Genomic DNA, 56,820 nt, shown 5'->3' with positions numbered 1-56,820 from the left:
ACCGTTCGCCGATATTGCCGCGGCCGATGTGCTGGATCTGTCCGTGTATGCCGTGGCCGTGGTCATCGAAGGCAAGAAAGGCCTGTTGATGCATCAGGCCTGCAAGATCGGCATCCGGTCTGGTGCCGACCAGCTCGACCTTGAAGGCAAACGGCTCACTGATGGTTTCGCTGCCGCTGAAGGACAGCACTTGAAAATCGTGTTTAAAGTCGTCGATCGTAAGGCGAAAGCGTGCATTGGCATTGAACATCCGTTGTTCCTCGTCCTGTGACGGATTCGGAACAACGCTAACAAGGTGAGCCGGGAAATGATGTCGGACGTTTCCCAATAAAATCGGTTGAAGATCCCGCCCTACAAGGCCTTGGCTTTGGTCCTACATCTTTTCCCTACAAGGTTTCGCGAAGATTCTGCTGTGGGTATCAGTTGAAGGAAATGCAGAAATAGCCCAACTGCGGATCCCGCCCCATCGCCGGCACCCGTGACACGAAAATATCCTCCACCCGGCCGAACTCCGGCAGCTCCAGTGCGCACAGACCGTCGACAAACTCGGTCGGCTCCAGGCTGTTGAATTCGAGGCAGAACGGCATGCGTTCGCTGTGGCGCATTTTTGCCGACGGGATTTCTTCAAGGTGAGCGAGTTGAATCGGCAGCGCCGTGCCATCCGGCAGGTGCAGCGTGCGTTGTTGCCCCAGCAACGGCTGGAGGTGTTCGATCTGAACCGATTGCAGCATGGTCTGACTCCAGAGAAAAAACGAAACGTCCGGGGGCGCGGGGCCCCCGGACGATTGCTCAGTTGCGCGACGGAAAGAGACCGTTCAGGGCAACGCTGAAGTTGAGGACCAGGAAGGGGTTCATGATGCCCAGCGGCTGGCTGCCGCCGGTGGAGGAAATGTCGCCGGTGACGGTGGTGGTCACTCCTTTGAGTGGCACCGGCGTGGCGCCCTGGGCGTCGGAATAGATATTCGCCGAACCGGGGCCGCCGCTGGAGGCACCGATGTAGGAATTGGTGGCAGTCGGTACAGTCGCCGGATTGCTGGCGGGTACCGCCAGCGACAAGGCCGTGTTGGCGGTGAGACCGGTCATTGCGTGGGTGTGGTTGGGCATGTTGGCAATGGTGGCGGTGACGCTTTCCGTGCCGGCCACCTGACCGATGACGCGCGGCGTCAGGCCCAGACCGTTGCCCTGGGCCATTGGCACGCGGCCCTGCAGGTTGGGCAACTGAAAGTTGGTCGTGCCGTTGCCGCCGTAGTAAGTGCCCAGTAACGCAAACAGCGCGTTGTATTGCGCAATGGAAAGGATCTGTCCATTACACAGGGCCCAGCCACTGGGAGCGAAGTTGAAGGCGAACGGTTGAATCGTACCCATAAAGACTTCCATGGTTCCTCATCCTTCTGTTATGTGGTTGGCGCGCCGCGCGTTAGCCTGTGTTGCCGGGCAGGTCGAAACGTTTTACTGACGCCTTCCATTTGCGCGGGCAGGTCACGCCAAGCCGTAGCGTAGACCCGGATCGGCGGACTTGCCGGACGTCGTCGCGGCCGCGCGTCGGCTTCGGCTCTGGCCTACAGTGTGCGCAATGAATGGCGCTGTTTTTTACTCGGAATACCGTAAGGGAAGGTTGATGGAAGCGCGTCGCGAGACTCCGCTGGGGGATACCCAGGACCCGTTTGCCGCACCGAATGCCGGTGTCCGGCGTCTGCTGCGCTGGGTTCGCCAGCAGTGGCTGATACCGATTTTGCTGTTGGCGACCGTCGTGCGGTTTTATGACCTGACCGCCGCCGCGATCTGGGGTGACGAAGGCTCCAGCCTGCTGCTGGCGCGCTATACGCTGGGCGGTATCTGGGAGCACGCCGCGTTCGATGTGCATCCGCCGTTGTACTTCATGCTGCTGCATGGCTGGATAGGACTGTTTGGCGAAGGGATCCTGTCGATCCGCAGCCTCAGTGCCCTGGCCGGCATCGCTACGGTCGGCCTGGGTATGTGCCTGGTCGATCGTCTGGCGACCCGCCGCGCCGCGATCATCGCCGGGGTACTGCTGGCGCTGTTGCCGACGGCGGTGCGCTACAGCCAGGAAGTGCGCATGTACTCGCTGCTCGGCCTGTTGCTGGTCGGCACCACTCTGGCGTTGATCTGCTGGGTCAGACGCCCGCAGCGCCGACGGTATCTGGTGATTTATGCGCTGCTGATGAGCGCCGCGTTGTACACCCACTACTTCGCGGTGCTGGCGGCGCTGAGCCACTGGCTGTACCTGGGGCTGATCCGCCTGCTGCCGGGCTATCGCCTGCGGCATATCCAGCGCAAGGACTGGTGGCTGGCCAATCTGGCGATTGTCGCACTCTACCTGCCGTGGCTGCCGAACCTGCTCGATCTGACGCAACACATGGAAGAGCTCAAGGTCGGTGGCGATGTGGGCTGGGAAGATCCGGTGACCCTGTCCTCGCTGCCGTCGATGATCTGGCTGTGGCTGATCCAGAACGAGGGAGATCATCTTCCGCTATTGCTGTTCTGCGGCATGCCGCTGGCGATGCTGGCGCTGGCGGGCGTGGCCGTCGCCCGCGACCGCAGCGTGAACCATGGCAGCGTGTTGCTGGCGCTCTATACCGGTGTGCCGTTGTTTCTGGTGTTCGCGGTGTCGTTCATCAGCCCGGTGTTCATCGAGCGCTATCTGACGGCCTATGCGTTGGGCCTGCCGATGCTGGCGGCGCTGGCCATCGACCGTTTGTACAGCCGAGTTCGCGTATTGGCGCTGGCGGTGCTGGTGGCGTTTGTCGGAATCGAAATGGTCGGGGTGAACACCAACGCCACGGTCGATCCGAATGACCAGTTCAATGTCATGGTCGATCACGTCAACCACCACTTCGTCAGCGGCGACCGGATCGTCACCAGCGACATGCTCTGGTACCTGAGCTACGTCTACTACAACCGCACGGATGCGCAAATCCGCTTGTATACGCCGCCTGCCGCCGACGGGCGATCGACGCGTCCGAACCACTACGGCTTCGGCACACTGGTGTCCGATGAGGTTTATCTGGATCGTCTCGCCGATCTGCCGAAGGACAGTTCCCGGGTCTGGCTGATCGGTGACCTGGACCCGGAAGTCGCGGACCCGTTCCTGCCTCTGCCCAAGACCTGGCAGATGCGTGAGCAGTCCAATGCTGGCGGGGCGAAAGCGCGACTTTTCGTTCTGGAAAAGGACGATCGTACCAACGGGGATTGACTTAAACGCTTCACCTTACTGTTCGCGATAAGAAATGGTCTAACAAGTCCGTTTTGCTCTATGTTGATGTCAAAACACTACTAGTCGAAAGGGTATTGTTGGACTACGCTCGTCGGACAAAAGGACTTACAAAGTAAGGTGAAGGGATTGCAGCAGTTCCACTTTATCTCCGGCTTGCCGCGCTCGGGCTCGACCCTCCTTTCTGCGATCCTTTTGCAGAATCCGCGCTTCCATGCCGGCATGACCAGCCCGGTCGGCGCACTGTTTTCCGGTGTCCTTGAACAGTGCAGCGCCGGCAGCGAATTCGGCGCGGTGATCGACACCGACATGCGCCGTCGCCTGCTGCGCGGCCTGTTCGATTCCTACTACGCCGACAAGGCCGACAAACCTGTGGTGTTCGACACCAACCGGCAGTGGAGCTCGCGCCTGCCGGCCATCAGCGATCTGTTCCCCAAAGCCAAGGTCATCGCCTGCGTGCGCAACGTCGCCTGGGTGATGGACAGCCTGGAGCGGCTCTACCGCGCCAACCCCTACGAAAACACCAAGCTGTTCGGCGATGCCGTCGAGCGCAACACCGTCTACAGCCGCTGCGAAACCCTGGCCCAGCGCAACCGCCTGGTGGGATTCGCCTGGGCAGCGCTGAAGGAAGCCTATTACGGCGAGCACGCCGATTCGCTGTTGATCGTCGATTACGACTTGCTGACCCAGGCCCCGGAGCGCGTGCTGCGGCTGGTCTACGACTTCATCGGCGAGCCGTGGTTCGAGCACGATTTCGAGCACCTGGCCTATGACGCGCCGGAGTTCGACCAGGCCCTGGGTGTGGCCGGCCTGCACAAGGTCAAACCCAAGGTCGCCCTGCAGTCCCGGCGCACGATTCTGCCGCCGGACCTGTTCAAGCAATACGCCGATCTGTCCTTTTGGCTCGATGGCTCAGCCAGCGCTGCCAATGTGATTCGTATGAAGTCCGACGCCGCGATCAGTTGATCGCGGCGTTTTTCATTGATGCGTTTACAACTGTTCGAGTCCGGGTGAGCAACATGTGGTGGAGCAAGCAAAAGTCGCGGGTAACCGAGGGCCAACGGACGCTGGCTGCGCCGCTGATCATGTCGCTGGAACCGCGCATGCTGTTCGACGGTGCTGTCGCGGCCACCGTGGCCGATACCGCTGCGGCCCAGCCCGACAGCCACCCCACTGCCGATGCGGCCAAGGCGCCGACCGCCGATCATCCGGTGGCGAGCAAGGACACTCACGGCCAGGCCGATGCCACGCCGGCTGCCAGCCCTGTGGCGGTGCCGGGCCAGGCTGTGGTGTTCGTCGATGCCCGGGTCAAGGATGCCGACAGCCTGCTCAAAGGCGTCGCCCCCGGTACGCAAGTGGTCAAGCTCGATGCGAGCAAGGACGGCTTGCAGCAGATCGCCGATTACCTGGATCAGCATCAGGGCATCAGTACCGTGGAAATCATCGCCCACGGCAACGCCGGTGACCTGTGGCTCGGCAACAGCTATTTGTCGGCGGACAACGTCGCACAACGCAGCGCCGTGCTGGCGGAAATCGGCAAGGACATGAACGTTGGTGGCGACATCCTCATTTACGGCTGCTACACCGCCGAGGGTGATCGTGGCCTGAGCTTCGTCGATTCGCTGGCGCAACTGACCGGCCGCGACGTGGCGGCGTCGAACAACCGCACTGGCGTGGGCGGCGACTGGGATCTGGAGATCGCCACCGGCAAGATCGAGAGCGCCAACGTGTTGTCGGCCCTGTCGATGAGCGAATACCAGTGGGGCCTCGCCACCTGGACCGCCACCAACAATGCGAACACCGGGGTCGGCTCGCTGCGCGCAGCGCTGGCGTCGGCGCAAAACGGCGACATCGTGACCTTCAGCACCGGCATGACGGTGCAGCTCACCTCGGAACTGTTGATCAACAAGAACATCACGGTTGATGGCGACCTGAACAACGACGGCGTCGCCGACGTTACCCTCGACGGCCAGTACAAGACCCGGGTGGTGGAAATCACTTCCGGCAGCACCGTGACCCTCGACGGTCTGGTGATTACCCGGGGCCTGGTCTCGGGCAACGGCGGCAATGGTGGCTACGGCGCGACCGGGGCCATGGGCGGCGGGATATTCAACGCCGGCATCCTCACACTGAACAACGTCTCGGTCACCGGCAACGCGGCAGCGGGCGGTGGCGGCGGCGGGGGTGTCACGGGCGCCAACTACGGCGGCGGTGGTGGCGGTGGCGGTGGCCTCGGCGGTCAGGGTGGCGGTCATGGCGGCACGGCCGGGCCGGGCACCGGCACGCTGGGTGGCCAGGCCGGCAGCGGCGGTGTCGGCGGCTACGGCGGTGGCTACGATGCGACCCACATGGGCGGTCGTGGCGGCTCCACCATCGGCGGCGCCGGTGGTGTCGGCGTGTCCTATTACAGTAACGGCGGCAATGGCGGCACCGCGAACAATGGCACGATTTCCATTGGCGGCGGCGGTGGCGGCTCCGGCTGGGACAAGGTCGGCGGCGTCGGCGGCAACGCGGCCGGCGGCATTTACAACGCCTCCACCGGCACCCTGAAAATCGTCGGCACCTCGGTCATCAGCAACAACATCGGCGCGGGCGGCGGTGGTGGCGGCGGCAGTGGCCAGGGCAGCAACAACCTCAATGGCGGCGACGGCGGGCGGGGTGTCGGCGCGATCTGGAACCAGGGCGGCACGGTCCTGATCACGGCCTCCAACTTCAGCGCCATCAGCGGTAACGCGGCGGGCAGCGGCTCCGGCGGCTCAGAGCTGGGTGGTGGCGTGACGGGCTCTGTACCTTTGGCCTTCGCGGCGATCTACAACAACGGCGGCACCCTCAACACCGCTTATGTTGAACCGCCGACCGCCACCATCGTGATGTCGGACACGGCGCTGAAAATCGGCGAAACCTCGCTGGTGACCATCACCTTCAGCCGCGCAGTCACCGGTTTCACCAACGCCGACCTGACCATCGCCAACGGCACGCTGACATCGGTCAGCAGCAGCGACGGCGGCCTGACCTGGACCGCGACTTTCACCCCGACCAACAACATCACCGACGCCACCAACCTGATCACCCTCGACAACACCGGGGTGACCGCGATCAGCGACGGCGTGGCGGGCGTCGGCACGACCAGTTCCGTCAACTACGCCATCGACACCGCGCGGCCAACCGTGACCATCGTGATGTCCGACACGGCGTTGAAGATCGGCGATACCTCGCTGGTGACCTTCACGTTCAGCGAAGCGGTGACCGGTTTCACCAACGCCGACCTGACCATCGCCAACGGCACGCTGAGCGCAGTGAGCAGTAGCGACGGCGGCATCACCTGGACCGGGACCTTCACCCCGACAGCGAGCATCACCGACACCACCAACCTGATCTCCCTGGACAACACCGGTATCGCCGACCTGGCCGGCAACGCCGGCAGCGGCACCACGGATTCGCCCAACTACGTAATCGATACCGTGCGGCCGACCGCGACCATTGTCGTGGCCGACAGCAATTTGGCGGTGGGCGAAACCTCGCTGGTGACCATCACCTTCAGCGAAGCGGTCAGCGGTTTCACCACCGCCGACCTGACGGTGGCCAACGGCACCCTGACCGGCCTGAGCAGCAGCGACGGCGGCATCACCTGGACCGCCACGCTCACGCCGACCAACAACATCACCGACACCACCAACCTGGTCACCCTGGACAACACCGGGGTCGTCGATCTGGCCGGCAACGCTGGCAGCGGCACTACCAACTCCAACAACTACGCCATCGATACCGCGCGGCCGACCGCGACCATCGTGGTGGCCGACAACAACCTGAAGATCGGCGAAACCTCGCTGGTGACCATCACCTTCAGCGAAGCGGTGACCGGTTTCACCAACGCCGACCTGACCATCGCCAATGGTACGCTGACAGCGGTCAGCAGCAGCGACGGTGGCATCACCTGGACGGCCACGTTCACGCCGACTGCCAGCATCACTGACGCGACCAACCTGATCACGCTGAACAATACCGGCATCGCTGACCTGAACGGCAACGCCGGTGTCGGCACCACCGATTCGAACAATTACGCCATCGACACCCAGCGTCCGACCGCGACCATTGTCTTGTCCGATAACGCGCTGAAAATCGGCGAAACCTCCGTAGTGACCATCACCTTCAGTGAAGCAGTGACCGGTTTCACCAACGCCGACCTGACGATTGCCAACGGCACGCTCAGCGCGGTGAGCAGCAGCGACGGCGGTATCACCTGGACGGCGACGTTCACACCGACCAGCAACATCACCGATGCGACCAACGTCATCACCCTGGACCAGACCGGCGTCTCGGATCTGTCCGGCAACGCCGGCAGCGGCACTGTGGACTCCGGCAACTACGCCATCGATACCCAGCGTCCGACCGCGACCATCGTGGTTGCCGACAGCACCCTCACGGCCGGCGAAACGACGCTGGTGACCTTCACCTTCAGTGAAGCGGTGACCGGTTTCAGCAACGCCGACATCGCGGTTGCCAACGGCACCCTGACGGCGGTGAGCAGCAGCGACGGCGGCATCACCTGGACCGCAACCTTCACGCCGAACGTGGGCGTCAACGACGCGACCAACCTGATCACGCTGGCCAACACCGGCATCACCGACCTGGCCGGCAACGCCGGCAGCGGCACCACCAACTCCAACAACTACACCATCGACACCGTGGTGCCGACCGCGACCATCATCGTGTCCGACCCCAGTCTGAAAGTCGGCGAGTCCTCATTGGTGACCATCACCTTCAGCGAGGCGGTGACCGGTTTTACCAACGCCGACCTGACCATCGCCAACGGCACGCTGAGCGCGGTCAGCAGCAGCGACGGCGGTATCACCTGGACGGCAACGTTCACGCCGACCACCAACATTACCGACGCCACCAACCTGATCACGCTGGACAACTCCGGGGTTCAAAACCTGTCGGGCAACGCCGGCATCGGCACCACCGATTCGAACAATTACTCGATCGACACTCAGCGTCCGACCGCCACCATCGTGGTCGCCGACACGGCACTGGGCGTCGGCCAGACCTCACTGGTGACCATCACTTTCAGCGAAGCGGTGACCGGTTTCACCAACGCCGACCTGATCATCGCCAACGGTACGCTGAGCGCGGTGAGCAGCAGCGATGGCGGCATCACCTGGACCGCCACGTTTACGCCGGCGGCGGGGATCACCGATACCACCAACGTCATCACCCTGGACAACACCGGCATTGCCGATCTGGCGGGTAACCTCGGCAGCGGCACCACCGATTCCAACAACTACGCCGTCGACAGCCAGCGGCCGACGGCGACCATCGTCATGACCGACAGTGACCTGCGTCCCGGGGAAACTTCGCTGGTGACCATCACCTTCAGCGAAGCCGTGACCGGATTCGACAATTCCGACCTGAGCGTCGCCAACGGCACTCTGAGCAATGTCTCGTCGAGCGACGGCGGCATCACCTGGACGGCCACGTTTACGCCGAACATTGGCATCACCGACCTCACCAACCTGATTGTCCTGAACAACACCGGCATCACCGACCTGGCCGGCAACACGGGCACCGGCACCACCAGTTCGGCCAACTATCAGATTCATACCCAGGTGCCGACCGCCACCATCGTGGTTGCCGACACGTCGCTCAGGGCCGGGGAAACCTCGCTGGTGACCATCACCTTCAGCGAAGCGGTGAGCGGTTTCGACAACAGTGACCTGACCATCGCCAACGGCACGCTGACCAACGTCAGCAGCAGCGACGGCGGTATCACCTGGACCGCGACGTTCATCCCGACCGCCAATGTCACCGACGCCACCAACCTGATCACCCTGAACAACGCCGGGGTGGCCAACCTGTCGGGCAACAGTGGCGTCGGCACCACCGATTCCAACAACTTCGCCATCGACACCGCGCTGCCGACCGCCACCATCGTGGTCGCCGACAATCGCCTGGGCATCGGTGAAACCACCACCGTGACCATTACCTTCAGCGAAGCGGTGAGCGGGTTCGATCTGTCGGACATCAGCGTCGCCAACGGTGCGCTGTCGAACCTGACCAGCAGCGACGGCGGCGTGACCTGGACCGCGACCCTGACACCGACTGCCGGCATCAACGACGCGACCAACCTGATCGTCCTCGACACCGCCGGCGTTCAGGATCTGGCCGGCAACGCCGGGGCGAGCATTGCCATTTCCAACAACTACATCCTTGATGCGACGCGGCCGACGGTGAACATCGTGGTCGCCAACCCGCACCTGGGCATCGGCCAGACCACCACGGTGACTTTCACCTTCAGCGAGGCAGTGAGCAATTTCGACCTGTCGGACCTGAGCGTGACCAACGGGGACCTGAGCAACCTGAGCAGCAGCGATGGTGGCAAGACCTGGACCGCAACCTTCACGCCGACCGCGAATGTCACCGACCCCAGCAACTTCATTGCCCTGGACACCAGCAACGTAACCGACCTGGCGGGCAACGCCGGCAGCACGGTGGCGGTGTCGAACAACTACGCCCTCGACAGTGAGCGGCCGACTGCCACGGTGGTGGTCGCCAATCCGAACCTGGGTGTCGGCCAGACCTCGCAAGTGATCATCACCTTCAATGAAGCGGTGACCGGTTTCGACCTGTCGGACCTCAGCGTGGCCAACGGCACCCTGTCCAACCTGAGCAGCAGCGACGGCGGCAAGACCTGGACCGCGACCCTGACGCCGAACGCCAACGTCAACAGCGCCAGCAACGCGATCAGCGTCAACAGTGCCGGGGTCAGCGATCTGTCGGGCAACAGCGGCAGCGGGATCAGCCAGTCCGGCAACTACGTGATCAACACGGTGCCGGTGGTTGTACCTCCGGTGACACCGACATCACCGCTGGTGGTGGTATCGCCGGATCCGGAGTTCCGCATCGACGTTCCGGTCGTTGCGCCGCCGCTGCCCGATGTGCCGCTGCAACCGGTCATCTTTGCGCCACCCACCGGCGATCTCGGTTCACCGCTGAGCTTCCCGCCGCTGTTCGAGCAGCGGGTGATCGGCAATGGCATCCGTCCGCTGGGCGACATCTTCATCAACCACGGTGCGTTGAGCCCGAGCTTCATTGCCCAGGTGTTCACCAGCAGCGACAGCGGCGGTGATGGTTCCGGCCATGGCTTCCTCGGTTTCGGTGGGGGTGATGGCGGGGTGTTCGGCATCAGCACGCTGTCGAGCCTGTTCAACCAGGACAGCGCCGCCGAGCGGGATTCGCTGAATGCCTTCGACCGTCATTCGATCAAGGGCGGCGATATTTCCCAAGGCCTGCGCGGTGTGTTCGGCGCGCCGACCCTGGGCCAGCAACTGCAAGAGATCAAGGACAGCGAGCAGCACCGGGTGGACAACTTGGCGGCGGCTCTGCAACAGGTCGGCATCAGCGAAATTCCGGCCTGACAACACACAACAACTCAATATGTGCGGGACCTAGGGGCGATCCAGGGATGAAGAAAAGTCAGAAGTTGTTCGGCGCCAGCCTGCTGGCGCTGGCGATCAGCGGATGTGCAGTCACCAGTGAACCGATCGAACGCAGTGTCAGCGAACAACGGGCCAAATCTGACCTGCAAACCATGTACAAGGGCCAGGAACCGTTGCGCGGTCCGCTGACCCTGCACCAGGCCATGGCCCGCGCGGTGAAATACAACCTCGAAGGACGCCTGAAGATCATGGAGGAAGCGCTGGCCAAGCGGCAGCTCGACCTCGCCAGTTTCGACATGCTGCCGCGCATGGCGCTGGACGCCGGTTACGTCGGGCGCAACAACGTCAGCGCCTCCAGCAGCCAGAGCGTACGCACCGGCACCCAGTCCCTGGAACCGTCGACCTCCCAGGACCGCGACCGCAACGTCGCCGACCTGACCATGGTCTGGAACGTTCTCGATTTCGGCGTCAGCTACATCAACGCCAAGCAGCAGGGCGACCAGCGTCTGATCGTCCAGGAACGCCGGCGCAAGGTGATCAACACCATCGTTCAGGACGTGCGCTCGGCCTATTGGCGGGCGATGGCGGCCGAGCGTCTGCTCAAGCAGATCGACAGCCTGATGGCGCGGGTCGATGCGGCCCGGCGCAACAGCGAAAGCATGAGCGAACAGCGCATCGGCGATCCGGTACAGTCCCTCGGCTATCAGCGTTCGCTGATCGAAGCCACCCGGCAACTGGAAGAGCAGCGTCGCGCGCTGTCACTGGCGAAGACCGAGCTGGCGACCCTGATCAACCTGCCGATGGGCACCAACCTGACCCTGGCCACCGACGACGGTTATCAGATCCCGGAACTCAAGGTCGATATCGCCAAACTGGAACAGGAAGCCCTGACCAGTCGCCCGGAACTGCGCGAGCAGGATTACCAGACCCGGATCAGCGCCGCCGAAACCCGCAAGGCGATGCTGCGCATGCTGCCGGGCCTGGAGTTTTCCGCCGGCGGACACTACGACAGCAACTCGTTCCTGGTGAACGACCGCTGGGCCGACTATGGCGTGAAAGTGACCTGGAACCTGTTCAACGTGATCTCCGCCCCGGCGGCCATCGACGTGGCCAAGGCCGGCGAAGAAGTCGCCACCGCACGCCGTCAGGCCATGTCGATTGCGGTGCTGGCGCAGTTGTACGTGGCCAACGCCAACTATCAGGAGGCGCTGCGTCAGTTCAAGACCAACCAGCAACTGTCGGACATCGACGGGCAAATCGTCGGTCAGTTGCGCAACCGTCATCAGGCGGCGGGCATCGGCGAACTGGATCTGATCCAGGGTGAACTGAACAACCTCCAGGCCGACTTGCGCCGTGACCTGTCCTACGCTGATCTGCGCAATGCCTATGGCCAGATCTTCGCCAGTGCCGGCCTCGATCCGCTGCCGGATCAGGTGCAGTCGACCGAGGTGCAGTCGATCGCCACGGCGCTGGCCAACCGCGAAGCGGCGTGGGCCTCGGGGGATATTTCGGTGCCGGTGGCCCATGCCGCAGCCAAGTGAGTGATGAGTCGGCCGGCGTGCTCGCGGCTGCCGGTCTCTGTGGATTTGCCGTTGCTGTTGCAGGCGTTGGCGGCGATCGAGGACGGAGACTGGCGCGGCCATTTCAACACCGCGTATTTCACCGGTGACTGGAGCGGTGTGGCGCTGATTTCCGCTGCCGATGCCTTGACCGAGCTGTCTCCCGGTACCGCCGAACCGGTGCCGCGCCGCCCCTGGTTGAATGACCGCCGCTGGCAACAGGCGTTGCAGGATCTGCCACTGGAGATCGTCAGTGCGCGACTGCTGCGACTCGGCCCCGGCGGGCAGATTCATGAGCATCGTGATTACGATCTCGACGAACCGGACGCTGATCTGCGGTTGCACATTCCATTGCTCAGTCCGCCCGCCGTGGATTTCTGGCTCGACGGATTACGCATGCCGATGGCGGCGGGTGAGTGCTGGTTTCTCGATCTTGCGAGACCGCATCGAGTCGACAATCGCGACAGCACGGCACGGGTTCATCTGGTTCTCGACTGTCGCCCCGGCGCCTGGCTGGAACAGATGATTGCCGAGGGTTTGCCGAGTACGCCACAGCCTGATGCCGAAGATTCGGCATTACAGCGTTTTCAGCGTCTGCTGGTCGCGGATCCCGCGTTGTCGGCGACCCTGCAGGCGTTGCGCGATCCCGAAGCGTTCATCAGCCAGACACTGGCGCTGGCCGCCGAGCGTGGCTTGTCATTCTCCCGGGAAGAACTGCACGCGGCGATGCGCAACGGGCGTCGGTCGTGGAACGAACAATGGCGAGCCTGAATTTCGACGGCTGGTTGCCGATCCGCATCTGGAAAATTGCCGGGCAATGGCAGGTGGACTGGTGCTGGTTTGGCGACACGCCGTTGCACCAGCCGTTTTTTCGTGAGGCGGTGGAGCAGGCGCTGCAGTTGCCGTTCAACCAGGCGTTTCGCCGGCAAACCCCGTTGTCGGCGCTCACGCAGTGGCAGACGCTCAGTCCCGGCCTGGCGCCGAGCGCCTTCATCCTGCATGCCTCGCGTTGTGGATCGACGCTGATCAGCCAGATGCTCGCCCGCCTCGACGATCACATCGTGATCTCGGAACCTCCACCCCTCGATGCCTTGTTGCGCAGCGATCTGCCCGCCGCAGAACGCCGTGCGGCCATCGCCGGGTTGCTCTCGGCCTACGGCCAGCGCCGGCGCGGGATGGAGCAGCGGCTGGTGATCAAGCTCGACGCCTGGAACATCGGCGAATGGCCGTTGCTCCACGAATGCTTCCCCGACACGCCGTGGTTGTTTGTCTATCGCGATCCGCTGGAAATCGCCGTTTCACACCTGCGTCGCCCGGGTATGCACATGGTGCCCGGCCTGCTTGGCGAGTGCGTGCTGGACGACGACCTGCCATTCGAGGGGCGCGAAGATTTCATCGCCCGCAGGCTCGGACGTCTGCTGGAGGCGGCGCGCTTGCACTGCGCTGATTTCGGCGGGCTGACGGTCAATTACAGTGAGTTGCCCGAGGCGATGACAGGACGGCTGGCGAGGTTTTTTCAGCTGAATGCCGAGCAGTGCGAGCAGGTGCTGACAGCTTCGGCACAGCATGCGAAACAGCCGTCACAGGCGTTTGTCGCCGATGGCGAAAGCAAACGCCGCGAAGCCTCCCCGCTGTTGCAGGCGCGAGTAGAACGGTGCGCGCGAGCTCCTTACGAAGCGCTGGAGCGCTTGCGCGCACTCACGACTTGGCCGACAGATCCGCCATCCCCTTGAGCAATTCGATCGGCAACGGGAAGACGATGGTCGAGCTCTTGTCGCCGGCAATCGAACTCAGGGTCTGCATGTAGCGCAATTGCATGGCGCCGGGCTGGCGGCCAAGCATTTCGGCGGCCTGCATGAGTTTTTCCGAAGCCTGCAATTCACCTTCGGCGTGGATCACCTTGGCCCTCCGTTCCCGTTCGGCTTCGGCCTGTCTGGCGATGGCGCGGACCATCGATTCGTTGAGGTCGACGTGCTTGATCTCGACATTGGCGACCTTGATGCCCCAGGCGTCGGTCTGGGCGTCGAGCACTTGCTGGATGTCGATGTTCAACTGTTCGCGCTCGGCCAGCAGTTCGTCCAGTTCATGCTTGCCGAGTACCGCGCGCAGGGTGGTCTGGGCCAGTTGGCTGGTGGCCACCAGGAAGTCTTCGACCTGGATGATCGCTTTCTGCGGATCGAGCACCCGGAAATACAGCACCGCGTTGACCTTGACCGAGACGTTGTCGCGGGTGATCACGTCCTGCGGCGGCACATCGAGGACGATGGTGCGCAGATCGACCCGGACCATTTGCTGCACCACCGGAATCAACAGGATCAGCCCCGGCCCCTTGACCTGCCAGAAGCGCCCGAGCTGGAACACCACGCCGCGTTCGTATTCACGCAGGATGCGGAACGTCGAGCCGGCCAGGGCAATGAGCAACAGCAGCAGCGCGACAAAACCGATTTGCAGACCCATGATCACTCTCCGAGCGGTGCCGCGTCAGCCGCGGCCACTTGCAGCAACAAGCCCTTGCGCCCGACCACCCGCACCGGTTGCCCGGCGTGCAGCGGCGTGGCACTCGACACTTGCCAGCGTTCTCCTTGCAATTGCACCCAGCCGTTGCGGGTGTCGGGCGACTCTACGACGGTCACGGCCGTCACGCTGCCGACCAGGCCGGCGTCGCCGCTGACCGGGTGTCGCGGCCGGGTCCTCAGGGCACGAACCAGCAACGCGATCAGCAGCAGTGCGCTGACCAGCCCGAGGCCGATCATCATCGGCACCGGCAGCTCGGCGTTGCTCAGGATCAGCGCGCCGATCACGAACATGACGATGCCGCCCAGGCCAATCACGCCGTAATTGGGCAGCGCGGCTTCGGCGATCAGAAACGCGATGCCCAGGGTAATCAGCCAGAGGCCGATGGGATCGATGGCGTGCAACGGGATGTCCGCAGCCAGGGACGATCCGCTCAGCAGCATCAACAGGACAAACGCATAGCGACGGATGTTCACTTGACCCTCCGGGAGAGTCATGGGGTTCTCTTATCAGTCTAGTAGAGCCTGCGGTCGGAGGAATTCTGATCAGTTCCAGCGTCGCCAGTGGGCGGATTTACCTTCATTGCGCGGCTTGCCCGACTAGACTTTCCAGAACAGGTACAACGTTCATCACTGTCTGCCGCGCAGCGTCGGCGGGCACCGAGGTGCATCATGCGTATGGCAAGAAAAGTGCAAAGCAGCCTGACCCGGGCGCAATGCCAATACGACGTCGTCTCCCATCCGCACTCGAGCAGCAGCCTGGAAACGGCGCGGGTTTCGGGAATTCCGGCTGAACGGGTGGCCAAGTCGGTGATCCTCGACGACCACCACGGGCATTACCTCATGGCCGTGCTGCCCGCCAGCCGCCATCTGGACCTGAGCAAAGTGCGCACCAGCGGCGAGTGGCAGATCACCCGCGAAAGTACCCTGGCGCACCTGTTCGATGACTGCGAACGCGGCGCGGTGCCGCCGCTGGGCGATTCCTATGGCCTGGACATGGTCATCGACCCATTGGTGACCCGGCAGAAAGATATTTACCTGGAGGCCGGCAACCACAACAACCTGCTGCACATGAGCATGCCCGAGTTCCTGAAAATGGTGCCGCATGCGCAGGTGCGGGAGTTGAGTCAGTAGTTTTTTTCAGCGTCTGTGCCGACGCCAATCGCGAGCAGGCTCGCTCCCACAGGTTCTGCAATGAATCTGTGGGAATGTGGCTTGCTCGCGAAATGTTTTTATCCACTGAGTCTTCGAAGGAGTAGAACAATGGAAAATCCAACACACAGCCTCCCATCCCTGTTCAAACAACTGGGTCTGCCCAACGACCCGGTCAGCATCGACCAGTTCATCGCCGCCCATTCCCCGCTCAAACCCGAGCTGCACCTGTGCGACGCGTTTTTCTGGACCAAGAGCCAGGCGGATTTTTTGCGGGACGAGATTCTCGATGATGCGGATTGGGCGGAGGTGGTGGATCAACTGGATGTGATGTTGAGGAAGGGGCGGGGCGCTTAGTCAGCGTAAAATTTCGTCACAGGATATCCTCAATTGCCCTCTCTATCTGGGGTAGCTTCCGGGGTCAAAGAAAACTGGAAGCTGAAAAATGCGAAGACTTCCCTCAGTAGAAATGATCAGTGTCGAAGCTTTTAAAGAAAATTTTGATGCGGTAATCGAGGACGTCAAATATGAGCCCGTCGCTTTACAAAAGCACAGTCAAGTTTTAGCTGTCCTGCTTTCCGCATCATTGTATGAGGCGATTATTGAACGGCTGGACGATCAGTATTTGGCGTTGATCATTCACTCGCGACGCAATGAAATTGGTAAAACCATCGAGCTGGATCAGCTGTAAAAAACCTTTGAGGAGATTTGTTTCAAAACTTGACTGAATTTCCCCTCCAATGCCATATTGATAGTTAGCAAACTAACAGTGTGTGCATTCCTTCGTGCCGAACAACCTCGAATCCCTCCAGATGAACATCAGCAGTGCCATGGTGGTGGCCGCCAGGCATTGGCGGAAGATCTGCCAGACCACGCTGGTCAACTATGGAATTTCCGAAGCCTGCGCCGTCCCGTTGTTGATGATCGGGCGGCTGGGGGAGCGCGTGCATCAGGTGCAGGTGGCGCAGGCGGCGGGGATCGAGAGTCCTTCGCTGGTGCGGCTGCTCGATCAGTTGTGCCACGCCGGCTACGTTTGCCGCACTGAAGACCCGCAGGATCGCCGGGCCAAATGCCTGAGCCTGACCGACACCGGCCGCGAGCTGGTGCAGGCGGTGGAAGGCGAGCTGGTGCGTCTGCGTAATGAAGTGCTCGAAGGCATCGACCGGAGTGATCTGGAAGCTACGCTTCGAGTATTGAGAGCTTTCGAAGCGGCCAGTCCGCCAGCGGTGACCCATCCGTGAACGGCTTTTTTTCCGGCATTCCTCCGGCCCGGGACTGGTTCTACGGGATCCGTACCTTCGCGGCGTCGATGATCGCGCTGTACATCGCCTTGCTGATGCAGATGCCGCGTCCGTACTGGGCGATGGCCACGGTGTACATCGTTTCCAGCCCGTTCCTCGGGCCGACCAGTTCCAAGGCGCTGTATCGGGCGATCGGTACGTTCCTCGGCGCCGCTGCGGCGGTGCTGTTCGTACCGATGTTCGTCCAGAGTCCGTATGTGCTGGTGGTGGTCATCGCGTTGTGGACCGGGATTCTGCTGTTCCTGTCCCTGCATCTGCGCACCGCCAATAACTACGCGTTGATGCTCGCCGGCTACACCTTGCCGCTGATCGCCCTGCCTGTGGTGGATAACCCGCTGGCGGTGTGGGACGTGGCGGAAGCGCGGACTGAAGAGATTTTCCTCGGCATCGCGGTCGCTGCCGTGGTCGGGGCGATGTTCTGGCCACGGCGCCTAGCGCCGGTGTTCAACGATGCCGTGGGCAAGTGGTTCGCCGATGCGACCACCTACAGCCTGAAATTCCTCAGCCGTGACGTGAACCCCGAAGAAGTCACTGCCCTGCGCATGGCCATGGTCGGCAGTTTCAACAGCCTGGAATTGATGATCGGCCAGTTGCCCCACGAAGGTGCGCGGCCGCAAACGGTGCGCAACACCAAGGAACTGCGCGGGCGGATGATCCATCTACTGCCGGTGATCGATGCGCTGGAAGATTCGCTCTACGCCCTCGAACGGCGCACGCCGGAACTGGTGGAAAAATTCGCGCCGCTGCTCACCGCCACCCGCGAATGGCTCGGCCACAAAGATGCCGATCTCGACCGCTGGCAAGCCCTGCGCGATCAGCTCGAAGCCCTGCAACCCAGCGCCGAAGCCCTGGAAGATCGCAAACAGTTGCTGTTTTCCAACGCGCTGTACCGCCTCGGCGAATTCATCGATCTATGGCAAGACTGCCGCAGTCTGCAGGATGCAATCCTGTGCGAGCGTCAGGACAGCTGGCGCGCGGTTTACCGCCACTGGCGCCTCGGTCGTCTGACGCCGTTCCTCGACCGTGGATTGATGCTGTATTCGGTGGCGTCGACCATTCTGGCGATCATCGTCGCCTCGACGCTGTGGATTCTGCTGGGCTGGACCGACGGCGGCAGCGCGGTGATTCTGGCGGCGGTGTCGTGCAGTTTCTTTGCCTCGATGGACGACCCGGCACCGCAGATTTACCGGTTCTTTTTCTGGACCGGGATGTCGGTGCTGTTCGCCAGTCTGTACCTGTTTCTGGTGCTGCCGAACCTGCACGACTTCCCGATGCTGGTGCTGGCGTTTGCCATCCCGTTCATCTGCGTGGGTACTCTGACGGTGCAGCCACGGTTCTACCTCGGCATGCTGCTGACACTGGTCAACACCTCGTCGTTCATCAGCATCCAGGGTGCCTACGACGCTGACTTCTTTGCATTCGCCAACTCCAACCTGGCGGGGCCGTTGGGGCTGTTGTTCGCGTTTATCTGGACCCTGATCGCCCGGCCGTTCGGCGCCGAACTGGCGGCCAAGCGCCTGACCCGTTTCAGTTGGAAAGACATCGTCAGCATGACCGAGCCGGCAAACCTCGCCGAGCACCGGCAACTGGGCGTGCAGTTGCTCGACCGCTTGATGCAGCACTTGCCACGTCTGGCGCTGACCGGTCAGGACACCGGCATCGCCATGCGCGAAGTGCGCGTAGGGCTGAATTTGCTCGACCTGCTGGCCTACACCCCGCGCGTGACCGGTGCGCCGAACGCGTTGCTGCAGCAAGTGGTGGCCGAGGTCGGCGAATACTTCCGCGCTTGCCTCAAGGCCGGCGAGCGCTTGCCGGCGCCGAGCCAGTTGCTGATGACCATGGACCGTACCCGCCGCGCACTCAACGGCCACGGCGATGAAGAAACCCGACTACACCTGTTGCACGCCTTGAGCGGTTTGCGTCTGGCGCTGTTGCCCGGCGTCGAATTCGTCTCCAGTGCCGAACCCGAAGAACCGCTGCCCGAAGGAGCGCCCCTATGATCGGTGACCTGGACATCAGCGGCATCTTCCTGCCGACCCTGCTGGTGCTGATGGGCATCACCTACGTGCTGTTCGTGCTGGTACACGGCGTGCTCACACGCCTGCATTTCTACCGTCTGGTCTGGCACCGGGCATTGTTCAACGTGGCCCTCTACGCCGTGATGCTGTACGGCGTGGACTCACTCAGTCGATACCTGATGACATGAAAAAACCGTTTTTGACTATCGGTCGCGTGATGCTGACCTTGCTGATCGTGGCTTTCGCCGTCGTCGTGGTCTGGCGCATGGTGATGTATTACATGTTCGCGCCCTGGACCCGCGACGGCCACATCCGTGCCGACATCGTGCAGATTGCCCCGGACGTGTCCGGGCTGATCCAGCAGGTCGAGGTCAAGGACAACCAGTTAGTGAAACGCGGCCAGGTGCTGTTCAGCATCGATCAGGACCGTTTCAAACTGGCGTTGCGTCAGGCCAAGGCAGCCGTTGCCGACCGCGAAGAAACGTTGGCTCAGGCCCAGCGTGAGGCCAAGCGTAATCGTGGCCTGGGCAATCTGGTGCCGGCGGAACAGCTGGAAGAAAGCCAATCGAAAGTCGCCCGCGCACAATCGGCACTGGCCGAAGCGCTGGTGACGGTGGACAGCGCCCAGCTCAACCTCGACCGCTCGGTGATCCGCAGCCCGGTGGACGGCTACGTCAACGACCGTGCACCGCGTGCTCAAGAGTTCGTCACCGCTGGACGTCCGGTGCTGTCGGTGGTGGACAGCAATTCGTTCCACATCGACGGCTATTTCGAAGAGACCAAACTCGACGGCATCCATATCGGTCAGTCGGTGGATATCCGCGTGATCGGCGACCGCGCCCGTTTGCGCGGGCATGTCGAAAGCATCGTCGCCGGTATCGAAGACCGTGACCGCTCGAGCGGCAGCAACCTGTTGCCCAACGTCAACCCGGCCTTCAGCTGGGTACGTCTGGCGCAGCGGATTCCAGTGCGCATTGCCTTCGACGACGTGCCGGATGACTTCCGCATGATCGCCGGGCGTACCGCCACGGTGTCGATCATCGACGATCAGCAGCAGGAGCCCGCGAAATGAGCAGGGCCCTGATGATCGCCGGTCTGGGCGTGATGCTGTCGGCCTGTTCCATGGTCGGGCCGGACTATCACCTGCCGGGTGACGCGGCGATTCAGCGCAAGGATTTTCAGGGCGATCTGGCGGTGGCCGGCAAGCCTGTGGTTTCGACTCCGGTGCCGGCGGACTGGTGGCGGTTGTATCGTGATCCGCGTCTGGACCAACTGGTGCAGCAGGCCATGGCCTCCAATACCGATCTGCGGGTGGCGGCGGCGAACCTGTCCCGGGCCCGTGCCCAGGTCGATGAGGCCGAGGCGGCCGGTGGCTGGAGCGGCGGCGTGAAAATGGGCGCCCAGCGCTTGCAGGAATCCGGTCAGGCGTTCCTGCTGCCGGAGAAAGTCCCGGTGGCCAACGTCGCCGACATCGGCATCAGCGCCTCCTACCAGTTCGACCTGTGGGGCACTTTGCAACGCGGGATCGAAGCAGCGAAAGCCAACGCCGACGCGACCCAGGCCGCCGCCGACACCGCGCGCATCACCCTGGTCGCCGATGTGGTCCGGGCTTACACCCAGGTTTGCGCGGCCAACGAAGAACGGGAAATCGCTCAGCACTCCCTCGACCTGCAATCCCAGAGCACCACGCTGATCCAGCGCCTGCGCGATGCCGGGCGCGGCGACGAAACCCAGGTCACCCGTTCGCAGACCCAATTCAAGTCCCTGCGCGCCGATCTGCCGCGTTATGAGGCGGCGCGTCAGGCCGGGCTGTTCCGCCTGTCGATGCTGCTGGCCAAACCGGTCGATCAATTGCCGGCCGGCACCGCGACCTGCGCCGAACTGCCGAAAATCGCCCAACTGGTGCCGGTCGGCGATGGTGCTGCGCTGCTCAAGCGTCGGCCTGACATCCGCCAGGCCGAGCGTCGCCTGGCCGCCGCGACCGCCGGGATCGGCATCGCCACCGGCGAGCTGTATCCGGACATCAGCATTGGCGCGACCATCGGCACCGTCGGCATTGTCTCTGATCTTGGCGACCCGTCGACCAACCGCTGGGGCTTTGGCCCGTCGCTGAGCTGGAAGGTGCCGACCAACGGCGCCCGGGCACGGATCCGCGAAGCCGAAGCCTCGACCCAGGGCGCTTTGGCGCATTTCGACGGCGTGGTGCTCAACGCCATCCGCGAAACCCAGACCGGCCTGGCCCAATACACCGCGCTGCTGCAACGCCGCGACGCCCTGGCCGATGCCGAGCAGTCGGCGAAGCTGGCGGCTGACCAGACTCACCGCTTCTTCCAGGCGGGCCGCGAGTCGTTCCTCGCTGATCTGCAAGCCACTCGCACCTACACCGATGTCACCGCGCAACTGGCCGCCGCCAACACCCAGGTTGCCATGAGCCAGATCGATTTGTTCCTCGCCCTCGGCGGCGGTTGGGAAAGCGGACGAACGCAAGCGTCGAGCGCCAGCAAACCCTGAGGCCGTTGCTATGCTTTGAAGTGTTGGAGGGGCGCCCTGAGCAAGGCGCCTTTCCAGTGCACATTGCTAGCGCAGGTCTAGGGGAAACCAATAATGAAAAACCCTTACGCTCTCGGCTTCTGGTGCGCCCTGGTCGCACTGGTGCTGCTGTCTGCCACCTATTTCTACGGCATCATGCTGGCCCATCAGATCGACAAGGCGATGGTCTTCCTCGACAGCGCGACCGCGTTGATCGCAGTGATGGCGATCGTCGTGGTGGCCTGGTCGTTGGTGCAAGTGCAAAAACTCAAGAAAAGACAGCTTGAACAAAGCAAGACCCTGCTGCTGATCTGGGACACCAAAGTCGCGCTGCGCAAGGTCGAAACCGTGTTCGACCGCTACTTCTGGGGCAGCTACTGGCAACCGGGGCGCACCTTCGCCGAAGTCATGGGCGAACTCACCGGCACCCCGCTGGAAAAAAGCCTCGAGGCCCTGAAAAAACAATGCCTGGAACTCGACAGGCAGGTTGCCGATGACGGCTGGCACTGGCTGAACAACGCCCGTGAACTGTCCGACGTCGCGACTGCGATGGCCCGCGAGCGCTATCAGCTGGATTTCTGTGATCCGCGCGGCGACGGGCCGGGCGGGGCGGTGATCGACCGGGATTTCGAGGTGCTTGTGTACACCTGGACCGCACGCCTGAAAAGCTTCGATCATCAGCTCGACGAGATCGAGGTCCAATATTCCTGATCCCTAAAAGATCGCCGAACCCGGCGATCTTTTTGTTTGTCCATGTCCCGTGGACACTCTTTAACCTTTAAACATTGGGCCGCCCTGCGCGGCCAGTGCTAATCTCCACCGCTAAATTCAGCGGAGTCGAACCACGGCCCGGTCACGGGTTCACGGAAGACGACCACACCTTCAGCCACGGAAATCGATCAGGTCATTCATGAATAAATCAGCAGGCGTGCTTCTCGGAATCGTTGTTGCCATTGGCGCCATCAGCGTCGGCGGGGCCTGGTACACGGGCACCAAGATTGAAGGCGTGCTCAACAACGCCGTCGTCGACGCCAACAAAGAGCTGCAGACCGCCATGGCCGGTTCCAACGGCAGCGCGTCGCTGGAGCTGGTGTCGCTGGAGCGTCACACCTTCAGCAGCACCGCGCACTATCGCCTCAAGGGCGAAGGCGAGATGTTCGGTGAAGCGCCGGTCGAGCTGCTGTTCGTCGACCACATCGAACACGGCCCGCTGCCGTTCTCGCGTCTGGTCTCGCTGAAATGGCTGCCGGTCATGGCCACCAGTCACTACGAGCTGGAGAAGACGCCGGTCACCGAAAAATGGTTCGCCGCCACCAAGGGTGCTGCGCCACTCAAGGGTGTGGTCAACATCGGCTACGACCAGTCCACCACCGGCAATATTGAGCTGCTGCCGCTGGAAACCGCGCTGGACGACAAGTCGAGCCTGAAGTTTTCCGGTCTGAACATGGACATTTCCGCCAGCGCCCAGGCGCAGAAGGTCAAGGCCAACGGCTACATGGACAGCCTGCACCTGACCACCGTGGCTGAAGACCAGGCGCCGGTGCAGATCGAACTCAACGGCCTGACCCTGGCCAGCAACCTGAACAAGAGCAGCTACGGCTACTACACCGGCGAGAACACCCTTGAGCTGACCGGCAGCAAGACCACTTTCGGCGCCAAACAGTTGGTGCTGGGCGTGAAGAACTTCGAGATGAAGAACCTCACCGAAGAGAACGGCAGCAACGCCTCCGGTCGTGCCGACTACAAAATCGGCGAAGTGACCCTCAACGACAAGAAAATCGGCTCGGCCAACCTGGCCATGAGCCTGAAGAACCTCGACATCCCGTCGGCCCTGTCGCTGATGCAGATCTACCAGACCAAGCTGCAGCCGTACGAAAAAGCCGCCGCCGAAGCCACCGCCGCCGGCCTGCCGGCACCCGAGCTGAACCTGACCGAAGCCGAGTCCGCCCAGGTCAAGGCTGACATGCAGAAACTGCTGGCCGCTGGCCCGCAACTGGCACTGGAAGACCTGTCGCTGAAAACCGCCAACGGTGAAAGCCGCGCCAACCTGGTGCTCGACCTGACCAAACCGGCCTCGATGGACCTGCCGCCGGATCAACTGGGCAAACAACTGATCGCCCTGCTTGACCTCAATGTGCAGGTATCCAAGCCAATGCTGGTGGATCTGCTCAGCGTACAGGCCCAGATCGACGGTCAGACCGACGCCAAAGCCATTGTTGATCAGGCCAGCGCCGCCGCCGACATGTTCTCCGGCATGGCCGTGGGTTCGCAGTTGGCAACGCTGGATGGCACCAATGTGACGACCAAGTTGCACTACGCCGCCAATCAGGTGGAGTTCAACGGCCAGAAGATGACGGTCGAGCAGTTCGTCGGTTTCCTGATGAGCAAATTTGCCGGCGTCAGCGTCAGCCAGGAACAGTAAAACCCCGCGCAACACCGCAGCGCCCGGCCTTTGCCTTCTGCAAACGCCGGGCGTTTTGCTGTCTGGAATCTGCGTTTGCGGCGAGCCCCCGCGTTTTCGGTCACGAATCTGAACAAATATTGTGTTCTGAATATTGGTCTACGCTTGCGTGCAAGACTGCTTGGATTAGCTTGGCCGAGTGATACCGACTTGGCCTCCGTCACGAATCGGGCAAGGGGGGGCGTAGCTACCCGGCTGGCCATGTAAGGATGCTGACGAATGCCGCGTATTGATGTTCCTGTATTACATCGTGGTCTACGCCCTTTGTTTCGAGTCGCGCTGTGCAGCCAGTTGCTCTGGCCCGCATTGGCGCTGGCCGATACGCCCTATGATCAGATGGTGCGTGATGCGCGTGCCGGGCAAACCACGCCTGCACTGAACGTGCTGCGTCAGGTTCCACCGGGTCAATCGACCACGGGGCAGGTCAGCGATCACCTGCAAATTGCCAGTTGGGCCGGGCTCGATGCCGAAGTGGTCAAGGTTTATGAAACCGAGGGCCGCAACCGTGTCCTGCCTGTTCAGGCCCTGACTGCCACTGCCCGGGCCTATCGCAATCTCAAACGCTGGGATCAGGCCACCGAGGTCTACAACAAGGCCCTGGCGCTGGAACCGAACAATGCCGACCTGCAACTGGGTCTGGCGTTGACCCAGGCTGATTCCGGCAAACCCGATGAGGCCGTGACCCGCGCCAAGGCATTGGTTGCCGTCAAGCCTGACGATCCTTCCCGCCGCCTCGCACTGGGCTATGCCCTGACCCGCGCCGGCAAACAATACGACGCACTGTTCGAATACGATCAGGCCTTCACTCGCGCCGGCAGCAAACCGGAAGTCGCCCGTGAATACGTGGTGGCCCTGCAAAAGGCCCGTCTGCCCGAACCTGCACTGCGCCTGGCCAACCAGCGTCCGGGATTGATCGATCCGGTAACGCTACGCCGCCTCGAAGGCGATCTGGCCGCCGAACGCGTGCGCCTTGCCGAATTCGCCACCCGCAGCGAAAAAGAACGCTACGTGATCGCCGACCGCGCACTGGCCGACTACGACAAACTCCTCGCCACCTGGACCCCGGACGCCAGTGCCCACGACGACGTGACCCGCTGGCGCATCGATCGCATGGGCGCCCTCAAGGCCCGGGCGCGCACCGCCGACGTCATCACCGAATACCAGAAGCTGCAAGCCGAAGGCGTGAAGATTCCGACCTACGCCCTGCGCTGGGTGGCCGCGTCCTATCTGGATCAGCGGCAACCGGAAGTTTCCACCGACTTGTATCGCCAGGTGCTCTCGGCACCGGACGCCGATGCCGGTGATCGCCTTGAAGACACCACCGCGTTGTATTACTCGCTGCTGGAAAGCGACCGTGCCGAAGAAGCACGCAAGGTCGCCGAAGACTTGGCCAAAAACGAGAAACCGCGCGTCGAACTCAAGGGCCTGCCGATCGGCAACCCCAGCGACGACTGGATGGACGCCCAATTGCTGTCGGCCCAGGCCGCCGGCACCTACGGCGCGGACCTGCCCCATGGCGAGGATCGCTTGCAGACGCTGGTCGATCAGGCGCCAGGCAACGTCGGCCTGCGTCTGTCCCAGGCCGATCTTTACCTGGCCCGCCAATGGCCCCGTCGCGCCGAAAGCCAGCTCAAGGAAGTCGAGAGCATGGTGCCCCGGGACATGGGCCTGGAAGTCGCTCAGGCCCGTACCGCCATGACCCTTCAGGAATGGCGGCAGATGGATGCCCTGACTGACGACGTCGTCGAGCGTTTCCCGGACAACCGTCAGGTGCAGCGCGCTGCACGCGAGCGTGAAGTGCATGACATGTCCGAGCTGCGCGTCGAAGCCTACGGCGGCAAGGCCAATGGCGGCAGCGGTGGTAATGCCGGCGCAGTCAGCGGCAGCCGGGACTTCGGCATCCAGAGCACGCTGTACAGCCCGCCGATCGATGAAGACTGGCGGGTGTTCGCGGGGATCGGTTACGCCACCGGCGACTTCGCCGAAGGCACCGGCAATCACCGCTTCCAGCGTGTCGGTCTGGAGCGACGCACCCGTGACATGACCCTCGAAGCGGAAGTCTCCAACCATTCCTACGGTTATGGCGACAAGCAGGGCGCCCGTCTGGCGATTGCCCGGGACATCAACGACAACTGGCAGTACGGCGGCAGCCTTGAATACCTGTCGGCGGACACCCCGCTGCGCGCGTTGAACAGCAACATCAAGGCCAACGGCGGCAGCGGTTTCATCCGCTGGCGCGCCAATGAAAGCCGCGAATGGAAACTGTCGGTCAGCCCGTCGCATTTCAGCGACGGCAACAACCGCGTCGAAGCCTTGCTGACCGGACGCGAGGGCGTCTACAGCACGACTCATGTGCAGGTCGACGCTGGCCTGGAGGTCAGCACCAGCCACAACTCGAATTCCGAAGACGTGCCTTACTACAACCCGAAGGCGGACTTCAGCGTGATGCCGACGGTCAACGTCAACCACGTGCTTTACCACCGCTACGAAACCTCCTGGAGCCAGCAGTTCCAGGCCGGTGCGGGTACGTACAGCCAGCGTGACCACGGCACCGGCGGCATGGCGATGCTCGGCTACGGCCAGCGTTATGCCTGGAACGACGTATTCGAGGTGGGCGGTTTGTTCAGTGTGATCAACCGGCCCTACGACGGTGATCGGGAAACCGATCTGCGTCTGCTCGTCGACCTCACTTTCCGCTTCTAGAAGAGTTTGAAGATGCCTTTTATTTCGCGTTTCATCCTTCTGCTGGGAGTGCTGCTGGTCAGCGCCTGCGCCCAGCAAGCCCCGGCCTTCGCGCCGCCGTCGGAGCGTCCGCTGGCGGCCAATGAAAAACCATGGCCGAAAAACCACGTGCTGGGCATTGCCTATCACGACGTCGAGGATCGTGATCCCGATCAGGCCGTGGTGGCGGTGCGCACCGAGCGCATGATCGAGCAACTGGCGTGGCTGCGGGAAAACAACTACAAGCCGGTGACGGTCGATCAGATCATGGCCGCGCGCAAGGGCGGGCCGGAACTGCCGCCCAAAGCCATCCTGCTCAGCTTCGACGATGGCTATTCGAGTTTCTATACCCGCGTGCTGCCGGTGCTGCGTGCCTATAACTGGCATGCGCTGCTGGCACCGGTCGGCGTCTGGATCGACACACCACTGAATCAGCCGGTGGATTTCGCCGGCACTCCACGCCAGCGCTCCGACTTTCTGACCTGGGACCAGGTGCGGGAAATCTCGCAATCGGGCCTGGTGGAAATCGCCGCCCACACCGACGCCAGCCACAAAGGCATCCTCGCCAACCCGCAAGGCAACATGCAGCCGGCGGCCGCGACCCGGCGTTATGACCCGGTGACCAAACGCTATGAGTCCGAGGCGGACTTTCAGGCGCGCATGCGTGCCGACGTGGCGACCATCTCGGAAAAAATCCGCAAGGTCACCGGTAAAAAGCCAAGGATCTGGGTCTGGCCCTATGGCACGGCGGACGGCACTTCGCTGACTGTGGTCAGCGAGCAGGGCTACGAAATGGCCCTGACCCTCGACGACGGTCTCGATGCCCTCGACAACCTGATGAGCAGCCCACGCTTCCTCGTCGCGTCCGACCCGGATGGCGAGCACTTCGCCAACAGCATCGTGGCGGTGCAGTCCGACTTCGCCATGCGCGTGGTGCATGTGGATCTGGACAACGTCTATGACCCGGATACGGCGCAGCAGGAAGTGAACCTCGGCAAGCTGATCCAGCGCATGGCCGACATGGGCGCCAACACGGTATTTCTGCAAGCCTTCGCCGACCCGAAAGGCGATGGCCTGGTGCATTCGCTGTACTTCCCCAACCGCCACTTGCCGGTGCGTGCCGATATTTTCGACCGTGTCGCCTGGCAACTGCGCACCCGGGCCCACGTGAAAGTATTCGCCTGGATGCCGGTACTGAGTTTTGCGCTGGATTCGAAACTGCCACGGGTCACGCGCTGGGATCCGAAGACCGGCACCACGTCGGTCGACCCGGATCAGTACAAGCGGCTGTCGCCGTTCGATCCCGAGGTGCGGCGGATCATCGGTGAGATCTACGAAGACGTCGCGCGCCTGACCTCGGTCGACGGCATCCTCTACCACGACGACGCCGTGCTGTCGGACTTCGAAGATGCCAGCCCCGAAGCATTGAAGGCCTATGCCGCTCAGGGTCTGCCGGGCTCGATTGCCGCCCTGCGCGACGATCCGGCGGCCATGCAGCGCTGGACCCGGTTCAAGAGCCGCTACCTGATCGACTTCACCAACGAACTGACCGCCAAGGTGCGGGCGATCCGTGGCCCGCAGGTGATGACTGCGCGCAACATCTTTGCCGAGCCGATTCTCAACCCCGAGAGCGAAGCGTGGTTCGCACAGAACCTCGACGACTTCCTCGTGAGCTACGACTGGACGGCGCCGATGGCCATGCCGCTCATGGAAAAACAGACCCATGCGCAATCCGGCCCGTGGCTGGAAGAACTGGTGGCGAAGATCAAACAGCGCCCCGGTGCGCTGGATCGCACGGTGTTCGAATTGCAGGCCCGGGACTGGACGAAAAACGACCAGGCCGACATCGACGGTGCACAACTGGCCGACTGGATGGGCCGCCTCAAGCGTCAGGGCGCGACGAGTTTCGGCTACTACCCGGACAACTTCCTCGAGAACCTGCCGGACCTGAAAACCGTGCGGCCTGCGCTCTCCAACAAATGGAACCCATGACATGCTGGATAGACTGCTGGCCCTGCTTGTTCTGGCGATCGTCCTCGGCGTCCCGCTGGGGCTGATCTTCCTGGTCACCGGGCAATTCCTGATGGACTTCGTGTTCTTCTACCCGCTGTTCATGTCCGGGTTGTGGATTTCCGGCGGCCTGTATTTCTGGCTGCACTGGGAACGGCACTGGCCGTGGAAGGACGACACGCTGCCGCCGCCGCTGGAAGGCGAACCGCTGATTTCGATCCTGATCCCTTGCTACAACGAAGGCGACAACGCCGCCGACACCATTCACGCGGCGCTGGCCCAGCATTACCCGAACATCGAAGTCATCGCGATCAACGACGGTTCCAAGGACAACACCGCGCAAGTGCTGGATGCGCTGGCCAAGGAAGACCCACGGCTGCGGGTGCTGCACCTGGCGGAAAACCAGGGCAAGGCCGTAGCCCTGCGGATGGGCGCCATCGCGGCGCGCAGCGAATATCTGGTGTGCATCGACGGTGACGCGCTGCTGGCGCCGAACACCGCTGCTTATCTCGTGGCACCGATGCTCGACAACGCGCGGCTTGGCGCGGTGACCGGCAACCCGCGGATCCGCACGCGTTCGACGCTGGTCGGGCGGGTTCAGGTCGGCGAGTTCTCGTCGATCATCGGGCTGATCAAACGCACCCAGCGGGTGTTCGGGCGGATCTTTACCGTGTCCGGTGTGATCGTTGCGTTCCGTCGCACGGCGCTGAACCGGGTCGGCTACTGGAGCCCGGACATGATCACCGAAGACATCGACATCAGCTGGAAGCTGCAACTGGACCACTGGAGCATCTTCTACGAGCCCCGCGCCCTGTGCTGGATCCTGATGCCGGAAACCCTGCGCGGCCTGTGGAAGCAGCGCCTGCGCTGGGCCCAGGGCGGTGCCGAAGTGCTGTTCAAGAACATTCGCGGGATCTGGCAGTACCGTCACCGTTATCTGTGGCCGCTGCTGTTCGAATACTGCCTGTCGACCGGCTGGGCCTTCACCTTCCTGTTGTCGGTGATCTTCTGGGCGATGGGCAAGTTCATGGTCATGCCTGAAGCCATTGCCGTGCATCACCTGATGCCTCCAGCCTTTACCGGGCTGCTGCTGGCGTTTGTCTGCCTGGTGCAGTTCGCGGTCAGCATCATCATCGACCGACGCTATGAGCCGGGTCTGGGCAGAACCATGTTCTGGGTGGTCTGGTATCCGTTGGTGTTCTGGTTCATCAGTCTGCTGACCACACTGGTCAGCTTTCCGAAGGTGCTGTTCGGCCAGCATCAGAAGCGCGCGCGCTGGGTCAGCCCTGACCGGGGCATCAAACCGGCAGGCGACGACGAAGAGGAGGTCATCAAATGAAAATCATCCGGACCCGCCAGCGGCCATTCCTGGTGGTGATTGACGTGATCCTCACGGTGCTGGCCTGGGTCGGCCTGCTGTATCTGCTGGTGCGCGGGCTGTGGCCGCTGATTGAAACCCACGCCGGCGGGCCGCGCATCGACAACTCGGCGTTCGAAGCCTTGGGTACCTTGCAGATTTATCTGTGGGTGGCGTTGGTCAACGCCGTGATCCTTATTTCCTGGGCCCGTTATCAACAGCGCAAGAGCCGCAGTTTCGCCCAGCGTCGCCTGGCTGCCCCGGTGGTCGACGATGACGGCCTGAGCAAAAGCTTCAAGCTGTGCGATGACCGCCTGCAGAAGCTGCGCAGCCCGGGCGTCATCACCATCCACAACAATCAGGACGGTGATGTCAGCCACGTGGTGCCGCACCTGTGGCCGGTAGAGCGGGCGGAACTGCCGCCACCCCTGGCGCCGCTGGAGCATCCGCGCGTGATTTTTCTGCACGCCGAGGACGACGATAACCGTGAGCCGACGAACCGACTGTAAGCGCGGTGATACCAATGGGCGTCATTTGCCACTGCCACGGCACGAACGGTACAGCTATAGTCTGCAGGCCGAAGACGGCCCAACTGCACAAGGTGCTCCCGGAATGACCCGATTGACCTCTCTCAACCCTTGGCTGGCGGCCGTTGCCGTCGCCCTTTGCGTGCAGTTTCCGGCGCAGGCCCAGGAGCGTTTCACCCTCAGCATTCCCGGTGTTTCGGACAACCGTCTGTTCACCGCGGCGGCAGCCAGTGACGCCGCCGGTTGCGGCGGCAAGAACCTGTCCCCGGCGCTGAGCTGGAACGCCGGCCCGGCCGCCACCCAGAGCTACGCCATCGTGATGCATGATCCGGACGGCCAGAAAGGCCTGGGCGTCGATCACTGGGTTCACTACGGCATCAAGGCCACGACCCGGCAGATCCCGGCTGGCATCGGTACCAAAGCGACTTTCGAAGGTCTGGGCGGCACCAACAGCAAAGGCACGACCACTTATGTCGGCCCGTGCCCGCCAACCGGCGACAGCGCTCACCACTACATCATCCAGATCTATGCCCTGGACCTGGCCCCCGACGCCTTGCCGGCCGGCCTGACCCGCGCCCAACTGCTGGAAAAAATCAAAGGCCATGTGCTGCGCAACAGCAGTGCCGTGCGGCGCTATCACCGCTGAAAATAATTTCGGCGGCGTTTAACCCGAACTGAAAGGGCTGTCCGTCTCAGAGGTTGAATGGATCAATTCTTCCTCGAGGTCAGCCCCCATGTCTCTTCCATCGACGCTTCTGCGACCCCTGGCTGCCGGTGTGCTGTTGGCCATCGCCGGTTGTGGTGTTTCCTCCAACCCGGAATCCGCCGCCGTGCGGCCACCGGCACAGCCCTCTTCAAAAGCCGTAGCGCAACAAGAGAGGGTCATGGCCGATCACTCTTTGGCCAAGCGCAGTGCATTGGCAGCGCCGACGGCCAGTTTTGCACCGATGCCCGCCGGGGAAAGTTATCCACAGGGCTATCGCGCCGAGCCGCGCGAGCAGTACGAAACCCTGGCGGATAACCCGATCCACAGTGTTGCCGAAACGCCCGTTTCGACCTTCAGTGCCGATGTGGATACCGGCGCCTACGCCAACGTCCGCCGTCTGCTGAATCAGGGACACCTGCCGCCGGAAGGCGCGGTGCGGCTGGAGGAGATGGTCAATTACTTTCCCTATGACTATGCGTTGCCGACTGACGGATCACCGTTCGGCGTGACCACTGAACTGGCCGCTTCGCCCTGGAACCCGCACACCCGGTTGCTGCGCATCGGCATCAAGGCGTCCGACCGTTCAGTAGCGGAACTGGCCCCGGCCAACCTGGTGTTTCTGGTGGATGTGTCCGGCTCGATGGACCGTCGCGAAGGGCTGCCGCTGGTCAAAAGCACCTTGAAGCTGCTGGTCGATCAATTGCGCGAGCAGGACCGTGTATCGCTGGTGGTGTATGCCGGCGAATCCAGAGTGGTGCTGGAGCCGACGTCCGGACGGGAAAAAGCGAAAATTCGCACAGCCATCGAGCAGTTGACTGCGGGAGGCTCGACAGCTGGTGCCTCCGGTATTGAACTGGCCTACCAAATGGCGCAACAAGCCTTCATTTCCAAAGGCATCAACCGCATCCTGCTGGCCACCGACGGTGACTTCAACGTCGGCGTCAGCGACTTCGACAGCCTCAAGCAAATGGCTGTGGATAAACGCAAGACCAGGATTTCCCTGACCACCCTGGGTTTCGGTGTGGATAACTACAATGAACACCTGATGGAACAACTGGCGGATGCCGGCGACGGTAACTACGCCTACATCGACAACCTGCGCGAGGCGCGCAAGGTCTTGGTGGATCAGCTCGGTTCGACCCTCGCCGTGGTGGCGAAAAACGTCAAGTTGCAGGTGGAATTCAACCCGGCGCAGGTCAGCGAATACCGGCTGCTCGGCTACGAGAATCGCGCACTCAAGCGTGAGGATTTCAGCAATGACAAGGTCGATGCCGGTGAAATCGGTGCAGGCCATACGGTGACCGCGCTGTATGAAATTGTCCCGGCCGGCGAGAAGGGCTGGCTGGAGCCGCTGCGTTACGGAAAAACCGATGCAGCGGTTTCCGAGAAGAAAGGAGAATTGGCGATGCTGCGTGTGCGATATCAAAAGCCTGAAGGTGGGAAAAGTTTGTTGATCGAGCGGCCGATTGCCAGTCAGGTTGCGCCTGCCAGTGAAGACCTGCGCTTTGCTGCCGCCGTCGCTGCGTTTTCCCAGCAGCTCAAGGATGGCCGCTATACCGGTGATTTCAGCCTCAAGGACACCGAAGCGTTGGCCCGAGGTGCCCGCGGCGATGACCGCTTCGGCCTGCGCAACGAGTTCGTGCAACTGGTGGAACTGGCGCAGAGCCTGCGGACTTCGACTGCGTCCAACACGATGCCGACCGAGCGACGGATTGAATAGTGAGTCGCCTGAAGGGATTTATCAGTCAGCTGTTTGCCAGCGCCGACAGCCTTGAGGCCAGCAGCGACGAATCGCTGCTGGCCCGTTATCGCGAGGGCGACGGCAAGGCGTTCGAGATCTTGTACGCCCGCCACCGCCAGAGCCTGTACCGGTTTCTGCTCGGGTTGAGCGGCAAGCCGGAGCTGGCCGAAGAGGTGTATCAGGAAACTTGGCTGAGCCTGATCCGCAGCGCCAGTCAGCCACAAGGTCGGGCGACTTTTCGTACCTGGCTTTTCCAGATTGCCCGCAACCGTCTGATCGATCACTGGCGCAAACACGGCGCCCATCAGCCGTTGCATGACAGCTACGACGAACAGACCCATGCGGTCAGTGACGACGCGAGCGATCCTGAACAGTTGCTGAGCCTCAGTCGCGACAGCCAGCGCCTGGACAGCGCCCTGCAAACCTTGCCCGCCGACCAGCGCGAAGTGTTCCTGCTGCGCGCCCACGGCGACCTCGACCTGGCGCAAATCGCCAGCCTCACCGAAACACCGCTGGAAACCGTCAAGAGCCGCTTGCGCTACGCCCAGCACAAACTGCGTCGGCTGCTGGCCGAGGAGGTACTGACATGACGGACACCCGCCAGACACCCGAAGAGCAACTGCTCAAGCATTATCGTGAGCAACAGCACGGCGAACCGCCGGCGAAGCTCGACGCACGGATTATCAGCGCCGCGCATCGCCAGGTCCCGGCACCGAAACCGAGCCCGTGGAAACGCTGGCTCAAGATCTGCCAGACGCCGCGTTATCAGGTGGCTTTCGCCAGTCTGGTCGGCATCGCGCTGATGCTGACGCTGGTGCAACGCGCCCCGGAACCCGTGGCTCATTACGATTTCACCCCTGCCGCCAAACCGGCTGCGCCGCTGGCCCGCAAGGAGGCCATTGAATCCCGGACGTTGTCAGCTCCTGCTCGCGCGATGTCCGCACCTGCGCCTGCACCAATGGCGGAAATGGCTGCGCCGATGCAAAGCGAATCGATCAGCGCCGACACGGCTGAAGAAGCCAAAGCCAGCAAGCGCGCCGCTGCCCCGGCCAATGGGCTCGACGAACAACTGCGCGAGGTCCTGCGTCTGCGCGAATCCGGTCAATCACAGGCTGCCGACACCCTGTACAACAATCTGCACAAGCGTTACCCGAGCGTGAATCTGGACCTGCGCCTCGAACAAATCCGCCAGAACTGACCGGTTGATCGTCCAGCCATTTGGCATTGCCCCGCAAAAACGCGCACTATCGGGGCATTGCCGATGCGCTGGAGGATGCCGTGGCCCAAAAAATCGACCGCATCGCCCAAATGCTCAACTGCCCGGTGAAGGGTGAAGAACTGCGGCGAGCTGTGACGGAGAGCCGTAAGGAATTTCTTCTGGCCAAACAGGCAGAAGAGGATCTGCAGGAAGACGTTCTTGATGATGAGTGGATCGAGGACGACGAAGACGATGATGAATACGACGAGTTTGACTGGACGACGGAGTGAGTAAGGCGTTGCGCAGACGTTCATGAAGCCGCTACAACTCGAAAAGTCGCGGGCTGTGACAGCCCAGGGATGAGTTTCAGCCAGCTGAAATGATCCGAGTACACAATCTCAGTCAAAACGGTCTTCCCGGAGCTTTGCGCAACGCTTGGGAACTCGTGAAGATCCAGCCGAAAAACCAAGGCTTTCAAGCGTTATCCTCTGTTAATCTTTCGCCACCTTCTGAACAGTTAAGGACGACCGTGGCGAACCAACTGCGCGCATTCATCAGCAGTACAATGGAAGATTTGGGTAACGAGCGTCGTGCTGTCGTTTCTCAATTAAAGTCGATGGGTATCGAACCTGTTAACGCAGAAGACATGCCGCCGGATGGGCGTTCGAGCTGGGAAACCATCCACACAGAGATTGAGCAGTGCCACCTCTTCATTCTGATATTGGGGGACCGTTATGGCTGGGAGCCTGATAGCGGCGTAGGTGCAGGTTCCGGTCTATCTGTGACGCACCTTGAATTTTTAGCCGCGCGCAGAAGCAACAAACTCGTTCTGCCATTTATGAAAAAGTTGCGCTTTGGAGCAGCCCAGGATACCAAGCGCGACGAGTTTCGTAAGGAAGTGTCCAGTTGGACGGATGGTTTGTTCCGGCAGGAATTTGAGTGGGCAAATGATCTTGCAATTGCAGTGGGAAAATCAGTTACAAGCCTGTTTGCTGATGCGCTGCACAAAGAATTGTTTCGGCGTAGGAATACGATTCCGGCTCCAGTGGTTACAGTATCTTGTGCAGGGACTTCAATAGCGACCGTCAATAACGGGAAAGTACTCCTTGCTGGAGCGGGTATGTCAGTCGCGGCTGGCTATCCTACAGCTCTGGTGCTGATGGAGATTCTGGCAAGTGATCTTTGGAGCGAGCCCCAGGACGCAACCCAGTTAATGGCTTATAACTTCAGTGTTCTTGCCTCTTATTATGAGAAGGTTTTCGGACGATCGGCCCTGGAACTACGCATTACTCAGGTTCTGGATACTCCACAGACGATCCAGCCTACACCCGCCCATCTCAAAGCGGTCCGAGTGTTCAGAAATATTATTACGACGAACTATGACCGGTTGTTCGAGAAAGCCTGTGAGCTTCAAGGGGTCATCTATCGTGTCGTGCATCCCTCTGATGCTGCGTCAGACGAGCAGTTTGAAGGGCTTACGATTTATAAAATGGTTGGTTCGGCTTTAGTGCCCGGCACTTTAGTCCTTACCAGTGACGATCTGCCCTATGCCGCAAAGCAGCAGGTATTTACCAAGTTACAGAACCTTATCGAGCACAATGAATTGGTGGTCATCGGGCACTCACTAAGAGATGGCAACGTCCAGCAGCTTCTTGGCCAGCGAGATCCACACCGCGAGGGCGTTTATGTTTCTCCCTCGACAGCAGCCATTGATGAATTGGCGTTGTTCCGTTTTGGTCTGAAACGAGTGCAGTCGACAGCAGATGACTTTATGAACAGTTTTCTGGTTTAAGCGGGCACAAAAAAGCCCCGGACCTTGCAGTCCGGGGCTTTTTCGTTTCTGTTCATGGCGCACCAGGCGGGATTCGAACCCACGACCCCTGCCTTCGGAGGGCAGTACTCTATCCAGCTGAGCTACTGGTGCAGCGGGCGACATCATACCTAGGTCGGCTCGGGGCGTCCATGCCGGTTTTTGCCGGCTCATTGTCAGTGTTTGTGTCGGGTGAGGGCGCATTCCAAAAGGCTGTAACGTCCTGCAAAACGCTCTCGTGGCAGTTTGGCGAAGCTGTTCTATTGTTTTCCTGCGGCGGGTTCTTCGATCGCCTTACTCAGGGAGAAAAGCATGAGCGTCGTCAATCCTCAAATCACCGATTCCGTCACCCAGTCGAATGTGCAGGTCGTCGGTTCGGCACCGGCCACGGCCATCGCCACGCTGACCCAGGTCACCAGTCATGCGGTCAGTCTGGCGCTACAGAACGCGGTCAGCCATCAGCAGGCGATGAACATTATCGGCAATGCCACGGTCGCGGCAGCCGTCCAGCAGATTCTGGCGGTGGGAGGGCGCTCCTGATGACCGGGGAAAAGGCTCAGAGCGATAACGTGGAGCAACCGGCCGTTGACCCGGCGGCTGCAGCCGCCGCGTTGCTTGAGTCGCTCAATGAACATCTGCTTCAGCAGTCGGCTGACGGTGTCGGGGCGGAAGCGTTGAATCGACAGATTGTCGAAGCGGTGAACCTGCTCAACACACAGCTTGCTGCTCACGCGCCGGCTCTGGCGCAGCTGGGTTCGGAACTGCTGGTTCGTCAGGCCAGCGGGCTGGTGGCGCAGTCGGCGGCGAGCTACTTCGATGGTGTCACCAAGCTCGCTCTGGCCTCTCAAGGTGTGCTGCTGCGCCAGATGACCGAGAGCATCATCAAGGATGACCTCGACGCGGCTACCGAAAGTGCGCTCGGCGCCTTGAATACCCATCTGCTGGTAGGCGGCGCTGCAGCGGTGGCCGCGGCGAGCGGAGTGCTGGACGCCGACGGGGTGAATCAGGCACTCGAGCGAATCAACCAGAGCATTGCCCAGTTCAGCGCCAGCCATCCCGAGCGGTCCGCGGGCGCCTGAGCAATATTTGCAACACTCACTGTCCCTTGAAAGGAGTCGGAGTATGGCAACAGTAAATGAGCAGATTACCGATGCGGTCACCCAGACCAACGTCAGGGTGGTAGCCGAAGCACCGGCCATGGCGATGGGCAGCGTTTATCAAAGCATGGCGCACTCGACCGGCATCCTGTTCGAGAATGCCGTCAGCGCCCAGCAGCAACAGAACACGCTGGCTCAGGCGGCAACCAACCAGGGGGTGATGCAGATTTACAGCGTCGATACCACGGCTGGCGCCGCTGCCACGGAAAAGCTGGGGCAGACGGGTGTTGCTGACAACCTGACCAGTCTGTTGACGGTGCTCAAATCGTTTCAGAACAAGTAGTCACGCCCCTCTATTCCCTGCCGTTCGGCGGCGGCAGGGAACGGGGGCGTCTGTACGTTGATCCGAAATGTTCAGCAATTGCGGCGTTTTTGTTCTTTTTTTCGAACGACCTATTGTCCTTTACCCCCTTTGATCCTAGGATCCGTTTGAGATTTCAAACGCTCTTTGATCGGGTGCCGAGCCGCACGTGTTTGCAACCGTGCACTATTCAGGTGCTTGAGCCCGGTAAATGATTTCCCTGACGGCAGCCTTGCGAGGCGCCTTTCTACAATCATAATTTTGCTCCGCGCTGGCCGCGGTGCTGTTAAGGAAAGCCGACATGCAGCTTAAAGACACCCAGTTGTTCCGCCAGCAAGCCTTCATCGATGGCGCTTGGGTCGACGCGGACAACGGTCAGACGATCAAGGTCAACAACCCGGCCACCGGCGAAATCCTTGGCACCGTGCCGAAGATGGGCGCTGCCGAAACCCGCCGCGCGATTGAAGCCGCTGACAAAGCGCTGCCGGCCTGGCGTGCACTGACCGCCAAGGAGCGTGCAGGCAAGCTGCGTCGCTGGTTCGAGCTGATCATCGAGAACCAGGAAGACCTGGCTCGCCTGATGACCCTGGAGCAGGGCAAGCCACTGGCCGAAGCCAAGGGCGAAATCGTTTACGCCGCTTCGTTCATCGAGTGGTTCGCCGAAGAAGCCAAGCGCATCTACGGTGACGTGATTCCGGGCCACCAGCCGGACAAGCGCCTGATCGTGATCAAGCAGCCGATCGGCGTGACCGCCGCGATCACCCCGTGGAACTTCCCGGCGGCGATGATCACCCGCAAGGCAGGTCCTGCGCTGGCCGCCGGTTGCACCATGGTGCTCAAGCCTGCTTCGCAAACCCCGTTCTCCGCTTTCGCCCTGGCCGAACTGGCCCAGCGCGCCGGCATTCCTAAAGGTGTGTTCAGCGTGGTGTCCGGCAGCGCCGGCGACATCGGCAGCGAGCTGACCAGCAACCCGATCGTGCGCAAACTGTCCTTCACCGGCTCGACCGAAATCGGTCGTCAGCTGATGTCGGAATGCGCCAAGGACATCAAGAAAGTCTCGCTGGAACTGGGCGGCAACGCGCCGTTCATCGTGTTCGACGACGCGGACCTGGATAAGGCCGTCGAAGGCGCGATCATTTCCAAGTACCGCAACAACGGCCAGACCTGCGTCTGCGCCAACCGTCTGTACATTCAGGACTCGGTTTACGACGCGTTTGCCGAGAAGCTGAAAGCAGCGGTCGCCAAGCTGAAGATCGGTAACGGTCTGGAAGACGGCACCACCACCGGTCCGCTGATCGATGAGAAAGCCGTGGCCAAGGTGCAAGAGCACATCGCTGACGCCGTGGCCAAAGGCGCCACCGTGCTGGCCGGCGGCAAGCAGATGGAAGGCAACTTCTTCGAGCCGACCATCCTGACCAACGTGCCGAAAAATGCTGCAGTGGCCAAGGAAGAAACCTTCGGTCCGCTGGCACCGCTGTTCCGCTTCAAAGACGAAGCCGAAGTGATCGCGATGTCGAACGACACCGAGTTCGGTCTAGCTTCGTACTTCTACGCTCGTGACCTGGGCCGTGTGTTCCGTGTGGCGGAAGCCCTGGAATACGGCATGGTCGGCGTCAACACCGGGCTGATCTCCAACGAAGTCGCGCCGTTCGGCGGCATCAAGGCTTCGGGCCTGGGCCGTGAAGGCTCCAAGTACGGCATCGAAGATTACCTGGAAATCAAATACCTCTGCCTGGGCATCTAAGCCTCGGTAGTAGATCGCTGTAAACGCAAAGGGCACGAGAGCGCTGTTCCTTTGCGTCGTTTCAAACCGGAATTTTCTCTGCGGCCGGGAACGCCGTGGCAGTCGATCATCGCATGCTGCCACCGCCGATTCCTCCCGCTTAATCCTTGAACCACGCCGCCCGATGAGCGGTGAATGAGGACTGTAATGAGCAAGACTAACGCTGACTTGATGGCCCGCCGTACCGCCGCTGTTCCACGTGGTGTTGGCCAGATTCACCCGATCTTCGCCGAGTCCGCGAAGAACGCGACCGTGACCGACGTTGAAGGTCGTGAATTCATCGACTTCGCCGGCGGTATCGCCGTGCTGAACACCGGCCACGTGCACCCGAAAATCATCGCCGCCGTGACCGAACAGCTGAACAAGCTGACCCACACCTGCTTCCAGGTACTGGCCTACGAGCCGTACGTTGAGCTGTGCGAAAAAATCAACGCTCGCGTACCGGGCGACTTCGCCAAGAAAACCCTGCTGGTGACCACCGGTTCCGAAGCGGTTGAAAACGCCGTGAAGATCGCCCGTGCTGCCACTGGCCGTGCTGGCGTGATCGCTTTCACCGGCGCTTACCACGGTCGCACCATGATGACCCTGGGCCTGACCGGTAAAGTCGTGCCTTACTCGGCCGGCATGGGCCTGATGCCAGGCGGCATCTTCCGGGCGCTGTACCCGAACGAACTGCACGGCGTGAGCATCGACGACTCGATCGCTTCCATCGAGCGCATCTTCAAGAACGACGCCGAGCCGAAAGACATCGCCGCGATCATCATCGAGCCTGTACAGGGTGAAGGTGGTTTCTACGTCGCGCCGAAAGAGTTCATGAAGCGTCTGCGTGCCCTGTGCGACCAGCACGGCATCCTGCTGATCGCTGACGAAGTGCAGACCGGCGCTGGCCGTACCGGCACTTTCTTCGCCATGGAACAGATGGGCGTTGCTGCCGACCTGACCACCTTCGCCAAATCCATCGCTGGCGGCTTCCCGCTGGCCGGTGTCTGCGGCAAGGCCGAGTACATGGACGCCATCGCTCCAGGCGGCCTGGGCGGCACCTACGCCGGTAGCCCGATCGCTTGCGCCGCGGCCCTGGCCGTGATGGAAGTGTTCGAAGAAGAAAAACTGCTGGATCGCTGCAAGGCTGTCGGCGAGCGTCTGGTCACCGGTCTGAAGGCTATCCAGGCCAAGTACCCGGTGATCGGCGAAGTCCGTGCCCTGGGCGCGATGATCGCGGTCGAGCTGTTCGAAAACGGCGACAGCCACAAGCCAAACCCGACTGCCGTGGCAGCGGTGGTGGCCAAGGCTCGCGACAAGGGCCTGATCCTGCTGTCCTGCGGCACCTACGGCAACGTTCTGCGCGTCCTGGTACCGCTGACCTCGCCGGATGAGCAACTGGACAAAGGTCTGGCGATCATCGAAGAGTGCTTCTCGGAGCTGTAATGCCGGGCACTGTGTGATCGGATCGACAAAAAACCCGCTTCGGCGGGTTTTTTTACGCTTGCTGAAACACATACCCCGCATTCGAGCTGTATCGAATCGCCAGCATTGGCTAAGGTTCAAGCATTGCTAGGGAGGGCGAGCATGACTGCCGTCGAATTACCCGCTGTACCCCGAGTCCTGATTGCCGAGGCCGACCCCTGGTCTCGTGACCTGCTCAAACAGGTTTTGCTTAACGTGCGCTGCGATGCGCGGCTGGATCTGTGCGCCGATGGCCAGGAGGCGATGTCTCTGCTCGGCGAAGTGCCCTATGACCTGGCGATCGTCGACTGGGAATTGCCTGGCGTCGACGGTTTGAACGTGTTGCGCAGTGTCCGCCAGCGCAAACGCAATCCGCCGCTGCCGTTCATTTTGATGAGCAGCCGCAACGACAGCGCCAGCGTGCGCGAAGCCCTGCCGCTGGCACCCACGGCCTATCTGGCCAAACCCCTGAACATGGAAAGCCTGACCGAGCGTTTGCAAGGGCTGCTGCTCAATGCCGGTCAGGAAGTATTTTGCGAAGTGCCCGCCCTGGCGCCGGGCATGACCCTGTCGGTGTTTCTCGAGCGCCGTCGCGAGCAGGCCGACGGTGCGCCACTGATGACCGACGTACAAGTGGCGGTCAAACGCAGCCTCCACCCCAACGGGCTGGATCTGAAGCTGCTGGAAGAGGAAATCCGCACCGACCCACAGATCACTGCGGTGTTGATCGCAGCAGCCAACAGCGCCGCTCAGCACCACGGCGCGGCGGTGCAGACTCTGGCGCAGGCGCTCCATCGCCTGGGCACCGGGCAAAGCATGAACCTGATTCTTGGCCTGGCGCTCAAGCGCAGTGCACGACTCAGCGACCCGTGTCTGGCCGACTACGCCGAGCGCTATTGGGGCCTGTCGCTGCACACCGCCGAGTACGCCCGCACCCTGGCGCGTCTGCTCGATCTGGATCAGGAGCGCTGCTATTGCGCCGGGATGCTTCATCGTCTCGGCGATCTGGCGCTGCTGCGTTGTCTGCAGGAGTGGAAGCAGGCCGGCGGCGAGCTGGATGAACTGGAAGAAGTCGGCGATGCGCTGGCGGAGTTCGGTGCCGCCTACGGTTCGGCATTGCGCACCCGCTGGCGCCTGCCACTGGAGCTGCGCGAGCTGATTGCCTCGGTCTACCAGCTCGGTGGCGGGGTGTATTCCCGTGAGGCGCTGGTGATGAACATGGCGGCGCAGATGGCGCGTCTGACCGAGCACGAGGGCGTCGAGGAACTGGCGAAGAGCCGCACGGCGCGCCTGCTCAAGATCGGCTTGCCGGAGCTGATGCGAATGCGCAAATAGCGCTTGTCCCGCATCAGCGCGGTGTTCAGGCCGAGATGATCCGGTTCTTGCCCTGACGCTTGGCCTCGTACATCGCGGCATCGGCCCGGGCGAACAGGCTGTCGAGGCTTTCGTCTTCCGGGGTGAGGCTGGTCAGACCCTGGCTGACGGTGATGCCGAACGTCTGTTCACCGTGGCTGAAGCTCAATCGCTGGATTTCCTGTTGCAGCCGCTCGGCCACCTGCATCGCCATATCCGGCGCGCAGCCCGGAAAAACCGCAGCGAACTCTTCACCGCCAATACGTCCGAACAGGTCTCCCCGGCGCAGCGAGGCACGCCCGCATTCGGCGATTCGTTGCAGCACGTTGTCGCCTTCCGGGTGACCGTAGGTGTCGTTGATCACCTTGAAGTCATCGATGTCCAGCAGCAGAAACGCCAGCGGCGCACCCTGCAGGCGGGCCTCTTCAAACTCGCGGTTGGCGCATTCGAAGAAGTGTCGACGGTTGCTGCTCTGGGTCAGCACGTCGGTGGTGGCCAGACGCTGCAGCTCGGTTTCCATCTGTTTCTTTTCGGTGATGTCCTCGGCGATGCCGACGATGATCACTGGTTGCCCCGGCTCTTCCTGGCGGTTGATGAAGCATTTGTCGCTGATCCAGCGCACCTGGCCGTCGGCGTCGATGATCCGGTATTCGCGGTCTTCCACGGCGCCCTTGTGCAGCACTTCGGCGAGGCTGCGTTCGGCGTACTCGAGGTCGTCGGGGTAGATGCTGTCGCGCCACTGGTTGTAGTCGGCCAGCAGCAGGGCGGCCGAGCGGCCGAAAATCCGTTCATAGGCGGGGCTGACGTACAGCACCTGACGGGTTTCCCAGTTGAAGGCCCAAAGCACGGCGTTGACGCTGACCAGCAGCGAGCTGAACAACTGTTCGCGTTCGCTCAGGCGCGCGACTTCACCCTGGGCGTGCATCAATGCCATCAGGGTTTGTGCGGCTTCGGGCCACTGGGGAAGGGATGAGTCTTTTTGATTGTTGTTGACCATCGACACGGATCTCAAAGGGCGTGCCGGGAAGTCGACAACAGCCACGGGACAGCCCGCCGGGGTGGCGAAGTGTCTTTGAGATAGGGGATCGCGGGTGAAGTTCCGAAGGGTGCGCCCGGGAGCCGGGCGCACCGATCAACGGCATCAGACGGCGGCAGGGCGCAGCGAGTAGGTTTTCAACTGGTCGGCGAATTCGCGCAGGGACTGGATGCCACTGGCCTCGGCCTCGTGCACCCATTCCTTGATGGCGGCGAGCATGTCGTGGCCATTTGCGCTGGTCTTGACCCAGATCTGCTGCAGGGCCAGGCGTTTCTCGTAGATTACCTTCAGCGCCTGGCTGTGCTCGAGCATGCTCTGGATGCGCGCGTGATGGCGATCCTCCAGCAGGCTGGTTTCACGGGAAAGCAGACGCTTGGCGCGGTGGAACTGATGGCGCACCGAATGATCGACCTTGGCCAGTTCCTGCTTGACCAGCGGCCCGATCACCAGCTTGCGGTACTGGGCCATGATCTGGAAACGGTTGTTGAGGATCGCCATGGCGGTGTCCATGTCCAGGCTGCCCTTGCCTTCGACACGGTGGGCGATCGGCGCAACGCGCTGCACCTTGGCCAGGCGCAGGAAACTGAAGACCTGAATCCAGGCCCAACCGAGGTCGAACTCCCACTTCTTGACCGAGAGCTTGGCCGAGTTGGGGTAGGTGTGATGGTTGTTGTGCAGCTCTTCGCCGCCGATCAGGATGCCCCATGGCACCAGATTGGTCGCGGCATCACGGCATTCGAAGTTGCGGTAGCCGATGGCATGGCCGAGACCGTTGACCACGCCGGCGGCCCAGACCGGGATCCACATCATCTGGATCGCCCAGATGGTGATGCCGATGGTGCCGAACAGCATCAGGTCGATGACCGCCATGATTGCGATGCCCAGCAGGCGATAGCGGCTGTAGAGGTTGCGCTCGATCCAGTCTTCCGGGCAGTTCTTACCGTAGATGCGCAGGGTCTCGGGGTTCTGCGCTTCTTCGCGGTACAGCTCGGCACCTTTGCGCAGGACGGTGGACAGGCCCTTGACGACCGGGCTGTGCGGGTCATCCTCGGTTTCGCATTTGGCGTGATGTTTGCGGTGGATGGCTGTCCACTCGCGGGTGTTCTGCGCCGTGGTCAGCCACAGCCAGAAACGGAAGAAATGCTTCAGCCCGGCATTCAGCTCCAGGGAGCGATGGGCCGAGTAGCGGTGCAAGTAGACCGTGACGGCAACGATCGTCACGTGGGTCATCAGCAGGGTGACGGCGACCAGTGACCAGGCCGACAAGCCAAGAAAACCTTCGTACCACATAGGCTATAGGGCCCTCGATAGAGAAAAAACAGCCGTTGCATTATCACCAAGCACACAGATAAAACCAGTCGCCCTTTCAGATAAGAGATGGCTGGATGTTTCTTGACCTATAATCCCGACATTTTTGTAGGGACATGGACGGCCGAATGTCTGCCACATACCGCGATGCCTTGCGTGCAGCGCTGCTTTACCTGGTTCTTGCCGTTGTCTGGCTACAAGGCATTGGCTATTTATTGAACAGTTTCTTCGATAGCTCTGACCAGTTGCTGCGTTGGCAACTGATCAACGGCTATGCCTTTGTGGTGTTCAGCGCCGGTTTGATCTTTCTTGCCCGGGCGCGCCTGTTCGAATGCCTGGGCATCGGTGCCCGGTTGCGCGAGCGCCAGGCCGATCGTGAACGCCTGCGTCAGGCCGCTGCGGTGTTTGATTGCACCCGCGAAGGCGTGCTGGTCACGGACCGCCAGGGGCTGATCGTGCACGTCAATCGCGCGTTCATGGAAATCACCGGTTACCAGCGTGAGGAAGTCATTGGCCAGCAGCCCAGCCTGTTCAAGTCCGGGCACCATCCTCCGGGTTTCTATCAGGCGATGTTCGCCACGCTGCAGGCGAAGGATGAATGGAGCGGCGAAATCTGGAACCGGCGCAAGAGCGGTGAAATTTATCCACAGTGGCAAACCATCCGGGTGATTCGCGACGAGGACGGTCGGCTCAGTCATTACGTCGCGGTGTTTTCCGACATCAGCGCGATCAAGGACTCCGAGCACGAGCTCAAGCACCTGGCCCACCACGATCCGCTGACCGACCTGCCCAACCGCCTGCTGTTCAGCGACCGCGCCGAACAGGCGCTGGCATCGGCGCAGACTCACAAGCGCGGCTGCGCGCTACTGATGATCGATCTGGACCACTTCAAACTGATCAACGACAGTCTCGGCCACAACATCGGTGACCGTTTGCTCAAGTCGGTCGCAGTGCGTTTGCAGGCGCTGTTCGGCTCCGGCATCACCCTGGCGCGGCTGGGCGGCGACGAGTTCGCGGTACTGATGGAAAGTTGTCCACAGCCGGCGCAGGCCGCAGCCCTGGCTCAATGGATTCTCGATGCACTCAAGGAGCCGTTCTGCCTCGACGGCCATGAACTCTTCATCAACGCCAGCCTCGGCATCAGCCTGTTTCCCAGTGATGCCCTGAGCGCCGAACAACTGCTGCGCAACGCCGATGCGGCGTTGTTCAAGGCCAAGAGCAGCGGCCGCAACGGCTACGCGCTGTACACCGAAGAACTCACCGCTCATGCCCAGCAACGGGTCGAAATCGCCTTCGAACTGCGCCGCGCACTGGAGCAACAAGAGCTGCGGGTCTACTACCAACCCGTGCACGATCTGAAAACCAGTCGCCTGATCGGCGTCGAGGCGCTGGTGCGCTGGGAGCATCCGCAGCGTGGTCTGGTGTCGCCGGCGGAATTTATCCCGATCGCCGAACGCACCGGGATGATCTCGGAAATCGACGCCTGGGTCATGCAGCAGGCCTGTCGGCAGATGTGCCAATGGCAGCAGGCCGGGGTGGTGCTGTCGTTTGTCGCGGTGAACGTTTCGTCGCGACTGTTCGCCCGCCGCGAGTTGTATCAACAGGTGGCGCAGGTGCTGCACGACACCGGCCTCGATCCGGCGTATCTGGAGCTGGAAGTCACCGAAAGTGCAGTCATGGATGACCCGGAAGTCGCGCTGGAGCAGATGCATCGTCTGCGCGAGCTGGGGATTCGTCTGGCCATCGATGACTTTGGCACCGGTTATTCGTCGCTGCTGCGGCTCAAGCGCCTGCCGGTACAGAAGCTGAAGATCGATCAGGGTTTCGTCGCAGGCCTGCCGTGGGACGAGGACGATGCAGCCATTGTCCGGGTGATCATCGCCCTGGCTCGCAGCATGGGTATGCAGGTACATGCCGAAGGCATCGAGCAGGCCGAGCAGGCGGCGTTCCTGCTGGAGCAGGCGTGCGATCTGGGGCAGGGCTACTGGTTCGGGCGGCCCGTGCCTGAAGCGCAGATCGACTGGGCCAGAGCGCCCGCAATCGGCTGAGGGACGTGCGCAGCGGGTTTGCGAGCGGGCAAATCCGCCGCAAACCCTTGCTGCATCACATAATGTTTTCCAGTTATATAAACATTCTTAAATAGTCTTTTTAAGAATATCTGCGCCTCTCTTATATTGCTCCCACGCCGAACGCAGTGCCGCCCACTGCCAGGCATATCCCATACAAAGGAGCAGCACCATGAGCGCATCCCTGCGTAGCGTTGACGGTCAGGACGAAACCACCATTCTGCGTGAAATCCAGAGCGCCTTGCGCGACCTGCGTTTCGGTGCAGTGGAAATCACTGTGCACAACGCGCAAGTGGTCCAGATCGAACGCAAAGAGAAATTCCGTCTGCAGCAACCGGGCAACAAACCGGGCTGAATCAAAAAGATTCCAGCCTGCGCCCGCTCTTGCCGGGGATCAATGCAAGAGTGGGCGCAGGCGGTGATCTTTATAGGCAACCCGATTTTCGCAATCCATAAGAAAAAGCCACCACCAAGAATTCCAGGAGCTTTCACCATGTCGTCGATTCGCCGTTACGCTTTGGCCGCCCTGGCCAGCGCTGTGTTTGCCGGTTCTGCGATTGCCAAGGATTACGAACTGCTCAACGTTTCGTATGACCCGACCCGCGAGCTGTATCAGGATTACAACGCCGAATTCGTGAAGTACTGGCAGGCAGAGCATGCCGGCGACACCGTGAAAATCCAGCAGTCCCACGGCGGTTCGGGCAAGCAGGGCCGTGCGGTGATCGACGGTCTGCGCGCTGACGTCGTGACCCTGGCCCTGGCCGGCGACATCGACGAAATCGCCAAACTCGGCAAGACCCTGCCGGCCGACTGGCAGAAGCGTCTGCCGGACGCCAGCACTCCGTACACCTCGACCATCGTGTTCCTGGTGCGCAAGGGCAACCCGAAAGGCATCAAGGACTGGGGCGATCTGATCAAGAACGACGTCTCGGTGATCACGCCGAACCCGAAAACCTCCGGCGGTGCACGCTGGAACTTCCTCGCGGCGTGGGCCTACGGCCTGAAAGCCAACGGCGGCAACGAAGCGAAAGCCAAGGAATACGTACAGACCCTGTTCAAGCACGTTCCGGTCCTGGACACCGGCGCCCGTGGCTCGACCATCACCTTCGTCAACAACGGTCAGGGTGACGTGTTGCTGGCCTGGGAAAACGAAGCCTTCCTGGCGCTGAAGGAAGACGGCGGCAAGGACAAGTTCGACATCGTCGTGCCTTCGCTGTCGATCCTCGCCGAACCTCCGGTGGCCGTGGTCGACAAGAACGCCGAAAAGAAGGGCAACGAGCAGATCGCCGAAGCCTACCTCAAACATCTGTACAGCCCGGCCGGCCAGGAAATCGCGGCGAAGAACTTCTACCGTCCGCGTGACAAGGACGTGGCCGCCAAGTACGCCCAGCAGTTCCCGAAACTGGAACTGGTGACCATCGACAAGGACTTCGGCGGCTGGAAAACCGCACAGCCGAAATTCTTCAACGACGGTGGCGTGTTCGACCAGATCTATCAGGCGCAGTAATCTGAAATAAGCTGCAACCGAGCTTTAGTGCCGGACACCCCATGTGGGAGCGAGCTTGCTCGCGAAGGCGGTGTGTCAGACAACGTAAGTGTTGAATGATGCTCCCTCTTCGCGAGCAAGCTCGCTCCCACATTAGTGCGTTCAGCGGAACGTTTTTTAACCAAGGACTTTTATGTCGCGTCGTATCTCCCCCGTCATACCCGGCTTCGGGCTGACGCTGGGCTACACCTTGGTGTACCTCAGCCTGATTGTGCTAATCCCGCTGGCGGCGATGTTCGTCCATGCCGCCCAACTCACCTGGGATCAGTTCTGGACGATCATCTCCGCGCCCCGCGTGCTCGCCGCACTGAAGCTGAGCTTCGGCACCGCGCTGTGCGCCGCGATCATCAACGGCATCATCGGCACGTTGCTGGCCTGGGTGCTGGTGCGCTACACGTTCCCGGGGCGCAAGGTGATCGATGCGATGATCGATCTGCCGTTTGCCCTGCCGACCGCGGTGGCCGGTATTGCGCTGACGGCGCTTTACACGCCGACCGGACTGGTCGGGCAGTTCGCCGCCGACCTCGGTTTCAAGATTGCCTACACCCCGCTCGGGATTACCCTGGCGCTGACCTTCGTGACCCTGCCGTTCGTGGTGCGCACGGTGCAGCCGGTGCTGGCCGACATTCCCCGTGAAGTCGAAGAAGCCGCGGCGTGCCTCGGCGCGAAACCTTTGCAGGTGTTTCGCCACATCCTGCTGCCGGCGCTGTTACCGGCCTGGCTGACCGGTTTTGCCCTGGCGTTTGCCCGGGGCGTCGGCGAGTACGGTTCGGTGATTTTCATCGCCGGCAACATGCCGATGAAAACCGAGATCCTGCCGCTGCTGATCATGGTCAAGCTCGACCAGTACGATTACACCGGCGCCACTTCCATCGGCGTGCTGATGTTGGTGGTTTCCTTCGTCCTGTTGCTGCTGATCAACTTGTTGCAGCGGCGCATCGAAACCCCATAAGGAGGCGCGAACCATGTCCCAATCGTCTATTGCGGCCGCTTCCTCGGCCAACGCTGCCCGCCGTGGCAGTGCCACTTCGCGCAGAGTGCTGATCGGCCTCGGCTGGCTGATTTTCTTCCTGTTTCTGGTGCTGCCGCTGTTCATCGTGGTGTCGCAGGGGCTGAAGAACGGCCTCGGCGCGTTCTTCACCGCGATCTTTGAACCGGATGCCTTGTCGGCCCTGAAACTCACCGTGATCGCGGTGCTGATTTCGGTGCCGCTGAACCTGGTGTTCGGCGTCAGTGCCGCGTGGTGCGTGAGCAAATACTCATTCCGTGGCAAGAGTATGCTGGTGACGCTGATCGACCTGCCGTTCTCGGTATCGCCGGTGATCGCAGGTTTAGTTTATGTGTTGATGTTCGGCGCTCAGGGCCTGTTCGGGCCGTGGCTGCAGGATCACGACATCCAGATCGTCTTCGCCCTGCCGGGCATCGTGCTGGCGACGATCTTCGTCACCGTGCCGTTCGTGGCCCGTGAGCTGATCCCGCTGATGCAGGAACAAGGCACTCAGGAAGAGGAAGCCGCGCGCCTGCTCGGCGCCAACGGCTGGCAGATGTTCTGGCACGTGACCGTCCCCAACATCAAATGGGGCCTGATCTATGGCGTGGTGCTGTGTACCGCGCGGGCCATGGGTGAGTTCGGTGCGGTGTCGGTGGTTTCCGGGCACATTCGCGGGGTGACCAACACCTTGCCGCTGCACGTCGAGATCCTCTACAACGAATACAACCACGTGGCCGCGTTCGCCGTGGCGAGCCTGTTGCTGATCCTGGCGCTCTTCATCCTGCTGCTCAAGCAGTGGAGCGAAAACCGTATCAACCGCCTGCGCGCCAGCGCCGCGGAGGAATAATTCATGTCGATCGAAGTGCGTAACGTCAGCAAGAATTTCAATGCGTTCAAGGCGCTGGACAACATCAGCCTGGACATCCACAGCGGTGAGCTGGTGGCGCTGCTCGGCCCGTCCGGCTGCGGCAAGACCACCTTGCTGCGCATTATTGCCGGTCTGGAAACCCCGGATAACGGCAACATCGTGTTCCACGGCGAAGACGTGTCCGGCCACGACGTGCGGGATCGCAACGTCGGTTTCGTGTTCCAGCACTACGCTTTGTTCCGCCACATGACGGTGTTCGACAACGTCGCGTTCGGCCTGCGCATGAAGCCGAAAAATCAGCGCCCGACTGAAAGCCAGATCGCGACCAAGGTCCACGAGCTGCTGAACATGGTGCAACTGGACTGGTTGTCGGATCGTTACCCGGAGCAACTGTCCGGCGGTCAGCGTCAGCGTATCGCCCTGGCCCGCGCCCTGGCGGTGGAGCCGAAGGTGCTGCTGCTCGACGAACCGTTCGGCGCCCTCGACGCCAAGGTGCGAAAAGAGCTGCGCCGCTGGCTGGCGCGCCTGCACGAAGACATCAACCTGACCTCGGTGTTCGTGACCCACGACCAGGAAGAGGCGATGGAAGTGGCCGACCGCATCGTGGTGATGAACAAGGGTGTGATCGAGCAGATCGGCTCACCGGGCGATGTCTACGAAAACCCGGCCAGCGATTTCGTCTATCACTTCCTCGGCGATTCGAACCGTCTGCATCTGGGGGATGACAACCACGTACTGTTCCGCCCGCACGAAGTGTCGCTGTCGCGGCATGAGCTGGAAGATCACCATGCCGCTGAAGTCCGCGATATCCGGCCGCTGGGCGCAACCACGCGGGTGACGTTGAAGGTTGAAGGCCAGGCTGATCTGATCGAGGCGGAAGTGGTGAAAGATCACGACAGCCTGACCGGGTTGGCCAAGGGAGAGACGTTGTTCTTCAAGCCGAAGGTCTGGCAGAAAGTCGCCAGCCTCTGAAAGCATCGCTCGTTCCCACGCCGAGCGTGGGAACGAGCGAGCCGGGCAGCGGTTCAGGCAGCCGCACGATTTGGATTGACCCGCACCACACCCGCCCGCGCCTCGATCTGCTCTTTCAGCTCATGCCGCATCCCGAGCATGAACGCCAGTTCGGCCACCACAAACAACGGCCCGACGATCAACCCGCTCAAGTCATCGACGAACGCCGGTTTGCGCCCCTCGTAATGGTGCCCGACAAACTGGATCACCCAGCCAATCACAAACATCGCAAGACCTGCGCTCAGCCAGACCATGGTGCTCTGCTGCGCCAGAACATGCCCGGCCCAGACCGACAACCCCATCAACACGGTCATCAGAACCCCGAGCTTCAGTTCCAGTCGCAGGTAAAACCACGCCGAAGCAAGGGCGGCAATCACCGCCGGGGAAATCCACAATCCGCCCACCGACCATTCCGGCCGCGACAACAGCACGGCCACCGCCACCACAATCAGCGGAATCCCGATAAAGTGGCTGGCGATGTTGCGCGGGTCACGGTGGTAAGCGGCGTATTGACTCAAATGATCGACGAGGCTTTTCATTGTTGTTCCTCCTGTAGGTTGATCGAATCATGCCCCGGGTTCACGGTTCGCTCTGTCAGGCAGGCGACAATCTTTAGGAGAATGCATGGATAAGGTCTGGCGCGCGCGCCTGCTGACCGGGCAATGGTTCAGTCATCTGCCTTCGTCCTTTCAGGATAGTCTGCTGGCGGCAGCCCGGGAGCGGCGGCTGGCGGCGGGGCAGCGCTTGTTCCAGCGCGGTGATGCGCCGTGCGGGCTGTACGCGGTGCTCGACGGCGCGGTACGCATCGGCGCGGTCAGCGAGCAGGGCAAGGAGGCGTTGCTCAGTCTGGTGGAGGCGCCGCACTGGTTCGGCGAAATTTGCCTGTTCGATGGTCAGCCCCGCACCCATGACGCTTACGCGGTCGGGCCTTGCACCCTGTTGCACATTCCCCAGGCCACGCTGCTGAAACTGCTCGACGAACATCCCGTTTACTGGCGGCATCTGGCGTTGTTGATGAGCCACAAACTGCGCCTGACCTTCATCAATCTCGAACAATTGAGTTTGCTGTCGGCGCCGGCGCGTCTGGCCCATCGTTTGCTGATGATCGCCGAAGGCTACGGTGAACTCGCCCCGCCACGCCGGGTGCTGCAACTGCCCCAGGAACAGTTGGCGTCGATGCTGTCGCTGTCGCGGCAGACCACCAACCAGATCCTCAAGGAGTTGCAGGGGCAGGGGATTATCGGCTTGAGTTATGGGGAGATCGAAATCCTCGACGCCGCGCGATTGCGCGCGCTGGCGACCCTCTGAAGAACACGTGTTCCCCTGTGGGATCGATGTTGTTTCTACGAACCGCGATAAGTGGAGAAGCCATACGGGCTCAGCAGCAACGGAATGTGATAGTGCTGATCCGTCTGCTTCACTTTAAAGATCACCGGAATCTCCGGGAAAAACGTCTCGTGTTTGGCCTTCTCGAAGTACTCGCCAGTCTTGAACACCACCCGATATTCACCCGCCTCGAACGGCTTGTTCGCCGGGAACAGTTCGGCGATCCGCCCCTGTTCATTGGTAGTGCCCTGCGCCAGCGGCTGCCAGTCCTGGCCCATGTGGCGTTCCAGCGTCACGTTGATGCCCGGCGACGGCAGGCCGTTTTCCAGATTGAGTACGTGCACGCTCAGCGGGTTGCCGGCGGCCAGCGCCAGGCTCGAAAAGGCGCTCAAGCCAAGCGCGGTAAAAGTCATGCGCAGTGGGGTCATGGTGATGCTCCTGGGTTCAAGTACGGTTGATGGACAGGCCGACGATTTCGGCAGCCTTGATCGCGCAGTTTTCGTCCTGCTCGCCGCCGCCGAGCAACAGCAGCTCATCGAGGGTGTTGAGGTTGGCGGTTTCCGGGTTGCTTCGGGCACGCTCGGCGAACAGCCGGGTCGGGGTTTTCGTCGATAGCGCGGTGTAGGCCTTGCGTTGGCTGGCGGCGGTGTTATGCGGGCCGATACCGTCGCCGCGCAAGGTCACCAGAAGGTTGCCGCCTCGGTCGAGCACCGACACCGTGCCGGTGCAGTTTTCCAGCGCCGCGTCGGCCAGCAGCCGTGCGGTTTTCAAATCGAGATCGGCGTGACGTGGCAGCTCAGGCGCGGCGAACGCGGCGGTGCCGAGGCCGATTGCCAGGCTGGCGATCAAGTATTTAGCGGACATGGGCAGGCTCCAAAAGCGAAGGCCGCCACCTTATCCGCCGGTTCCCGTCGAAACCTCGTCAGCCGGATTACAAGTTTGTAATGGGCAACGCCGCAGAAGGGGCCTAGCCTGTGCTTCTGATCAATCGAGGTGTGCCATGCGTTTGCTGGTTGTAGAAGATGAAGCCAAAACCGCGAATTTCCTCGCCAAAGGGCTGGGCGAGTCGGGTTTCGCTGTTGATGTGGCGCTGAATGGCCTCGACGGGCGCTACTTCATCGAGCAGCAGGCATATGACCTGATCATCCTCGACGTGATGCTGCCGGGCCTCAATGGGTGGCAATTGCTCCAGCTGATCCGCCAGCGTGGCGCCACGCCGGTGCTGTTCCTGACGGCGAAGGACGCCATCGAAGACCGCGTGCGCGGCCTCGAACTGGGGGCCGATGACTATTTGCTCAAGCCGTTCGCCTTCGCCGAATTGCTCGCGCGGGTGCGCACATTGTTGCGGCGCGGGCCTATGCGTGAGACCGAGTCGTATAGCATCGTCGATCTGGAAATCGACGTGCTGCGCCGCCGGGTCAGCCGTGGCGGCCAGCGCATCGCCCTGACCAACAAGGAATTCGCCCTCCTGCATTTGCTCGCCAGCCGACAGGGTGAAGTGCTGTCGCGCACGCTGATCGCTTCGCAGGTGTGGAACCTGAATTTCGACAGCGACACCAACATGGTCGAAGTCGCAGTGCGCCGCTTGCGTTCGAAAGTCGATGATCCGTACATGCCCAAACTGATCCACACTGTGCGCGGGGTCGGCTATCAACTCGAAGCGCCTGACGATGCGCGCTAGATCCATCGCCTGGCGTCTGGCCCTGGCGTTCGCTGCCGTCTGTGCGTTGGTGCTCAGCGCGATCGGCGTGTTCCTGTATCGCTCGCTGGCGTCGGAAATCGCCTGGCGCGACGACATGGCCTTGCTCGGTCGTCTGGAACAGGTGCGCGCATTGCTCGCCGACAGTGACAGCCTCGACGCCTTGCAGGCGCGGCCACGGCTGTACCAGAACATGCTCGGCAATCTCGACAGTCTGCTGCTGGTACAACGCGCTGACGGCTCGAATGTGATCACGATCAACCCTCGCCAACGCGCACTGCCGTCCGTGCAGGCCATCCCCCGGGATCAACCGCCGCAACGCCGCGATGTGCTGACCTGGAAGGCGCCCGACGGTGTCGAGCTGGCCCTGTTATCAGGTCAGGCCCAAGGGCCGAACGGCGAAGCATTGACCGTGATCGCCGGCAAGGTCTTGAACGAGCGCGAGCAGATGCTCGGCAGCTATCGCCTGCGCTTGTATCTGGCCGTCGGCCTGGGTGCCATGCTCGCTTTCACGCTGGGCCTGTTGCTGTTGCGCCGAGGCTTGCGGCCTCTGCGCAAGCTGAGTGAAGCGCTGCGCGGCATCGACCTGCGCAGCCTCGACCAACGCGTTCCCACCGCCGGCACGCCAGCGGAATTGCTGGAGCCGGTCCACGCGCTGAACGGGATGCTGGTGCGGCTGGACGACGGCTTCCAGCGCCTCTCACAGTTTTCCGCCGACCTTGCCCACGAAATCCGCACGCCCCTGCACACCTTGCTCGCAAGCAACGGCCAGGCACTGAATTACCCGCGCAGCAGCACCGAGTATCAGGAAGTGCTGGCGTCGAACATGGAAGAGTTCGAACGGCTCAAGCGCATGGCCGAAAACCTGATGTTTCTCGCCCGCGCAGAGCAGGCTGAACGGGCGCTCGATCTGCGCACGCTGGAGTTGCACGAAATCGGCGATGAGTTGTGCGACTACTTCGAATCCCTGGCCGATGACCGGGAAATCCGCCTCGAAAACACGTTCAGCGGAGAGTTGCTGGCGGATCAGCAACTGCTGCAACGCGCCTTGGGTAACCTGCTGGCCAACGCCGTACGCCATGCCGACGCCGGCTCGGTCATCAGCCTGCGCCGGCGCGATGAGCCGGGCATGTGCTGGCTGCAGGTCCACAACCTCGGCCCGGTCATCGCAGAAAAGCATCTGGGCAAACTGTTCGACCGCTTTTACCGCGTCGACCCGTCCCGCTCCGAACCAGGAGATTCCGGCGGCTTGGGACTGGCGATCGTGCAGTCGATCATGCAACTGCATGGGGGGCGGGTGCGGGTGAGTAGTGAAGTTAAGGGAACAGTTTTTGAGCTTGGTTTCCCTCTTGAGGCACCGAGGAGGGTGAATTCTCATGATTGATTTGATTCGAGGTTTGGAAATCACCGTCGCCGGTAGCTCCGTAGGGACACTCGTTCGTGGGCAGTCCGGCATGGAGAGCGTGTTCAGATACTGTGAGGGCGTGAACGCTGAGAATGCTGTTTCGCTAACGATGTCAGCTCGAATGGAAAACTACGGCTGGGAGCGAGGTGTTCATCCGATCTTCGAGATGAATTTGCCAGAAGGGGCATTGCGCGATGAATTGAATCGACGCTTCGGCGAAGCAGTTCGTAACTTCGATGCTTTTGCGTTACTGGCAATAGTGGGTTCAAGTCAGCTAGGCCGGCTGGCAGTAGCCTGCGAATCGGTCACAGATCATCAGCCCGAAACGTTATTGTCCGATCTTTTGATACATGACGGCGTTCATGGCTTGTTTGACGATCTGTTGCACAAACATGGCCAGTATTCCGGTGTTTCAGGCGTGCAGCCTAAGGTGCTGGTACGCGATGGTGTGACAGCCGCTCTTTTCCCGATTCACCGAGGCTCCACACATCTGGTCAAAGCCTTCCGTCCCGAAGAGTTTCCCGAGCTGGCGACCAACGAGTACTTCTGTATGCGCGCCGCAACGCTTAGCGGACTTGAAGTGCCAAAGTTTGAATTGAGTGAGCAGGGCAAGTTTCTGGTGGTCGAGCGTTTTGACCTGCTTGAGCATGGCTATCTGGGTTTCGAAGACTTTTGCGTACTCAACGGCTGGCCTTCCAGAGCCAAATACGATGGTTCTTACGAAGGCGCTGCGCGACAGATCAAGGCCTTTGTTTCGCCTGCGTTGTTGAGTCAGGCGCTGGAAGCTTTTTTCAAGATCGTAGCGCTGTCAGCGGGACTGAAAAACGGCGATGCGCATCTGAAGAACTTCGGTGTGCTGTATGACCATTGTGGCGCGCAGGCCTCGATCCGGCTGGCCCCGGCATACGACATCATCACTACATCGGTTTACATCAGGAACGACAGCCTGGCCTTGCTGTTGGGCGGGTCGAAGGCATGGCCCAAGCACAAGGCGCTCATCCGCTTCGGTCGTACGGCGTGCAATCTCACTGAAGGTCGCTGCAATGAACTACTGCAGCAAGTTGTTCATGGCATGCAGAAGGCGATGGAGGAAATGCTTGAGCATTGCCGAACCCATCAGTCATTCGCCGAGGTGGGTACGGCAATGATCGAGCAGTGGGAGTCCGGGATTGAACGCAGTCTGACCAAGGGTTGAATGCCCCATGTGCGCTCAGCGCAACTGATCCCGAAACTGCCCTGGCGTCATCCCCGTCCAG

General features: G+C 61.6%; 53 protein-coding genes and 1 tRNA gene (2 of these 54 cut by a window edge). 42 read left to right on the top strand and 12 right to left on the bottom strand.

Going from position 1 to position 56,820, the window contains the following annotated elements; all coding sequences use genetic code 11:
• The 3 genes from ACKLNA_RS23330 to ACKLNA_RS23320 all read right to left on the bottom strand — a co-directional run.
• On the bottom strand, positions 1-250 hold the start of the coding sequence (locus tag ACKLNA_RS23330; protein ID WP_408987225.1) for a type VI secretion system tip protein VgrG. 1,820 nt of this gene lie to the left of the window's left edge; only the first 250 of its 2,070 coding nucleotides appear in the window; the start codon lies at positions 248-250; its stop codon lies beyond the left edge, outside the window.
• Between the two features lie 169 nt (positions 251-419).
• A complete protein-coding gene (locus ACKLNA_RS23325) occupies positions 420-731 on the bottom strand; it encodes a DUF6916 family protein (RefSeq protein WP_085733414.1) in 312 nt (103 codons plus the stop codon).
• 58 nt (positions 732-789) lie between these two features.
• Positions 790-1,377, bottom strand: a complete 588-nt coding sequence (locus tag ACKLNA_RS23320) for a phage tail protein (protein ID WP_408987224.1) — start codon at positions 1,375-1,377, stop codon at positions 790-792.
• Positions 1,378-1,618: 241 nt separating this feature from the next.
• Between ACKLNA_RS23320 and ACKLNA_RS23315 the strand changes: the two genes are divergently transcribed.
• From ACKLNA_RS23315 to ACKLNA_RS23290, 6 genes are all read left to right on the top strand, one after another.
• Positions 1,619-3,214 (top strand): glycosyltransferase family 39 protein, encoded by a 1,596-nt coding sequence (locus ACKLNA_RS23315; protein WP_408987223.1) that lies wholly within the window; start codon positions 1,619-1,621, stop codon positions 3,212-3,214.
• A 138-nt stretch (positions 3,215-3,352) separates the two neighbouring features.
• On the top strand, positions 3,353-4,198 hold the full coding sequence (locus ACKLNA_RS23310; RefSeq protein WP_085712623.1) for a sulfotransferase: 846 nt from the start codon (positions 3,353-3,355) through the stop codon (positions 4,196-4,198).
• Positions 4,199-4,251: 53 nt separating this feature from the next.
• Entirely contained in the window at positions 4,252-10,647 is a 6,396-nt protein-coding gene (locus ACKLNA_RS23305) for an Ig-like domain-containing protein (protein WP_408987222.1), read from the top strand.
• A gap of 47 nt (positions 10,648-10,694) precedes the next feature.
• Positions 10,695-12,209, top strand: a complete 1,515-nt coding sequence (locus ACKLNA_RS23300) for a TolC family protein (protein ID WP_119428544.1) — start codon at positions 10,695-10,697, stop codon at positions 12,207-12,209.
• Between the two features lie 3 nt (positions 12,210-12,212).
• Positions 12,213-12,998: an aspartyl/asparaginyl beta-hydroxylase domain-containing protein gene (locus tag ACKLNA_RS23295; RefSeq protein ID WP_408987221.1), complete on the top strand. Its 786-nt coding sequence runs from the start codon at positions 12,213-12,215 to the stop codon at positions 12,996-12,998.
• Positions 12,986-13,960, top strand: a complete 975-nt coding sequence (locus tag ACKLNA_RS23290) for a sulfotransferase family protein (RefSeq protein WP_408987220.1) — start codon at positions 12,986-12,988, stop codon at positions 13,958-13,960. Before ACKLNA_RS23295 ends, ACKLNA_RS23290 begins: the two co-directional genes overlap by 13 nt.
• Here the strand turns inward: ACKLNA_RS23290 and ACKLNA_RS23285 are convergent.
• Positions 13,926-14,684, bottom strand: a complete 759-nt coding sequence (locus ACKLNA_RS23285) for a slipin family protein (protein ID WP_114880952.1) — start codon at positions 14,682-14,684, stop codon at positions 13,926-13,928. The genes ACKLNA_RS23290 and ACKLNA_RS23285 overlap by 35 nt on opposite strands.
• A gap of 2 nt (positions 14,685-14,686) precedes the next feature.
• Complete coding sequence (locus ACKLNA_RS23280) at positions 14,687-15,238, bottom strand: NfeD family protein (protein ID WP_408987219.1); 552 nt, start codon at positions 15,236-15,238, stop codon at positions 14,687-14,689.
• A 174-nt stretch (positions 15,239-15,412) separates the two neighbouring features.
• Here ACKLNA_RS23280 and ACKLNA_RS23275 point away from each other — a divergent pair, with 174 nt between their 5' ends.
• The 20 genes from ACKLNA_RS23275 to ACKLNA_RS23180 all read left to right on the top strand — a co-directional run bounded on the left by ACKLNA_RS23275 (position 15,413) and on the right by ACKLNA_RS23180 (position 36,253).
• Positions 15,413-15,874 (top strand): aminoacyl-tRNA deacylase, encoded by a 462-nt coding sequence (locus ACKLNA_RS23275; protein WP_085712631.1) that lies wholly within the window; start codon positions 15,413-15,415, stop codon positions 15,872-15,874.
• A gap of 129 nt (positions 15,875-16,003) precedes the next feature.
• Complete coding sequence (locus tag ACKLNA_RS23270) at positions 16,004-16,249, top strand: DUF2789 domain-containing protein (protein ID WP_408987218.1); 246 nt, start codon at positions 16,004-16,006, stop codon at positions 16,247-16,249.
• 88 nt (positions 16,250-16,337) lie between these two features.
• Positions 16,338-16,583: a type II toxin-antitoxin system Phd/YefM family antitoxin gene (locus ACKLNA_RS23265; RefSeq protein ID WP_408987217.1), complete on the top strand. Its 246-nt coding sequence runs from the start codon at positions 16,338-16,340 to the stop codon at positions 16,581-16,583.
• A gap of 121 nt (positions 16,584-16,704) precedes the next feature.
• Positions 16,705-17,133 (top strand): MarR family winged helix-turn-helix transcriptional regulator, encoded by a 429-nt coding sequence (locus ACKLNA_RS23260; RefSeq protein WP_085712633.1) that lies wholly within the window; start codon positions 16,705-16,707, stop codon positions 17,131-17,133.
• On the top strand, positions 17,130-19,193 hold the full coding sequence (locus ACKLNA_RS23255) for an FUSC family protein (RefSeq protein WP_408987216.1): 2,064 nt from the start codon (positions 17,130-17,132) through the stop codon (positions 19,191-19,193). Before ACKLNA_RS23260 ends, ACKLNA_RS23255 begins: the two co-directional genes overlap by 4 nt.
• A complete protein-coding gene (locus ACKLNA_RS23250; protein WP_007957657.1) occupies positions 19,190-19,399 on the top strand; it encodes a DUF1656 domain-containing protein in 210 nt (69 codons plus the stop codon). Before ACKLNA_RS23255 ends, ACKLNA_RS23250 begins: the two co-directional genes overlap by 4 nt.
• Positions 19,396-20,283 carry an HlyD family secretion protein gene (locus ACKLNA_RS23245; protein WP_085733404.1) on the top strand — a complete coding sequence of 296 codons (888 nt, stop codon included), beginning with the start codon at positions 19,396-19,398 and terminating at the stop codon, positions 20,281-20,283. The genes ACKLNA_RS23250 and ACKLNA_RS23245 overlap by 4 nt, the downstream gene beginning before the upstream one ends.
• Entirely contained in the window at positions 20,280-21,722 is a 1,443-nt protein-coding gene (locus ACKLNA_RS23240) for an efflux transporter outer membrane subunit (protein ID WP_408987215.1), read from the top strand. The genes ACKLNA_RS23245 and ACKLNA_RS23240 overlap by 4 nt, the downstream gene beginning before the upstream one ends.
• A 93-nt stretch (positions 21,723-21,815) precedes the next feature.
• The gene (locus ACKLNA_RS23235) at positions 21,816-22,451 is read left to right on the top strand and encodes an NADH:ubiquinone oxidoreductase subunit N (RefSeq protein WP_114880957.1); all 636 of its coding nucleotides are present in this window, start codon (positions 21,816-21,818) and stop codon (positions 22,449-22,451) included.
• Positions 22,452-22,650: 199 nt separating this feature from the next.
• Complete coding sequence (locus ACKLNA_RS23230; protein ID WP_114880958.1) at positions 22,651-24,162, top strand: YdgA family protein; 1,512 nt, start codon at positions 22,651-22,653, stop codon at positions 24,160-24,162.
• Positions 24,163-24,420: 258 nt separating this feature from the next.
• Positions 24,421-26,904, top strand: a complete 2,484-nt coding sequence (gene pgaA, locus ACKLNA_RS23225; protein ID WP_248738711.1) for a poly-beta-1,6 N-acetyl-D-glucosamine export porin PgaA — start codon at positions 24,421-24,423, stop codon at positions 26,902-26,904.
• 12 nt (positions 26,905-26,916) lie between these two features.
• On the top strand, positions 26,917-28,914 hold the full coding sequence (gene pgaB / locus ACKLNA_RS23220) for a poly-beta-1,6-N-acetyl-D-glucosamine N-deacetylase PgaB (RefSeq protein ID WP_408987214.1): 1,998 nt from the start codon (positions 26,917-26,919) through the stop codon (positions 28,912-28,914).
• A gap of 1 nt (position 28,915) precedes the next feature.
• The gene (gene pgaC, locus ACKLNA_RS23215) at positions 28,916-30,271 is read left to right on the top strand and encodes a poly-beta-1,6-N-acetyl-D-glucosamine synthase (protein ID WP_085712641.1); all 1,356 of its coding nucleotides are present in this window, start codon (positions 28,916-28,918) and stop codon (positions 30,269-30,271) included.
• Positions 30,268-30,798 (top strand): poly-beta-1,6-N-acetyl-D-glucosamine biosynthesis protein PgaD, encoded by a 531-nt coding sequence (gene pgaD, locus ACKLNA_RS23210; RefSeq protein ID WP_408987213.1) that lies wholly within the window; start codon positions 30,268-30,270, stop codon positions 30,796-30,798. Before pgaC ends, pgaD begins: the two co-directional genes overlap by 4 nt.
• Before the next feature lie 103 nt (positions 30,799-30,901).
• Entirely contained in the window at positions 30,902-31,462 is a 561-nt protein-coding gene (locus ACKLNA_RS23205) for a YbhB/YbcL family Raf kinase inhibitor-like protein (RefSeq protein ID WP_408987212.1), read from the top strand.
• Positions 31,463-31,550: 88 nt separating this feature from the next.
• The gene (locus tag ACKLNA_RS23200; RefSeq protein WP_408987211.1) at positions 31,551-33,242 is read left to right on the top strand and encodes a vWA domain-containing protein; all 1,692 of its coding nucleotides are present in this window, start codon (positions 31,551-31,553) and stop codon (positions 33,240-33,242) included.
• Positions 33,243-33,271: 29 nt separating this feature from the next.
• Positions 33,272-33,853: an RNA polymerase sigma factor gene (locus tag ACKLNA_RS23195; protein WP_408987252.1), complete on the top strand. Its 582-nt coding sequence runs from the start codon at positions 33,272-33,274 to the stop codon at positions 33,851-33,853.
• Positions 33,850-34,461 (top strand): hypothetical protein, encoded by a 612-nt coding sequence (locus ACKLNA_RS23190; protein WP_408987210.1) that lies wholly within the window; start codon positions 33,850-33,852, stop codon positions 34,459-34,461. Before ACKLNA_RS23195 ends, ACKLNA_RS23190 begins: the two co-directional genes overlap by 4 nt.
• Positions 34,462-34,481: 20 nt before the next feature.
• Positions 34,482-34,751: a hypothetical protein gene (locus tag ACKLNA_RS23185; protein WP_244220768.1), complete on the top strand. Its 270-nt coding sequence runs from the start codon at positions 34,482-34,484 to the stop codon at positions 34,749-34,751.
• 89 nt (positions 34,752-34,840) lie between these two features.
• Positions 34,841-36,253: a DUF4062 domain-containing protein gene (locus ACKLNA_RS23180; protein WP_408987209.1), complete on the top strand. Its 1,413-nt coding sequence runs from the start codon at positions 34,841-34,843 to the stop codon at positions 36,251-36,253.
• Between the two features lie 55 nt (positions 36,254-36,308).
• On the opposite strand, the gene ACKLNA_RS23175 is transcribed toward ACKLNA_RS23180, so the two are convergent.
• Positions 36,309-36,385 (bottom strand) — tRNA-Arg (locus ACKLNA_RS23175).
• Between the two features lie 198 nt (positions 36,386-36,583).
• On the opposite strand from ACKLNA_RS23175, the gene ACKLNA_RS23170 reads away from it, so the two are divergent.
• From ACKLNA_RS23170 to ACKLNA_RS23145, 6 genes are all read left to right on the top strand, one after another.
• On the top strand, positions 36,584-36,811 hold the full coding sequence (locus tag ACKLNA_RS23170; RefSeq protein WP_085712646.1) for a RebB family R body protein: 228 nt from the start codon (positions 36,584-36,586) through the stop codon (positions 36,809-36,811).
• A complete protein-coding gene (locus ACKLNA_RS23165; RefSeq protein ID WP_408987208.1) occupies positions 36,811-37,350 on the top strand; it encodes a hypothetical protein in 540 nt (179 codons plus the stop codon). Before ACKLNA_RS23170 ends, ACKLNA_RS23165 begins: the two co-directional genes overlap by 1 nt.
• A 43-nt stretch (positions 37,351-37,393) precedes the next feature.
• Positions 37,394-37,711, top strand: coding sequence for a RebB family R body protein (locus ACKLNA_RS23160; RefSeq protein ID WP_408987207.1), 318 nt, complete (start codon positions 37,394-37,396; stop codon positions 37,709-37,711).
• Between the two features lie 319 nt (positions 37,712-38,030).
• Positions 38,031-39,473 (top strand): NADP-dependent succinate-semialdehyde dehydrogenase, encoded by a 1,443-nt coding sequence (gene gabD, locus ACKLNA_RS23155; protein WP_085712649.1) that lies wholly within the window; start codon positions 38,031-38,033, stop codon positions 39,471-39,473.
• 186 nt (positions 39,474-39,659) lie between these two features.
• Complete coding sequence (gabT, locus tag ACKLNA_RS23150; RefSeq protein WP_085684283.1) at positions 39,660-40,937, top strand: 4-aminobutyrate--2-oxoglutarate transaminase; 1,278 nt, start codon at positions 39,660-39,662, stop codon at positions 40,935-40,937.
• Between the two features lie 141 nt (positions 40,938-41,078).
• Positions 41,079-42,290 (top strand): response regulator, encoded by a 1,212-nt coding sequence (locus tag ACKLNA_RS23145; protein ID WP_114880967.1) that lies wholly within the window; start codon positions 41,079-41,081, stop codon positions 42,288-42,290.
• 25 nt (positions 42,291-42,315) lie between these two features.
• On the opposite strand, the gene ACKLNA_RS23140 is transcribed toward ACKLNA_RS23145, so the two are convergent.
• Entirely contained in the window at positions 42,316-43,305 is a 990-nt protein-coding gene (locus ACKLNA_RS23140) for a sensor domain-containing diguanylate cyclase (protein ID WP_114880968.1), read from the bottom strand.
• Positions 43,306-43,449: 144 nt separating this feature from the next.
• Positions 43,450-44,634, bottom strand: a complete 1,185-nt coding sequence (gene desA, locus ACKLNA_RS23135) for a delta-9 fatty acid desaturase DesA (protein WP_408987206.1) — start codon at positions 44,632-44,634, stop codon at positions 43,450-43,452.
• Between the two features lie 146 nt (positions 44,635-44,780).
• On the opposite strand from desA, the gene dibA reads away from it, so the two are divergent.
• The 6 genes from dibA (at position 44,781) to ACKLNA_RS23105 (ending at position 51,095) form a co-directional block, all read left to right on the top strand.
• Positions 44,781-46,700 carry a phosphodiesterase DibA gene (gene dibA / locus ACKLNA_RS23130; RefSeq protein WP_408987205.1) on the top strand — a complete coding sequence of 640 codons (1,920 nt, stop codon included), beginning with the start codon at positions 44,781-44,783 and terminating at the stop codon, positions 46,698-46,700.
• A 190-nt stretch (positions 46,701-46,890) separates the two neighbouring features.
• Positions 46,891-47,073: a sulfur starvation response protein OscA gene (gene oscA / locus ACKLNA_RS23125; RefSeq protein WP_127648463.1), complete on the top strand. Its 183-nt coding sequence runs from the start codon at positions 46,891-46,893 to the stop codon at positions 47,071-47,073.
• Between the two features lie 138 nt (positions 47,074-47,211).
• Entirely contained in the window at positions 47,212-48,225 is a 1,014-nt protein-coding gene (locus ACKLNA_RS23120) for a sulfate ABC transporter substrate-binding protein (protein WP_408987204.1), read from the top strand.
• 172 nt (positions 48,226-48,397) lie between these two features.
• The gene (cysT, locus tag ACKLNA_RS23115) at positions 48,398-49,216 is read left to right on the top strand and encodes a sulfate ABC transporter permease subunit CysT (RefSeq protein ID WP_007952818.1); all 819 of its coding nucleotides are present in this window, start codon (positions 48,398-48,400) and stop codon (positions 49,214-49,216) included.
• Positions 49,217-49,229: 13 nt separating this feature from the next.
• Positions 49,230-50,102 (top strand): sulfate ABC transporter permease subunit CysW, encoded by an 873-nt coding sequence (gene cysW, locus ACKLNA_RS23110; RefSeq protein WP_003220512.1) that lies wholly within the window; start codon positions 49,230-49,232, stop codon positions 50,100-50,102.
• Positions 50,103-50,105: 3 nt separating this feature from the next.
• On the top strand, positions 50,106-51,095 hold the full coding sequence (locus ACKLNA_RS23105) for a sulfate/molybdate ABC transporter ATP-binding protein (protein WP_119428565.1): 990 nt from the start codon (positions 50,106-50,108) through the stop codon (positions 51,093-51,095).
• Positions 51,096-51,148: 53 nt separating this feature from the next.
• Here ACKLNA_RS23105 and ACKLNA_RS23100 read toward each other — a convergent pair whose 3' ends face one another.
• Positions 51,149-51,673, bottom strand: coding sequence for a DUF962 domain-containing protein (locus ACKLNA_RS23100; RefSeq protein ID WP_408987203.1), 525 nt, complete (start codon positions 51,671-51,673; stop codon positions 51,149-51,151).
• Positions 51,674-51,758: 85 nt separating this feature from the next.
• On the opposite strand from ACKLNA_RS23100, the gene ACKLNA_RS23095 reads away from it, so the two are divergent.
• Entirely contained in the window at positions 51,759-52,442 is a 684-nt protein-coding gene (locus tag ACKLNA_RS23095) for a Crp/Fnr family transcriptional regulator (protein ID WP_408987202.1), read from the top strand.
• A 35-nt stretch (positions 52,443-52,477) separates the two neighbouring features.
• Here ACKLNA_RS23095 and uraH read toward each other — a convergent pair whose 3' ends face one another.
• A complete protein-coding gene (gene uraH / locus ACKLNA_RS23090; RefSeq protein WP_408987201.1) occupies positions 52,478-52,888 on the bottom strand; it encodes a hydroxyisourate hydrolase in 411 nt (136 codons plus the stop codon).
• A gap of 16 nt (positions 52,889-52,904) precedes the next feature.
• Positions 52,905-53,324 (bottom strand): GlcG/HbpS family heme-binding protein, encoded by a 420-nt coding sequence (locus ACKLNA_RS23085; RefSeq protein WP_408987200.1) that lies wholly within the window; start codon positions 53,322-53,324, stop codon positions 52,905-52,907.
• Between the two features lie 136 nt (positions 53,325-53,460).
• Between ACKLNA_RS23085 and ACKLNA_RS23080 the strand changes: the two genes are divergently transcribed.
• Genes ACKLNA_RS23080 through ACKLNA_RS23070 form a run of 3 tightly spaced genes read left to right on the top strand, consistent with a single transcriptional unit; the run spans position 53,461 to position 56,759 of the window.
• The gene (locus tag ACKLNA_RS23080) at positions 53,461-54,141 is read left to right on the top strand and encodes a heavy metal response regulator transcription factor (protein ID WP_408987199.1); all 681 of its coding nucleotides are present in this window, start codon (positions 53,461-53,463) and stop codon (positions 54,139-54,141) included.
• On the top strand, positions 54,131-55,543 hold the full coding sequence (locus ACKLNA_RS23075) for a heavy metal sensor histidine kinase (RefSeq protein WP_408987198.1): 1,413 nt from the start codon (positions 54,131-54,133) through the stop codon (positions 55,541-55,543). Before ACKLNA_RS23080 ends, ACKLNA_RS23075 begins: the two co-directional genes overlap by 11 nt.
• Positions 55,536-56,759: a type II toxin-antitoxin system HipA family toxin gene (locus ACKLNA_RS23070; protein WP_408987197.1), complete on the top strand. Its 1,224-nt coding sequence runs from the start codon at positions 55,536-55,538 to the stop codon at positions 56,757-56,759. Before ACKLNA_RS23075 ends, ACKLNA_RS23070 begins: the two co-directional genes overlap by 8 nt.
• Before the next feature lie 15 nt (positions 56,760-56,774).
• Here ACKLNA_RS23070 and ACKLNA_RS23065 read toward each other — a convergent pair whose 3' ends face one another.
• On the bottom strand, positions 56,775-56,820 hold the end of the coding sequence (locus ACKLNA_RS23065) for an AraC family transcriptional regulator (protein WP_085733379.1). The gene runs 959 nt beyond the window's last position; the window shows 46 of its 1,005 coding nt (coding positions 960-1,005); the start codon falls outside the window, past its right edge; its stop codon occupies positions 56,775-56,777.

It is taken from the genome of Pseudomonas sp. UV AK001 (assembly GCF_046097675.1).
GTDB classification, from domain to species: Bacteria; Pseudomonadota; Gammaproteobacteria; order Pseudomonadales; family Pseudomonadaceae; genus Aquipseudomonas; species Aquipseudomonas kribbensis.
Note: the sequence above shows the minus strand (reverse complement) of the source record. Positions and strands in the feature narration are given on the sequence as shown.

Bases quoted from the DNA above. Each gene is read 5' to 3' on its own strand.
- ACKLNA_RS23325 (WP_085733414.1), bottom strand. From the start codon at position 731: ATGCTGCAATCGGTTCAGATCGAACACCTCCAGCCGTTGCTGGGGCAA.
- ACKLNA_RS23320 (WP_408987224.1), bottom strand. From the start codon at position 1,377: ATGGAAGTCTTTATGGGTACGATTCAACCGTTCGCCTTCAACTTCGCT.
- ACKLNA_RS23315 (WP_408987223.1), top strand. From the start codon at position 1,619: ATGGAAGCGCGTCGCGAGACTCCGCTGGGGGATACCCAGGACCCGTTT.
- ACKLNA_RS23305 (WP_408987222.1), top strand. From the start codon at position 4,252: ATGTGGTGGAGCAAGCAAAAGTCGCGGGTAACCGAGGGCCAACGGACG.
- ACKLNA_RS23300 (WP_119428544.1), top strand. From the start codon at position 10,695: ATGAAGAAAAGTCAGAAGTTGTTCGGCGCCAGCCTGCTGGCGCTGGCG.
- ACKLNA_RS23295 (WP_408987221.1), top strand. From the start codon at position 12,213: ATGAGTCGGCCGGCGTGCTCGCGGCTGCCGGTCTCTGTGGATTTGCCG.
- ACKLNA_RS23290 (WP_408987220.1), top strand. From the start codon at position 12,986: ATGGCGAGCCTGAATTTCGACGGCTGGTTGCCGATCCGCATCTGGAAA.
- ACKLNA_RS23285 (WP_114880952.1), bottom strand. From the start codon at position 14,684: ATGGGTCTGCAAATCGGTTTTGTCGCGCTGCTGCTGTTGCTCATTGCC.
- ACKLNA_RS23280 (WP_408987219.1), bottom strand. From the start codon at position 15,238: ATGACTCTCCCGGAGGGTCAAGTGAACATCCGTCGCTATGCGTTTGTC.
- ACKLNA_RS23275 (WP_085712631.1), top strand. From the start codon at position 15,413: ATGCGTATGGCAAGAAAAGTGCAAAGCAGCCTGACCCGGGCGCAATGC.
- ACKLNA_RS23270 (WP_408987218.1), top strand. From the start codon at position 16,004: ATGGAAAATCCAACACACAGCCTCCCATCCCTGTTCAAACAACTGGGT.
- ACKLNA_RS23265 (WP_408987217.1), top strand. From the start codon at position 16,338: ATGCGAAGACTTCCCTCAGTAGAAATGATCAGTGTCGAAGCTTTTAAA.
- ACKLNA_RS23260 (WP_085712633.1), top strand. From the start codon at position 16,705: ATGAACATCAGCAGTGCCATGGTGGTGGCCGCCAGGCATTGGCGGAAG.
- ACKLNA_RS23250 (WP_007957657.1), top strand. From the start codon at position 19,190: ATGATCGGTGACCTGGACATCAGCGGCATCTTCCTGCCGACCCTGCTG.
- ACKLNA_RS23245 (WP_085733404.1), top strand. From the start codon at position 19,396: ATGAAAAAACCGTTTTTGACTATCGGTCGCGTGATGCTGACCTTGCTG.
- ACKLNA_RS23240 (WP_408987215.1), top strand. From the start codon at position 20,280: ATGAGCAGGGCCCTGATGATCGCCGGTCTGGGCGTGATGCTGTCGGCC.
- ACKLNA_RS23235 (WP_114880957.1), top strand. From the start codon at position 21,816: ATGAAAAACCCTTACGCTCTCGGCTTCTGGTGCGCCCTGGTCGCACTG.
- ACKLNA_RS23230 (WP_114880958.1), top strand. From the start codon at position 22,651: ATGAATAAATCAGCAGGCGTGCTTCTCGGAATCGTTGTTGCCATTGGC.
- pgaA (WP_248738711.1), top strand. From the start codon at position 24,421: ATGCCGCGTATTGATGTTCCTGTATTACATCGTGGTCTACGCCCTTTG.
- pgaB (WP_408987214.1), top strand. From the start codon at position 26,917: ATGCCTTTTATTTCGCGTTTCATCCTTCTGCTGGGAGTGCTGCTGGTC.
- pgaC (WP_085712641.1), top strand. From the start codon at position 28,916: ATGCTGGATAGACTGCTGGCCCTGCTTGTTCTGGCGATCGTCCTCGGC.
- pgaD (WP_408987213.1), top strand. From the start codon at position 30,268: ATGAAAATCATCCGGACCCGCCAGCGGCCATTCCTGGTGGTGATTGAC.
- ACKLNA_RS23205 (WP_408987212.1), top strand. From the start codon at position 30,902: ATGACCCGATTGACCTCTCTCAACCCTTGGCTGGCGGCCGTTGCCGTC.
- ACKLNA_RS23200 (WP_408987211.1), top strand. From the start codon at position 31,551: ATGTCTCTTCCATCGACGCTTCTGCGACCCCTGGCTGCCGGTGTGCTG.
- ACKLNA_RS23190 (WP_408987210.1), top strand. From the start codon at position 33,850: ATGACGGACACCCGCCAGACACCCGAAGAGCAACTGCTCAAGCATTAT.
- ACKLNA_RS23180 (WP_408987209.1), top strand. From the start codon at position 34,841: ATGATCCGAGTACACAATCTCAGTCAAAACGGTCTTCCCGGAGCTTTG.
- ACKLNA_RS23170 (WP_085712646.1), top strand. From the start codon at position 36,584: ATGAGCGTCGTCAATCCTCAAATCACCGATTCCGTCACCCAGTCGAAT.
- ACKLNA_RS23165 (WP_408987208.1), top strand. From the start codon at position 36,811: ATGACCGGGGAAAAGGCTCAGAGCGATAACGTGGAGCAACCGGCCGTT.
- ACKLNA_RS23160 (WP_408987207.1), top strand. From the start codon at position 37,394: ATGGCAACAGTAAATGAGCAGATTACCGATGCGGTCACCCAGACCAAC.
- gabD (WP_085712649.1), top strand. From the start codon at position 38,031: ATGCAGCTTAAAGACACCCAGTTGTTCCGCCAGCAAGCCTTCATCGAT.
- gabT (WP_085684283.1), top strand. From the start codon at position 39,660: ATGAGCAAGACTAACGCTGACTTGATGGCCCGCCGTACCGCCGCTGTT.
- ACKLNA_RS23145 (WP_114880967.1), top strand. From the start codon at position 41,079: ATGACTGCCGTCGAATTACCCGCTGTACCCCGAGTCCTGATTGCCGAG.
- ACKLNA_RS23140 (WP_114880968.1), bottom strand. From the start codon at position 43,305: ATGGTCAACAACAATCAAAAAGACTCATCCCTTCCCCAGTGGCCCGAA.
- desA (WP_408987206.1), bottom strand. From the start codon at position 44,634: ATGTGGTACGAAGGTTTTCTTGGCTTGTCGGCCTGGTCACTGGTCGCC.
- dibA (WP_408987205.1), top strand. From the start codon at position 44,781: ATGTCTGCCACATACCGCGATGCCTTGCGTGCAGCGCTGCTTTACCTG.
- oscA (WP_127648463.1), top strand. From the start codon at position 46,891: ATGAGCGCATCCCTGCGTAGCGTTGACGGTCAGGACGAAACCACCATT.
- ACKLNA_RS23120 (WP_408987204.1), top strand. From the start codon at position 47,212: ATGTCGTCGATTCGCCGTTACGCTTTGGCCGCCCTGGCCAGCGCTGTG.
- cysT (WP_007952818.1), top strand. From the start codon at position 48,398: ATGTCGCGTCGTATCTCCCCCGTCATACCCGGCTTCGGGCTGACGCTG.
- cysW (WP_003220512.1), top strand. From the start codon at position 49,230: ATGTCCCAATCGTCTATTGCGGCCGCTTCCTCGGCCAACGCTGCCCGC.
- ACKLNA_RS23105 (WP_119428565.1), top strand. From the start codon at position 50,106: ATGTCGATCGAAGTGCGTAACGTCAGCAAGAATTTCAATGCGTTCAAG.
- ACKLNA_RS23100 (WP_408987203.1), bottom strand. From the start codon at position 51,673: ATGAAAAGCCTCGTCGATCATTTGAGTCAATACGCCGCTTACCACCGT.
- ACKLNA_RS23095 (WP_408987202.1), top strand. From the start codon at position 51,759: ATGGATAAGGTCTGGCGCGCGCGCCTGCTGACCGGGCAATGGTTCAGT.
- uraH (WP_408987201.1), bottom strand. From the start codon at position 52,888: ATGACCCCACTGCGCATGACTTTTACCGCGCTTGGCTTGAGCGCCTTT.
- ACKLNA_RS23085 (WP_408987200.1), bottom strand. From the start codon at position 53,324: ATGTCCGCTAAATACTTGATCGCCAGCCTGGCAATCGGCCTCGGCACC.
- ACKLNA_RS23080 (WP_408987199.1), top strand. From the start codon at position 53,461: ATGCGTTTGCTGGTTGTAGAAGATGAAGCCAAAACCGCGAATTTCCTC.
- ACKLNA_RS23075 (WP_408987198.1), top strand. From the start codon at position 54,131: ATGCGCGCTAGATCCATCGCCTGGCGTCTGGCCCTGGCGTTCGCTGCC.
- ACKLNA_RS23070 (WP_408987197.1), top strand. From the start codon at position 55,536: ATGATTGATTTGATTCGAGGTTTGGAAATCACCGTCGCCGGTAGCTCC.